The organism is Kitasatospora sp. NPDC018619, assembly GCF_044391605.1.
GTDB lineage: Bacteria > Actinomycetota > Actinomycetes > Streptomycetales > Streptomycetaceae > Kitasatospora.
In genome coordinates, this window is the sequence record NZ_JBISAI010000013.1 from 57672 (window position 1) to 114322 (window position 56651).

Consider the following 56651-nt stretch of genomic DNA (forward strand, 5'->3'; position numbering starts at 1 on the left):
CCCCGCGATGATCCCGCTGTCGCACCCGCTGGCCTCCGTCCGCGAGGCCTACAACGCGGTGTTCGTCGAGGCCGAGGCGGCCGGCCGGCTGATGTTCTACGGCCCCGGCGCGGGCGGCTCGCCGACCGCCTCCGCGGTGCTCGGCGACCTGGTCGCGGTCTGCCGCAACAAGCTGGCCGGCGCCACGGGGCCCGGTGACTCGGTGTACACCCGGCTCCCGGCCAAGCCGATGGACGAGGTGGTCACCCGCTACCACGTCAGCCTGGACGTGGACGACCGCGCGGGCGTGCTCGCCCAGGTGGCGTCCGTCTTCGCCGAGCACGGGGTGTCCATCGACACCGTGCGCCAGCAGGGCCGCGACGGCGACGCCTCGCTCGTCGTGGTCACCCACCGTGCCACCGACGCCGCGCTGTCGGCGACGGTCGACAAGCTCCGCGCGCTGGACAGCGTGCGGGACGTGGCCAGCATCATGCGGGTCGAAGGGGAATAAGGAACCAGCCATGAACGCCGTTGCCGAGAACGTCGTCCGAGGCGCGCACACCCACCAGTGGCGCGGCCTGATCGAGGAGTACCGGGACCGCCTGCCGGTCACCGCGGCCACCCCGGTGGTCACCCTGTTGGAGGGCGGCACGCCGCTGGTCCCGGCCCAGGTGCTGTCCGAGCGCACCGGCTGCGAGGTCTACCTCAAGGTCGAGGGCGCCAACCCGACCGGCTCCTTCAAGGACCGCGGGATGACGATGGCCATCTCCCGGGCGAAGGAGGAGGGCGCGCGGGCCGTCATCTGCGCCTCCACGGGCAACACCTCGGCCTCCGCCGCCGCGTACGCGGTGCGGGCCGGGATGGTCTGCGCGGTGCTCGTCCCGCAGGGCAAGATCGCCCTCGGCAAGATGGGCCAGGCGCTGGTGCACGGCGCCCGGATCCTCCAGGTCGACGGGAACTTCGACGACTGCCTCACCCTTGCGCGTGAACTGTCCGAGAAGTACCCGGTGGCGCTGGTCAACTCGGTCAACCCGGTGCGGATCGAGGGCCAGAAGACCGCGGCCTTCGAGATCGTCGACATGCTCGGCGACGCCCCGGACATCCACGTCCTGCCGGTCGGCAACGCGGGCAACATCACCGCGTACTGGAAGGGCTACCGCGAGTACGCCGCGGACGGCCTGGCCTCCCGCACCCCGCGGATGTGGGGCTTCCAGGCCTCCGGTTCGGCCCCGATCGTGGACGGCGCGCCGGTGCTCAAGCCGCAGACCATCGCCACCGCGATCCGGATCGGCAACCCGGCCTCCTGGGACTTCGCGCTCGCCGCGCGGGACGAGTCCGGCGGCCTCGTCGACAAGGTGACGGACCGTCAGATCCTCTTCGCGTACCGGCTGTTGGCCTCGCAGGAGGGCGTCTTCGTGGAGCCCGCCTCGGCCGCCTCGGTGGCCGGTCTGCTGGCCAAGGCGGAGGCCGGCCTGGTCGACCCGGGCCAGCGGATCGTCTGCACCGTCACCGGCAACGGCCTGAAGGACCCGGACTGGGCGGTGGCCGGCGCGCCGCAGCCGCAGGTCGTCCCGGTCGACCCGGAGGCGGCCGCCCGCAGCCTGGGACTGCTCGACCGGTAACGGGGCCTGGCGCCCCGACGGGCCGACCCTTTTGAGGGGTCGGCCCGTCGGAGTTCTCCGATGACACTTTTGTGTCAATCGGGCCGCGCGCCGCCGGCCGTTCGCGCCCCCCTCCCCGGCGGAGGGGGGCGCGCATTCCGGCCAGAACCGGCAACACACCAGATCGAAGGCCCACGGGGTGTACCGCTGGGGAACCTCTCTTCGATACTCTGGCCTCGGCCGTGTGGCACATGCCCCGGGCCCGGCGGGTCCGGGCCGCGCCGACCGCCGCGACCGCCCGCCCCCCCGAGGGGCCGCGGTCCGTTCCCCGCCCTCGCACCGACGACGCGCTCCGCGCCGCCCGATTTCCCCAGGAGAGTCCACCGCATGGCCGGTCCCGCGTTCCGTGCCGCCGCCGTCCGGGTCAGGGTTCCCGCGACCAGCGCCAACCTCGGCCCGGGCTTCGACGCCTTCGGGCTCGCGCTGGGTCTGTACGACGACGTGGTCGTCCGGGTCGCCGACTCCGGCCTCTCCGTCGACATCGCCGGCGAGGGCGCCGACACGCTGCCGCGCGACGAGCGCCACCTGCTGGTCCGCTCGATGCGCGCCGCCTTCGACCGGCTCGGCGGCCAGCCGCGGGGCCTCGAAGTGGTCTGCGCCAACCGGATACCGCACGGCCGCGGCCTCGGCTCCTCCTCGGCCGCCATCTGCGCCGGCATCGTGGCCGCCCGCGCGGTGACCATCGGCGGCCCGTCCGCGCTGGACGACGACGCGCTGCTGGCCCTCGCCTCCGAGCTGGAGGGCCATCCGGACAACGTCGCGGCCTGCCTGCGCGGCAACTTCACCATCGCCTGGACGGACGAGGAGTCGGCCAGGGCGGTCGCGCTGGAGCCGTCCGAGCAGGTCGTCCCGGTGGTGTTCGTACCGGCCGGCGCGGTGCTCACCGAGACCGCCCGCGGCCTGCTGCCCAGGACCGTCCCGCTGGCCGACGCCGCCGTCAACGCCGGCCGCTCCGCCCTGCTGGTGGAGGCGCTCACCCGGCGCCCCGAGCTGCTCCTCGCCGCCACCGAGGACCGGCTGCACCAGGACTACCGCGCCTCCGCGATGCCGGACAGCGCCGCGCTGGTCGGCGCCCTGCGCGCCGAGGGCGTCCCCGCGGTCATCTCCGGGGCCGGACCGACCGTCCTGGCGCTCACCGACGAGGCGGGCGCCGACAAGGTGCTCTCCTTCGCCGGGCACCACGGCCACGGCGGCGACCCGGCGTTCGCCGCGCACCGGCTGGACGTCGACCGCACCGGGGCCGTCGTGCTCCCGCTGGACGTCTGAGCAGCCCGAACGGGCCGCTCGGGCCCCGGCCCCGGCGCCCTTCCGGGCCGGGTCGGACGGACACGATTGGCAAGCGCAAGGCTGGGGAATGTCTGAGGGGGTCGGTAGTGTTAACCTCATTGCTGCACCAGGTGCCCTCCGGGGCTAGGTGCGCCGCGTCCCGATCCCAGCGCTCCACGGCAGTGGAGCCCCGGCGATGCACGGGGCGACGATTCTCCGGGAGCCCACCGCAGCGCGTACGCAGCCTGCCTGCGCGACATGCGGCCGCATCCCGAAGCCGTGACGGCACCTGACTCCCACCCGCGGCCTCCCACCAACGAGGCCAGGACGGGCGGAGCGCGGGCCACCGTCACGCGACGGGGGCCCGGGATTCGCAGGAAGCGTGGGGGTTACGCCCTCAGGGGAGGTCGACACACGACCGGCCCACGCGCCACTCAGCACCACCGTGCTTCATGCACCGCACCTCGTACGCACCTCTCCCTCGACGGGCTCCCGCCATTCGAGGGCCACCGCCTCGGACCGACGCAGTCGAGCGTTGGTCAGGACAGCACAACCGGTCGCCGAGCCAGACAGGCCGACGTCCGCTCCAGGGAAGGACCCTTAGTGAGCGACTCCACCGATCTGATGGGCGCGCGCCCGGACGCCGACGCGTCTGACGCTGCCGCCGCCCCCGCTGCCCCGGCGCGGCGCCGCCGCAGTGCCGCCGCGGGCCTGGACGGCATGGTCCTGGCCGAGCTCCAGAAGCTCGCCGCGGACCTTGGCATCACCGGTACCGGACGCATGCGCAAGAGCCAGCTGATCGAGACCATCAAGGAGAAGAGCGGCGGGGACCCGCTGCTCGCCTCGGGTGGCACCGCCCCGGCCGCCAAGCGCGCCGCCACCAAGGCGGACGCCGAGGCCGCCCCGGCCGAGAAGCCGGCCCGCCGCACCAGGGCCGCCGCCAAGGCGGACGCCGAGGCCGCCCCGGCCGCCGCCGCCGAGCCGCAGACCCCGATCGAGATCCCGGTCCAGGCCGCCGCGGAGACCGCCGCCCCCGCCCGGGCCGAGCGCACCCGCCGCCGCGCCACCTCGGCCGCCGGCGCGCCCACCGCCCCGGCCGCCGCGGAGGCCGCCGCCGAGCCCGCCACCGTCGCGGTCGCCGAGCCGAAGCAGGCCGAGGGCCGCCCGGCCGAGACCCGCGGCTTCGAGGGCCGCGAGGACGGCCGCGAGAGCCGTCGCGACCGCCGCGAGCGGCGTGAGCGCCGCGACGGCGCCGAGCGCACCGAGCGCCAGGAGGGCGGCGAGGCGCAGGACGGCGAGGGCCGCGAGTCGCGCCGCGACCGCCGCAACCGCCGCGAGCGCGCCGACCGCCAGTCCCAGCAGGGCGGCGGCCAGCAGCAGGGCGGCCAGGCCGACCAGCAGGGCCGTCAGGCCCAGCAGGCCCAGCAGCCGCAGGCCCAGCAGGGCGGCTACGAGGACGACGAGTTCGGCGAGGGCCGCCGGGGCCGACGCGGGCGCTACCGCGACCGCCGCGGCCGGCGCGGGCGCGACGGCTTCGAGGCCGGCACCGTCGAGCCGCAGATCGGCGAGGACGACGTCCTGATCCCGGTCGCGGGCATCCTCGACATCCTCGACAACTACGCGTTCGTGCGGACCTCCGGCTACCTGCCGGGCCAGAACGACGTCTACGTCTCGCTCGCCCAGGTCCGCAAGAACGGCCTGCGCAAGGGTGACGCCATCACCGGTGCGGTGCGCCAGCCGCGCGAGGGCGAGCGCCGCGAGAAGTTCAACGCCATGGTGCGGCTGGACTCCGTCAACGGCATGGACCCGGAGAGCGGCCGCGGCCGTCCCGAGTTCAACAAGCTCACCCCGCTCTACCCGCAGGAGCGGCTGCGCCTGGAGACCGACCCGGGCGTGCTGACCACCCGGATCATCGACCTGGTGTCGCCGATCGGCAAGGGCCAGCGCGGTCTGATCGTCGCGCCGCCGAAGACCGGCAAGACCATGGTGCTCCAGGCGGTCGCCAACGCGATCACCCACAACAACCCCGAGTGCCACCTGATGGTCGTCCTGGTCGACGAGCGTCCGGAGGAGGTCACCGACATGCAGCGGTCGGTGAAGGGCGAGGTCATCTCCTCGACCTTCGACCGCCCGGCCGAGGACCACACCACCGTCGCCGAGCTGGCCATCGAGCGCGCCAAGCGCCTGGTCGAGCTGGGCCACGACGTGGTCATCCTGCTGGACTCGATCACCCGCCTCGGCCGCGCCTACAACCTGGCGGCGCCGGCCTCCGGCCGCATCCTGTCCGGTGGTGTCGACTCGACCGCGCTGTACCCGCCGAAGAAGTTCTTCGGTGCCGCGCGCAACATCGAGAACGGCGGCTCGCTGACCATCCTGGCCACCGCGCTGGTCGAGACCGGCTCGCGCATGGACGAGGTGATCTTCGAGGAGTTCAAGGGCACCGGCAACATGGAGCTCAAGCTCGACCGCAAGCTCTCGGACAAGCGCATCTTCCCGGCCGTCGACGTGGACGCCTCCAGCACCCGCAAGGAGGAGATCCTGCTCGGCAACGAGGAGTTGGCCATCGTCTGGAAGCTGCGCCGGGTGCTGCACGCGCTCGACTCGCAGCAGGCGATCGAGCTGCTCCTGGACAAGATGAAGCAGACCAAGAGCAACGCCGAGTTCCTGATGCAGATCGCCAAGACCACCCCCGGCTCCAACGACTGACCGTAGCCGGACGGCTGTCGAAGCACGGAACCCCGGACCGCGCGAGCGGTCCGGGGTTCCGTGCGTCCGGACCGCTTTGTTCCAGAGTCGGGACATCTTGGGAGTCTTTGGATCATGTTGTCCGATTTACCCTGGAGCGTATGGCCGAGCACAAGAGGGTCCCGAGTCGCCGCCGCAGAGTCCTGCGGACGGCCGCCTGCGCGTTCGCCGCGCTCGTCGTCCTCGGCGCCGGTGCGGCCCTCTTCGCCTACTTCCGGTTCAACGGGAACATCAAGAGCGTCGACATCGACGCCCGGCTCGGCGACGCCCGGCCGCCGGCCGCCACCGACGGCTCCTTCAACGTCCTGGTGCTCGGCTCCGACTCGCGCTCCGGCGACAACGCCTCGGCGGCCGGCGGGGACACCGGCGGCACCGCCCGCTCGGACACCGCGATGGTGGTGCACGTCAACCAGGACCACTCCGCCGCCCAGGTCGTCTCGATCCCGCGCGACACCCTGGTCACCCGCCCCGACTGCACCGACGGGAACGGCAGGACGGTGCCCGGCGCCAAGCGCGCGATGTACAACAGCGCCTTCGAGAGCGGCGGCGCGGTCTGCGCGGTCAAGACCACCGAGCAGCTCACCGGGCTGCGCATGGACCACTACCTCCAGGTCGACTTCGTGGGCTTCGCCCGGGTCGTGGACGCGATAGGCGGGGCCACCGTGACCACCACGGTGGCCATCCACGACAAGGACAGCGGGCTCGACCTGCCGCCCGGTGAGCACCACCTCGACGGGCAGCAGGCGCTGGCCTTCGTGCGCACCCGGCACGGCGTCGGCGACGGCAGCGACCTCGGCCGGATCGAGCTCCAGAAGCAGATGGTGCGGTCGCTGCTGAAGCAGGTCGGGGGGAGCGGGATGCTGACCAACCCCGTCCGGCTCTGGTCCGTCGGCGACACCGTGACCAGGAGCATCACCACCGACTCCGCGCTCGGCTCGGTGAACTCGCTGGTCGGGCTCGCCCAGGAGCTCAAGGGGATAGGCCCGGACCAGCTGAGCATGGTCACCCTGCCGGTGGAGACGGCCCCCGGCGACGCGAACCGGGTGGTCCCGCTCCAGCCGCAGGCCGGGCAGGTCTGGGCGGCCCTCAAGGCCGACCAGCCGTTCCCGTCGGCGGTCGTCTCCGCGCAGCCGGAGAACCCCGCCCAGGCGGCCCCCACGGCCGCTGCGCCGGCCTCCCCGTCGGCCTCCGCGCGCAGCACGGCGAAGCCGGGCGCCAGGGCGGCCACCGGACGCTGAGCGGGGCCCGGAATATCCCGGAACGCGCCCCGGTTTGGGAAGATGCGGCCGGTCCTGGCAGACTGGTCCGTCGGTCCCGGTTCACGTGCGGCGTTCCCGCCGCCGACCCGGTGCCCTCCCGAAACCTAGGAGAACCCCTTGAAGCCCAACGTTCACCCCGAGTACGTGGTCACGCGCGTGACCTGCACCTGCGGCGCCGAGTTCACCACCCGCTCGACCGAGACCAGCGGCGAGATCCGCGCCGAGGTCTGCTCGCAGTGCCACCCGTTCTACACCGGCAAGCAGAAGATCCTCGACACCGGTGGCCGCGTGGCCCGCTTCGAGGCCCGCTTCGGCAAGCAGCACAGCGCGAAGGCCTAGCGCTCCCTCGGCGCCGGTTCCCGGTGCCCCCGTACTCGTTGTCGGGGGCGCTGGGGGCCGGCGCCGTTCGCGTCCCCCCGCGCGTTCCGCACGATCCGCTCCCCCCCACGTCTCCGAGTCCCCGGGAAGAAGGCCACCCCATGTTCGAGGCAGTCGAAGAGCTCCTCGTCGAGCACGCCGACCTCGAAACGAGGCTGGCCGACCCGTCCGTCCACGCGGACCAGAACAACGCCCGCAAGCTGGCCAAGCGGTACGCCGAGCTGACCCCGATCACCCGGGCCTACCGGCAGTGGCGGCAGGCCGGCGAGGACATCGAGGCCGCGCGCGAACTCGCCGCCGAGGACCCGGAGTTCCTCGCCGAGGTGAAGGACTCCGAGGCGCGCCGCGACGAGCTGACCGAGGAGCTGCGGATGCTGCTCGTCCCGCGCGACCCGAGCGACGACAAGGACGTCATCCTGGAGATCAAGGCGGGCGAGGGCGGCGAGGAGTCCGCGCTCTTCGCCGGCGACCTGCTCCGGATGTACCTGCGCTACGCCGAGCGGGTCGGCTGGAAGACCGAGATCATCGACTCCAACGAGTCCGACCTCGGCGGCTACAAGGACGTCTCGGTGGCCGTGAAGACCAAGGGGAGCCTGACGAACCCCGACGGCTCGCCCGGCCAGGGCGTCTGGGCCCGGCTGAAGTACGAGGGCGGCGTGCACCGCGTGCAGCGCGTGCCCGCCACCGAGTCGCAGGGCCGCATCCACACCTCCGCGGCGGGCGTGCTGGTCACCCCCGAGGCGGAGGAGGTCGAGGTCGAGATCCACGCCAACGACCTGCGGATCGACGTCTACCGCTCCTCCGGCCCCGGCGGCCAGTCGGTCAACACCACCGACTCCGCGGTCCGGATCACCCACCTGCCGACCGGTATCGTGGCGTCCTGCCAGAACGAGAAGAGCCAGCTCCAGAACAAGGAGCAGGCGATGCGCATCCTGCGTTCGCGGCTGCTGGCCGCCGCGCAGGAGGAGGCCGAGCGGGAGGCCTCGGACGCGCGCCGCAGCCAGGTCCGCACGGTGGACCGCTCCGAGCGGATCCGCACGTACAACTACCCCGAGAACCGCATCTCGGACCACCGCACCGGGTTCAAGGCCTACAACCTGGACCAGGTCCTGGACGGCGACCTGAACGCGGTGATCCAGTCCTGCGTGGACAAGGACGCGGCGGCCAAGCTCGCCGCGGCCCAAGAGAACTGAGACCGGCGCGCCCCAGCCCCGCGTCCCGCCGAAGCCGGAGCGCAGAAACAAGAGGTCGTACGGATGAACCTGCTGCTCGCCGAGGTGGCCCAGGCCACCCAGCGGTTGGCCGCGGCCGGCGTGCCGTCGCCGCGCTTCGACGCGGAGGAGCTCGCCGCCTACGTCCACCGCGTCAAGCGCAGCCAGTTGCACACGGTGAAGGACGCCGACTTCGACGCCCGCTACTGGGAGGCGGTCTCCCGCCGCGAGGCGCGCGAGCCGCTCCAGCACATCACCGGGCGGGCGTTCTTCCGCTACCTCGAACTGGAGGTCGGCCCCGGGGTGTTCGTGCCCCGGCCGGAGACCGAGACGGTCGTCGAGTGGGCGATAGACGCGGTGCGCGACATGGACGTGGCCGAGCCGCTGGTGGTGGACCTGTGCTCCGGCTCCGGCGCGATCGCGCTCGCCCTGGCGCAGGAGCTGCCGCGCTCGACGGTGCACGCCTTCGAGCTGGACGAGGGCGCGCTGGAGTACACCCGGCGCAACATCGAGGCCAGCCCGGACCGTGCCAGGGTCACCCTGCACGCCGGTGACGCCACCCGGGCCTTCGAGGACGACCGCTCCTGGGACGGCCGCTTCGACCTGGTCATCTCCAACCCGCCGTACATCCCGCTCACCGAGTGGGAGTACGTCGCGCCGGAGGCCCGCGACCACGACCCGCAGATGTCGCTGTTCTCCGGCGAGGACGGCCTGGACACCATCCGCGGCATCGAGCGGGTCGCGGCCCGGCTGCTGCGCCCGGGCGGCGCGGTGGTGATCGAGCACGCCGACCAGCAGGGCGGCCAGGTGCCGTGGATCTTCAACGAGGAACACGGCTGGACGGACACCGCCGACCACCGTGACCTGAACAACCGGCCGCGCTTCACGACCGCCCGCAGGGCCGGGTCGTGAACGGTCGGGCACAGGACGACCGCCCGCAGGGCCGGGTCGTGAACCGTCGGGCACAGGACGACCGCCCGCAGGGCCGGGCTGTGAACGCAGTGACGGCCGTCGTGACTGCCGTGAGCCACTCCGGAAGGGGACCGCACCGATGAGCCGCCGCTACGACTGTGCCGATGCCGGGGACCGCGCCACCGGTCTGCGCGAGGCCGCCTCGGCCATCCGCCGCGGCGAACTCGTCGCGTTGCCCACCGACACCCTCTACGGGGTCGGTGCGGACGCCTTCTCCCCGGAGGCCGTCGGCGAGCTGATGGCCGCCCGCGGCCGCGGCCGCACCACCCCCTCCCCGGTGCTGGTCGGCTCGCCGACCACCCTGCACGGCCTGGTCACCGACTTCTCCGAGCAGGCCTGGGAGCTGGTCGACGCCTTCTGGCCCGGCGGGCTCACCCTCGTCGCCCGGCACCAGCCCTCGCTGCGCTGGGACCTCGGCGACACCCGCGGCACCGTGGCGGTCCGGATGCCGCTGCACCCGGTCGCCATCGAGCTGCTGAACGCCACCGGCCCGCTGGCCGTCTCCAGCGCCAACCGGATCGGCGGGGCGGCCCCGCTGACCTGCGACGAGGCGCAGTCCCAGCTCGGCGACGCGGTCTCGGTCTACCTGGACGGCGGCGCGGCCGAGGCCGCCGCGACCTCGTCGATCGTCGACGTCACCGGCAAGGTCCCGGTGCTGCTGCGGGCCGGGGCGATCAGTGTCGAGCAGCTGAGGGAGGTCGTCCCCGACCTGGAGGCCGGCAGTTGACGCCGACCGCCTCGCTGCACGCCGGGCCGGGCATAGCTCCGTACCTGAGCGTGGGCCCCAGGCCGCTGGACCACTTCCGGATCCTCTTCGTCTGCACCGGCAACATCTGCCGCTCGCCGATCGCCGAGCGGCTGACCCGGCGCGAGCTGGACACCCGGCTGAGCCCCCGGGTGGCCGGGCGGATCCTGGTGGAGAGCGCCGGCACCTGGGGCCACGTGGGCGCGCCGATGGAGGACCACGCGGCGACCGTGCTGGACGAGTACGGCGCCGACAGCGGCGGCTTCACCGGCCGTGAGCTGCTGGACGAGCACGTGGTCGAGGCCGACCTGGTGCTCACCGCGACGCTGGACCACCGCGCCCAGGTGATCTCGATGGGCCACGAGGCGGGGCTGCGCACCTTCACGCTGAAGGAGTTCACCCGCCTGGTGCGAACGATAGACCCGGGCACCCTGCCGGACCCGCGGCGCGGCGCCGACGTCACCGAGCGGGCCCGTGCGCTGGTCCGCGCGGCCGCCGCGCTGCGCGGCTGGCTGCTGGCGGCCACTCCGGAGTCGGACGAGGTGGACGACCCGTACGGGGCGCCGATCGGGATGTTCCGCAACTGCGGCGAGGAGATATTCCACGCCGTCGACCCGGTGGTGACCGCGCTCACCGGCGTCCCCGCGCCGCGCTGACGGCCGGTCCGGGCCGCGCCCGCGCCGGCACCGGACGGAGCCGTCCGGCCGCGGCTCGGCGGGCCGGGTGGCGCGGGCGGTCCTACGCTGGGTGACACAGTCCCCGCAGCGCCCGGGAGTCCGCCATGACCGTCACCGATGCCGCGACCGGCCCGACCGCGACCAGCGGGCGCCCCTGGGCGTCCGAGGCGCTGCACCGGGCCGATCCGCAGCTGGCCGACCTGCTGGCCGCGGAGGCCGAGCGGCGCGCCGAAACGATCCAGCTGCTGGCGGGGGAGAACCTGACCTCCCCCGCCGTCCTGGCGGCGCTGACCGGTCCGCTGATCGACAAGTACGCCGAGGGCTACCCGGGGCGCCGGCACCACACCGGCTGCGCGCTGGCGGACGCCGCCGAGCTGCTGGCGATCGACCGGGCCCGCCGGCTGTTCGCCGCTCCGCACGCCAACGTCCAGCCGAGGTCGGCGACTTCGGCGATGCTGGCGGCGTACGCGGCGCTGCTGCGGCCCGGCGACGGCGTGCTGGCGATGTCGCTGGAGCACGGCGGCCACCTCAGCTGCGGCTCGCGGTCCAACTTCTCCGGGCGCTGGTTCGCGTTCACCGGCTACGGCGTGCGCGAGGACGACGGGCTGATCGACCTCGACCAGGTCCGCGACCTGGCCCGGCAGCACCGCCCCAAGGCCATCGTGGCGGGCTCGATCTCCTACCCCCGGCACCCGGACTGGGCGGCCTTCCGGGAGATCGCCGACGAGGTGGACGCCTACCTGATCGCCTCCGCCGCGCAGACCACCGGGCTGGTCGCGGCCGGGCTGGCGCCCTCCCCGGTGCCGTACGCGGACGTCACCGTGGCGGCCACCCACAAGCTGCTGCGCGGGCCGCGCGGCGGGCTGCTGCTGTGCACCGCCGAGCTGGCCGAGCGGATCGACCGGGCGGTGTTCCCGTTCAGCCAGGGCGGCGCGGCGATGAACGAGGTGGCCGGCAAGGCGGTGGCCCTCGCGGAGGCCTCCCGGCCCGCCTACCGGGCGTACGTGCAGCGGGCGGTGTCCGGGGCGCGGGCGCTCGCCGGGGGGCTCGCAGAGGGCGGGATGCGCCCGTTGACGGGCGGTACCGACACCCACCTGGTGACCGCCGACGTGAGCCCGCTCGGCGTGACCGGCGCGGAGGCCGAGCGGCGCTGCGCGGCGGTCGGGCTGCTGCTCGGCAAGTGCGCCCTGCCGTTCGACCCGGCGCCGCCCGCCGAGGCCTCCGGCATCCGGCTGGGCACCGGCACGGTGACCAGCCAGGGGATGGGGGAGCCGGAGCTGGCGGAGATCGCCGGGCTGATCGCGCGGGTGCTCGCCGGGGGCGCGGCCGCCCCGGCCGCGGCGCGGGTCCGGGAGCTCGCGCTGGCCTTCGCCGACCGGGCCTGACCGTGCCCCGCACGGGTATCCGGATCTCCTACCCCGGAGGGCGAACCGCGATGCACGGTCCCGGCGTCCGACTCAATAAGGTGTGTGCGTGGCGACGCACCTCGAACCCCGGGAAGGCAGGGGAGTACCTTCGGTACCCCGCCGTTCGACAGTGATGCAGGAGGCCAGTGGTGCGTGAGTATCTGCTGGTGCTGTTCTGCACCGCCGCCGTGACCTACCTGCTGACCGGGCCGGTGCGGAAGTTCGCCATCGCGGCCGGCGCCATGCCGCCGGTGCGCGCCCGCGACGTGCACCGCGAGCCCACGCCGCGGCTCGGCGGCATCGCGATGTTCGGCGGGCTGTGCGCGGGCATCCTGGTCGCCTCGCAGCTCGACAACCTGAGCAAGGTGTTCTCCCAGGGCACCGACATCCGCGCGCTGCTGTCCGGCGCCGGGATCATGTTCCTGCTCGGGGTGCTGGACGACAAGTGGGGCGTCGACGCGCTGGTGAAGCTCGGCGGCCAGATGATCGCGGCTGGCGTGATGGTCTGGCAGGGCGTCACGGTGATCACCCTCCCGGTGCCCGGCGTCGGCCCCGTCGCGGTGAGCCCGACCCAGGGCATGGTCATCTCGGTCACCCTGGTCGTCGTCATGGTCAACGCGGTGAACTTCATCGACGGCCTGGACGGCCTGGCCGGCGGCATGGTCTGCATCGCCGCGATGGCCTTCTTCCTGTACAGCTACCGGCTCTGGTACGGGTACGCGATCACCGACGCGGCCCCCGCCGTGCTGTTCAGCGTGCTGCTGATCGGCATGTGCCTGGGCTTCCTGGCGCACAACATGCACCCCGCGCGGATCTTCATGGGCGACTCCGGCTCGATGATGCTGGGCCTGATGCTGGCCGTCGCCGCGATCTCCATCACCGGCCGGGTCGACCCGGACCTGATCACCAACGAGGCCGGGTCGCAGACCGCCGCCGTGCACGCCCTGGTGCCGATCTACATCCCGCTGCTGCTGCCGCTGACGGTCATCGCGCTGCCGCTGGCCGACCTGCTGCTCGCGGTGGTGCGCCGCACCTGGGCCGGCCAGTCCCCGTTCGCCGCGGACAAGCGCCACCTGCACCACCGGCTGCTCCAGGTCGGCCACTCGCACAGCCGCGCCGTACTGATCATGTACTTCTGGGCCGCGCTGATCGCCTTCGGCTCGGTGGCGTTCTCGGTGACCAACACCGGCCGCACCGTCGTCCTGACCCTCGCCGGGTTCTGCCTGGTCGGCCTGGTGGTGCTGCTCGTCCCGCGGTTCCGGCCGCGGGCCCCGCGGGCGGTGCAGTCCTTCGTCCCCCCGCGCTACCGCCGCCAGCAGAGCGGTCCGATGGCCGAACTGTCGGCGAAGGACAAGGAACTCCTCGGTGAAGCGGGCCGGGAGTCCGGGGTCGGGTCCACCGCGAGCGGCCACCACCACAAGGCCAGCGGCCGTCACTGACAAGGGAGTTGAGGACCGGTCAGCGCACCGTCACCCGAACGGCGGATTCGTTGCGCCGTTGGTGTGACAGGTGCCACACATTCATGGTAAAGCTCTCATCAAATAGTTTGTGATACCGTTCACGAGTATCGAGAACACGCCGAAAGACCTGACAGGTGGATGGCTTCCGTCCCTGTCGGTCTCCCTCACCGGGCCCGCCGTTCCCATGGGCGGCCCGCGGCGATGCCTCGGTCCGGTGTCACCCGCCACCGCTGTGCCCGTCCCCCGCCACATCGACATGCCGCCGGAGCTGCCGACATGCCGTCCACCGACGCCCGGATCCTCCGAGGCGCCGCGATTCCCACTGCGGCCGCCGGGATCATCGCCATGGCGATCTCCTTCGCCGTCGCCGGTGGGAAGGGGCTGCTCGGCGCCCTGTTCGGCGCACTGCTCGTGATGGCGTTCTTCAGCTTCGGCCAGGTCGCGCTCGACCGGCTGACCAGGTCGAACCCGCAGATCATGATGGCCGCGGCGCTGCTGGTCTACACCACGCAGATCCTGCTGGTCGGCATCGTGCTCGCCGTCTTCAAGAACACCGAGCTGTTCAACCGGCAGGCCTTCGCCTTCACCCTGCTCGGCTGCGCCCTGATCTGGACGGGCTTCCAGGTGCGCGGTGCGCTCAAGGCCAAGACCTTCTACGTGGACCCCCACGCCTCCGAAAAGAAGGGCGACAAGCCCTCCGACAAGGGGCGTCAACAGTGACGAGGCCCAGCTGTCCCCCCAACGAGGGGGGCGGTGTTTATGCCGCACTGACGGGCTGCTATCGTCCGTCGCAACAACGGAGTACGGGAAGAGGCCTGGTCTGTCCGGACAGCGGACGGATCGCCCCCCTGGTCCGCGCAGTCTTCGATGATCCCGCTGTGGTGCAGTGCACCGGCGCGCGGGGTCGGCGAGAAACCCATCAAGTTCCAGTGCCGCTCCGTGGTCGCAGGCCACGCCGACACACCGAGGTTGCCGTAACCATGCGTCACGACGAAGGAGTCCGCGGTGAGTGCTGAACTCACGTCCCTCGCCTCAGGCAGTTGCCACTTCGGGGACGCTGGCTGTGGCTTCCCGGCCCCGGGTCTGAACGAGTTCCAGTTCAAGCCGATCTTCTCGATCGGCAGCGTCGAGTTCAACAAGCCGATGCTGCTGTCGATCATCGTCGCGCTCCTGGTCGTCGTGTTCTTCTGGGCAGCCTTCGCCAAGCCGCGCCTCGTCCCCGGCAAGCTGCAGCTGGTCGGTGAGATCGGCTACGACTTCGTCAAGCGCTCCATCGTGCTGGAGACGATCGGCAAGAAGGGCGAGAAGTACGTCCCGATGCTGGTCTCGATGTTCTTCTTCATCTGGTTGATGAACATCATGTCGATCATCCCGTTCGCGCAGTTCCCCGTGACGGCGGCGATCGCGTTCCCGGCCGGCCTCGCGGCGGTCGTGTGGATCACCTACATGACGCTGACCTTCAAGAAGCACGGCTTCGTCGGCGGTCTCAAGAACCTCTGCTGGCCCTCGGGCATCCCCGGCTGGGTCATGTTCATCCTGGTGCCGATCGAGTTCTTCTCGAACATCTTCGTGCGCCCCTTCACGCTCGCGGTCCGAGCCTTCGCGAACATGTTCGCCGGCCACCTGCTGATCGTGATGTTCTCCATCGCCTCCTGGTACCTGCTCAGCCCGTCCCTCGGCGCGCTGTACGGCTCGGCCTCGTTCATCGTCGCCGTCGGCCTGACCGCCTTCGAGCTGCTGGTCCAGTTCCTGCAGGCCTACATCTTCGTGATGCTGGCCAGCAGCTACATCGCCGGTGCCCTGGAAGAGGCGCACTGAGCCCCGGGGCCCAGGCCCCGCCGAGAACCACCTCCCGGATCGCCCGGTGGCCAATCACCACCGGTTCACCACCCTGCAAAGGACAACGTCAATGAGCATCCTCGCTGAGGGCACTGTCTACGGTTCCGTCGCCTCCCTGGGCTACGGCCTCGCCGCCATCGGCCCCGGCATCGGCGTCGGTCTGATCTTCGGTAACGGTGTCCAGGCCATGGCCCGCCAGCCCGAGGCTGCCGGTCTCATCCGTTCCAACATGTTCATCGGCTTCGCGCTGACCGAGGCGCTCGCCCTCATCGGCATCGTCATGCCGTTCGTCTTCGGCAACAAGTAATCCCGCCGTAGACCCTTTCTGAGGAAGGTCCAGATATGAGCATGGCGATCGTCCAGCTCGCGGCCGAGGAGAAGATGAACCCTCTCCTCCCCGCGTGGCCCGAGATCATCATCGGCCTGCTCTGCTTCTTCATCGTCTTCGGTCTGCTCGGCAAGAAGCTCCTCCCCAGCATCGAGAAGGTGCTGTCGGAGCGCCGGGACGCGATCGAGGGCGGGATGGAGCGCGCCGAGGCCGCCCAGGCGGAGGCCCAGGCCCTGCTTGAGCAGTACCGCGCCGAGCTCGCCGAGGCGCGCCACGAGGCTGCCCGCATCGTCGAGCAGGCTCGCGAGCAGGGTGCCGCCCAGCTCGCCGAGATGCGCGAGGAGGGCCAGCGCCAGCGCGAGGCCATCGTCGCCGCCGGTCACGCCCAGATCGAGGCGGACAAGAAGCAGGCCACTGCCGCCCTGCGCCAGGACGTGGGCTCGCTGGCCACTCAGCTGGCGTCCCGCATCGTGGGTGAGTCCCTGGAGGACCACACCCGGCAGAGCGGCGTCATCGACCGCTTCCTGGACGAGCTGGAGGCCAAGGCCGCCGTTGCTCAGGGTGCGGCCAAGTGATCGGCGCCAGCCGTGAGGCCCTCGCCGCCGGCCGGCAGAACCTGGAGAGCCTGACCGACTCCACCTCGGTGGACGCGGCCAAGCTGGCCGAGGAGCTCACCGCCGTCACGGCCGTGCTGGACCGCGAGGTGTCGCTGCGCCGAGTCCTGACCGACCCGTCCCGGTCGGGCCAGGACAAGGCCCAGCTGGTCACCTCGCTGCTGACCGGCCAGGTCTCCGGCGAGGCCGTGGACCTGGTCTCGGGCCTGGTCCGCTCCCGCTGGTCGGGTTCGCGCGACCTGGTGGACGCGACCGAGGAGCTCGCCGCCTACGCCGAGATCATCGCCGCGGACAAGGCCGGCGCCCTGGACGACGTCGAGGACGAGCTCTTCCGCTTCGGTCGGGTGGTGAGCGGTTCGCACGAGCTGCGGGCCGCGCTGACCGAGCCGAAGGCCGGTGCCGTCGCGAAGGCCGAGCTGATCAGGAAGCTGCTCGGCGGCCGTGCCCACGCCGGCACCGTCCGGCTGGTCACCGCCCTCGTCAACGTGCCGCGTGGCCGTAGCCTGGAGCAGGGCCTGGAGTCCTACTCGAAGCTCGCCGCCGCGCGTCGCGGCCGCGTGGTGGCCCTGGTCACCACCGCGGTGCCGCTGTCGGACACCCAGAAGGAGCGCCTGTCCGGTGCTCTGGCCCGGATGTACGGCCGCCAGGTCCACCTGAACATCGACGTCGACCCCGAGGTCGTCGGCGGCGTCCGGGTGCAGATCGGCGACGAGATCATCAACGGCACCGTGTCGAGCCGCCTCGAGGCCGCTCGCCAGTCGCTCGAAGGCTGAGCACCGGAGCAGCACATCCGACCCTCGGTCGGGAAACCGGCTCCCCAAGGAGCCGGCAAATCGTACGGCCGGTTCGGAAGACCCGGCCGAGAGTCGAATACTTGCGGCCCTCAATGGCGGGCCGAGGATCGCAAACTAGGAGAGCAGGGAAGCCTGATGGCGGAGCTTACGATCCGTCCGGAGGAGATCCGGGACGCGCTGGCCGACTTTGTCCAGTCGTACCAGCCGGACGCCGCTTCTGTGGAAGAGGTCGGCACGGTCACTGACGCGGCGGACGGCATCGCGCATGTCGAGGGCCTGCCCTCGGTCATGGCGAACGAGCTGCTGAAGTTCGAGGACGGCACGCTCGGCCTCGCGCTGAACCTCGACACCCGTGAGATCGGTGTCGTCGTCCTGGGTGAGTTCGGCGGCATCGAAGAGGGCCAGACCGTGCGCCGCACCGGCGAGGTCCTCTCGGTTCCGGTCGGCGACGGCTACCTCGGCCGCGTCGTGGACCCGCTGGGCAACCCGATCGACGGCCTGGGTGACATCGCCGCCACCGGTCGCCGCGCCCTGGAGCTGCAGGCCCCCGGCGTCATGGCCCGCAAGTCGGTCAAGCAGCCGCTGCAGACCGGCATCAAGGCCATCGACGCGATGACCCCGATCGGCCGCGGCCAGCGCCAGCTGATCATCGGTGACCGGCAGACCGGCAAGACCGCGGTGGCCGTCGACACGATCATCAACCAGCGCGACAACTGGCGCTCGGGCGACCCGGAGAAGCAGGTCCGCTGCATCTACGTCGCCGTGGGCCAGAAGGGCTCCACCATCGCGTCCGTCCGCGGCGCCCTGGAGGAGGCCGGCGCGCTGGAGTACACCACCATCGTGGCCGCTCCCGCCTCCGACCCGGCCGGCTTCAAGTACCTCGCCCCGTACACCGGCTCGGCCATCGGCCAGGAGTGGATGTACGACGGCAAGCACGTCCTGATCATCTTCGACGACCTGTCGAAGCAGGCCGAGGCCTACCGCTCCGTCTCCCTGCTGCTGCGCCGCCCGCCGGGCCGCGAGGCCTACCCGGGTGACGTCTTCTACCTGCACTCCCGCCTGCTGGAGCGCTGCGCCAAGCTGAACGACGCCCTGGGCGGCGGCTCGATGACCGGTCTGCCGATCATCGAGACCAAGGCCAACGACGTCTCGGCGTACATCCCGACCAACGTCATCTCCATCACCGACGGCCAGTGCTTCCTGGAGTCCGACCTGTTCAACGCCGGCATCCGCCCGGCCGTGAACGTCGGTATCTCGGTCTCCCGCGTCGGTGGCTCCGCCCAGATCAAGGCCATGCGCTCGGTCGCCGGCCGCCTGCGTCTGGACCTCGCCCAGTACCGCGAGCTGGAGGCCTTCGCCGCCTTCGGTTCCGACCTGGACGCGGCCTCCAAGGCCCAGCTGGAGCGCGGTGCGCGCATGGTCGAGCTGCTGAAGCAGGGCCAGTACCAGCCGTTCCCGGTCGAGGAGCAGGTCGTCTCCATCTGGGCCGGCACCACCGGCAAGATGGACGACGTCCCGGTCGCCGAGATCCGCCGCTTCGAGCGCGAGTTCCTGGACCACGTCCGCCTGCAGCACAAGGACCTGCTGGCCGGCATCGTGGAGACCGGTCTGCTGGCCGACGGCACCGTCGACGCGCTGACCAGCGCGATCGAGGCCTTCAAGCAGGGTTACCAGACGGCTGACGGCAAGCTGCTCTCCGAGCAGGCCTGAGTCCGGTAGCGAGGGAAAGGACGTAACGACCCATGGGAGCACAGCTTCGGGTCTACAAGCGCCGGATCCGCTCTGTCACCGCGACGAAGAAGATCACCAAGGCGATGGAGATGATCTCCGCGTCGCGCATCGTCAAGGCGCAGCGCGCGGTGGCCGCCTCCACTCCGTACGCCGACGAGCTCACCCGGGCGGTGACGGCGGTGGCCACCCGGTCCAACGCCAAGCACCCGCTCACCACCGAGAACCCGGACGCCAAGCGCGCCGCGGTCCTGCTGATCACGGCGGACCGCGGTCTGGCGGGCGGTTACTCGACCAACGCCATCAAGGCCGCCCAGACGCTCACCGAGCGCCTGAAGGCCGAGGGCAAGGACGTGGTGACGTACATCATCGGCCGCAAGGGCGTCTCGTACTACACGTTCCGCGGTCTGGCGATCGCGGACTCGTGGACGGGGTTCTCGGACAAGCCGACCTACGGTGACGCGAAGACCGTCGCGGTCGACCTGATCGCGGCCTTCACGGCCGAGACCGGCGGGGTGGACGAACTCCACCTGATCTCGACCGAGTTCGTGTCCATGCTGACGCAGAACGCGGTCGAGGCGCGGCTCCTGCCGCTGAAGCTGGACGAGGTCCAGCTCAGCGACCAGTCGCCGGCCAAGTCGGAGATCTTCCCGCTGTACGACTTCGAGCCGTCGGCGGAGGGCGTCCTGGACGCGCTCCTGCCGAGGTACGTCGAGAGCCGGATCTACAACGCGCTGCTGCAGTCGGCCGCTTCCGAGCACGCCGCCCGCCGCCGCGCGATGAAGAGCGCGACGGACAACGCCGGCGAGCTCATCAAGTCGCTCACGCGGCTTGCCAACTCGGCCCGTCAGGCCGAGATCACCCAGGAAATCAGCGAGATCGTCGGTGGCGCCAACGCGCTCGCTGACGCGAGCCGCGGGAGCGAATGAGTATGAGCACCACAGTTGAGCCGACCACGGCGACGGGCCGCGTCGCGCGGGTCATCGGCCCGGTCGTCGACGTGGAGTTCCCCGTCGACGCGATCCCGGAGATGTACAACGCCCTGCACGTCGAGGTGGACAACCCCGACGGCTCGGGCAAGAAGACCCTGACCCTCGAGGTCGCCCAGCACCTCGGCGACGGCATGGTCCGCGGCATCTCGATGCAGCCGACCGACGGCCTGGTCCGTGGCTCGCAGGTCACCGACACCGGTGCCGCGATCTCCGTCCCGGTCGGCCAGATCACCAAGGGCAAGGTCTTCAACGCCCTCGGCGACGTGCTGAACGTGGACCAGGCGGAGTTCGACCAGCAGGTCGAGGTCCGCTGGCCGATCCACCGCAAGGCCCCCGAGTTCAAGGACCTCGAGTCCAAGACCGAGATGTTCGAGACCGGCATCAAGGTCATCGACCTGCTCACCCCGTACGTCCAGGGTGGCAAGATCGGTCTGTTCGGTGGTGCCGGTGTCGGCAAGACCGTTCTGATCCAGGAGATGATCTACCGCGTCGCCGAGAACTTCGGTGGTGTGTCGGTGTTCGCCGGTGTCGGCGAGCGCACCCGTGAGGGCAACGACCTGATCGACGAGATGGTCGACTCGGGCGTCCTGGACAAGACCGCGCTGGTCTTCGGCCAGATGGACGAGCCGCCGGGCACCCGTCTGCGCGTCGCGCTGTCCGCGCTGACCATGGCGGAGTACTTCCGTGACGTCGAGAAGCAGGACGTGCTCCTCTTCATCGACAACATCTTCCGGTTCACCCAGGCCGGTTCCGAGGTGTCGACCCTGCTCGGCCGCATGCCCTCCGCGGTGGGCTACCAGCCGAACCTGGCCGACGAGATGGGCCTCCTCCAGGAGCGCATCACCTCGACCCGCGGTCACTCGATCACCTCGATGCAGGCGATCTACGTCCCCGCGGACGACCTGACCGACCCGGCGCCGGCCACCACCTTCGCCCACCTGGACGCGACCACCGTTCTGTCGCGCCCGATCTCGGAGAAGGGCATCTACCCGGCCGTCGACCCGCTGGACTCCACGTCCCGCATCCTCGACCCGCGGTACATCGCGCAGAACCACTACGACACGGCCGTCCGTATCAAGGGGATCCTGCAGAAGTACAAGGACCTCCAGGACATCATCGCGATCCTCGGCATCGACGAGCTGTCCGAAGAGGACAAGATCACGGTGCACCGCGCCCGTCGCATCGAGCGCTTCCTCTCGCAGAACACCTACGTGGCGAAGCAGTTCACCGGTGTCGAGGGTTCGACCGTGCCGCTGTCGGAGACCATCGAGGCCTTCAACGCGATCGCGGACGGCAAGTACGACTCCGTCCCGGAGCAGGCCTTCTTCATGTGCGGTGGCATCGAGGACCTCGAGAAGAACGCCGCCGAGCTGGCGAAGAAGTAATCGCGGCCGGTAGCAGCTGAGCGTGACCGTGAGGGGTGGCCCCCGAGCCTGGGGACCACCCCTCACGTCGCATCGGCTGTGATTCCGGTCAAATCCGTGCCGCCGGTTTCATGCCGGGGGCGCGGGGCCGTTATTCTTACCGAAACTCCCGAGTAATCGGGCGTTGCATGAGCCTAGGAGCCCACGTTGGCTGAGCTGCACGTCGAGCTGGTCGCAGCCGACCGCAAGGTGTGGTCCGGTGCGGCCACCATCGTCGTCGCCCGTACGGCCTCCGGTGACACCGGCATCATGCCGGGCCACACCCCGGTGCTGAGCGTGCTGGAGACCGGTCCCGTCACCATCCGCACGGTGGACGGCGGCACCGTGATCGCCGCGGTGCACGGCGGCTTCATCTCCTTCGCCGACAACAAGCTGTCTCTGCTCGCGGAGATCGCCGAGCTGGCGGACGAGATCGACGTCGCGCGTGCCGAGCGCGCACTGGAGAAGGCCAAGTCGGACCTGGACGAGCACGCCGAGCGGCGCGCCGAGGTCCGTCTGTTCGCGGCGCGCGGCCTCAAGGCCCACGCCTGAGTGCGCCGGACCCCGGCTTAGCGGGGTCGACCGACGGTCCCGGGGACGCGTGAGCGTGACCCCGGGACTGTCGTCGTAGTTGGTAGGTCAGCGCGGTCGCTTGATAGGACCGCTACGGGGAACGCGGGTAGCGAGGAGGTAGGTGAGCATGGTCCTCGCGCTTGTGGTGTGTGCGGCGGTCGTGGCCCTGGGAGTGATCGGGCTGATGGCCTTCGCCGTCCGGCGCCGCCTGATCCAGCGGGTCGGCGGCACGTTCGACTGCAGCTACCGGCTCAAAATGCCCGCCGACGCCTCGACGCAGCCCGACCTCGACGAGAACGGCAAACCCACCTCCGCCCCGGTCCCCCCGACCGACGGCAAGGGGTGGGTTTTTGGTATCGGGCGCTACAGCGGTGACTCGATCGAGTGGTTCCGCGTCTTCTCGTACGCCCCGCGCCCGCGCAAGCTGCTGCCGCGCCGGGAGATCGAGGTGCTCGGCCGGCGCTACCCGGAGGGCCAGGAGGAGCTGGCGCTGCTCTCCGGCTCGGTGGTGCTGCGCTGCCTGCACAACGGGGCGCCGCTGGAGCTGGCGATGAGCGAGGACGCGCTGACCGGCTTCCTGGCCTGGCTGGAGGCGGCCCCACCGGGGCAGAGGGTCAATGTCGCGTAGCGACGGGACCCTCGGGATGGGGGCGCCCCCGGCCGGAGGCTGGGGGAGGTCAATGTCGCGTAGCGACGGGACCCTCGGGATGGGGGTACCCCCGGCCGGAGGCTGGGGGAGGTCAATGTCGCGTAGCGACGGGACCCTCGGGATGGGGGTACCCCCGGCCGGAGGTTGGGGGAGGTCAATGTCGCGTAGCGACGGGACCCTCGGGACTGGCAGGTTGGGTCGGCCCCGAGACGGGGTTAACACGAACTAACCCGGCCGCTACGCTGACCGCATGGTCAATCTGACGCGCATCTACACCCGTACCGGCGATGACGGCACCACCGCGCTCGGCGACATGAGCCGGACCAGCAAGACCGACCCGAGACTGGTCGCGTACGCGGACGCCAACGAGGCCAACGCCGCGATCGGCGTGGCCCTGGCCGTGGGGGAGCTGCCGGAGGACATGACGGCGGTGCTCGTCCGGGTCCAGAACGACCTGTTCGACGTCGGCGCCGACCTGTCCACCCCGGTGGTGGAGGACCCGAAGTACCCGCCGCTGCGGGTGCTCCAGTCCTACATCGACCGGCTGGAGGCGGACTGCGACGAGTACCTGTCGCGGGTGGAGAAGCTGCGCAGCTTCATCCTGCCCGGCGGCACCCCCGGGGCGGCCCACCTGCACCTGGCCTGCACCGTGGTGCGGCGGGCCGAGCGCTCGACCTGGTCGGCGATCGCGGAGCACGGGGACAGCGTCAACCCGTTGACGGCGAAGTACCTCAACCGGCTGTCGGACCTGCTGTTCATCCTGGCCCGGGTGGCCAACAAGGAGCGCGGCGACGTGCTGTGGGTCCCGGGCGAGAACCGCTAGGCCGTACCGACGCCCGGCGCCGAGGGCCCGCCCCGGACCGCTCCCCCGCGGGAGTCCGGGGCGGGCCCTCGGTGTCTCGTGGCCCGGGGCGGCACCCGGGCGGCAACCGGCGCTCCGGGCCCGGCCTCAGGGCCGGTCGGCCCGGGTACCGGTGGGGGCGTTCGCGGCGGGGGACCTCCCGGTGACCACCCGGCCGTTCTCGACCTCCACGCCGGCCGGCGGCTCCTTGGGCCAGAGCGAGTAGCAGCCGGCCACGACCACGTTCACCACGGCGGCGATGCCCAGCTTGAGGTACCACTGGGTGAAGGTGCCGAAGTGGGCGGAGCCCCCGGAGAGCGGCACGAGCAGGGTGATCAGGGTGAGCGTGATCGCGGCGGACACGACGGTCCGGCCGGCGATCTGCCACTCGTACCTGGTCCGCTCCGGTCCGTACTTCGGCGAGGGCAGCGGCTTCGGGCCGCCGGCGAAGCGGTACAGGAAGTGCCGGTCGGCCCAGCGGACCAGCGAGGGTCCGTAGCCGATCGAGAAGCCCGCGTAACTGGCGGCCAGGGCGTGCGTCCAGCTCGCGGTGGCGCCGCCGCGCAGGTCGAGGACGGTCAGGGCGTACAGCGTGAGGTCCACCACCGGCAGGCCGACCAGCAGCGCGGCGCTGGTGCGGCGCCACCGGAGCAGGTAGCGGGCGGCGAGGCCGAGGCCGAGCAGGATCCAGAAGGAGACCTCGGCCGCGACGATGAGGGTGACGATCACGTTCTGCTCCCGGACGGTTCGGTGGTGCCCACCAGCCTCGTGCGCGGGCGCCCCGCTGTCGTCGTCGCCCGGTGCCGTACCGCCCTGCACCTTTCGATGTAGCGGGCTCCTCCGTGGACCGGAGCCGGGCGGGCCGCCGGGATGGTGAGATGGGGAACGTGCCCCTCCCGTTCCCCGCGCTCCCCCCGCGCCGCCAGGACCAGCTGATCGCCCTCTGCGGGCTGCTCGGCGGCCTGCTGCTGATCGCCTTCGAGGTGTACGACCGGGCCGGCGCGGTACCGCTGTGGGCGGTGCTGGCGCCGCTCCTGGTGATGGCCGGGCTGGAGCTGGTGCGGCGGACCAGGCCGGTGCTGGCGGTGACGCTCGGCGGGCTGGCCTTCGCGGGGAGCGTCTTCGCCGGCAGCCTGCTCGCGACCCTGATCATGTACACCGACCTGCTGTACGCCGCGGTGCTCTACGGCAGCCCGCGGATGTCCCGGGTGCTGCACCTGACCGGCGGGGCCACGGTGCTGGCGCTCTCCACCGTCACGGCGGTCTACGGCGGGACGTCCGGCGCGCTGCTGGTGGTGGTGGTCAGCTCGCTGGTCTTCCTGGCGCCGGTGTGGACGGGCGACGTGGTGCGCAAGCACCGGCAGGAGGCGGAGGCCGAACGGCTGCGGGCGGAGCAGACCGCGCTGCTCTCCGAGCTGGACCGGCGCGAGGCGGTCGGTGCCGAACGGGCCCGGATGGCACGGGAGTTGCACGACGTGGTGGCCAACCACCTGTCGGCGATCGCGATCCACGCCACCGGTGCGCAGTCGGTGGCCCGGCGCCGGAACCTGCCCGCGGACGATCCGCTGGTGGAGGTGCTGGCGGTGATCCGGGAGAACAGCGTCCAGGGATTGGCCGAAATGCGACGCATGATCGGACTGCTCCGGGACAGCGGCGGGGGAGAGGTGGACGAGTCCTACGCGGCGCCCGACCTGGCCGCGGTGGACGCCCTGCTGGCCAAGGCCCGGGCGGCGGGCCGGGACGTCGGGCTGGACTTCGAGCTGACCGAGCGGGGCGAGCGCGGCGACCTGCCGGTGCCGGTCGGGCTGGCCGCGTACCGGATCGTGCAGGAGTCGCTGACCAACGCGCTCAAGCACGCCGGGCCCGGACTGGTCAGCCTGCGGCTGGAGTTCGCGCCGCAGGAGCTGCGGATCGCCGTCGACAGCCCGTACCGGGGCGGGCCGGGCCGGGAGCTGCCCGGCGCCCGGGCCGGGCTGGTGGGCATGGCGGAGCGGGCCGGGCTGCTCGGCGGCAGCTTCGCGGCCGGGCCCGAGGACGGGTACTGGAGCGTGCGCGCGGTGCTGCCGCGCGCCCAGGGGAACGAGGGGCGGTCATGACGATCCGGGTGCTGGTGGCGGAGGACCAGGCGGCGGTGCGGGCGGCGCTGGTGATGATCCTGCGGGCCGAGCCGGAGTTCGAGGTGGTCGGGCAGGCCGCCGACGGCGAGGAGGCCGTCCGGCTGGCGCTGGAGCTGCGGCCGGACGTGGTGCTGATGGACGTCCAGATGCCCCGCCTCGACGGCGTCTCGGCGACCCGCGAGGTGGTCTCCGCCGGGGCCGGCCAGGTGCTCGTGCTGACCACCTTCGACCTGGACGAGTACGTCTACGGCGCGCTGCGGGCCGGCGCCTCCGGCTTCCTGCTCAAGGACCTGGAGGCGGACACCCTGGTCGAGGGCATCCGCACCGTCGCGCGCGGGGACGGGATGCTGGCGCCCTCGGTGACCAGGCGGCTGATCGGGACCTTCGCCCGCCCCGAGCGGCCGGTGCGCCCCGAGGCCAGGGCGGCGGTGGGGGCGCTGACCGGTCGGGAGCGGGAGGTGCTGGCCTGCATCGGGGCAGGGATGTCCAACGGCGAGATCGCGGCCCGGCTGGTGATGGCGGAGGCGACCACCAAGACGCACGTCAGCCGCATCCTGGCGAAGCTGGGGCTGCGCAGCCGGGTGCAGGCGGCGATCCTGGCCCAGGACCTCGGGCTGACGGTCTGACCGCCCGACCGGTTCGGTTGCAGATCACACTCCCGATTGCTATGGCACGGGGGATTCGGGCACTAGAGTCCGGCCAGAGCGACGCGGCTCTCCGGCGGTGACCCCTGCCCTGAGCCGCCTTCAGGGGCCCGCCCGCAGGGCGGCGACGGCATCGGGAGACACAGCCATGAGCAACGCGTCCAGCAAGCAGATCGCCGTGATCGGTGCCGGCCTGATGGGCTCCGGCATCGCCCAGGTGTCCGCGCAGGCAGGCCACCCGGTGGTGCTGCGGGACGTCACCGAGGAGGCGCTCCAGCGGGGCCTGGCGGGCATCCGCGCCTCGTACGACAAGTTCGTCGCCAAGGGCAGGCTGAGCGCCGAGGACGCCGAGGCCGCGCTGGGCCGGATCACCACCACCACCGACCTGGAGGCCGTCGCCGACGCCGACATCGTGGTCGAGGCCGTGTTCGAGAAGCTGGAGGTCAAGGAGGGCGTCTTCCGGGAGCTCGACAAGCTCGCCAAGGACGGCGCCGTGCTGGCCTCCAACACCTCCGCCATCCCGATCACCCGGATCGCCGCCGCCACCGGGCGCCCGGAGTCGGTCGTCGGCGTCCACTTCTTCTCGCCGGTCCCGATGATGAAGCTGGTCGAGCTCGTCCGCGGCTACAAGACCAGCGACGAGACGCTGGCCACCGTCCGCGCCTACGCCGAGGGCGTCGGCAAGGAGGTCGTGGTGGTCAACCGCGACGTGGCCGGCTTCGTGACCACCCGTCTGATCACCGCGCTGGTGGTCGAGGCGGCCCGGCTGTACGAGTCGGGCGTGGCCACCGCCGAGGACATCGACACCGCCTGCCGGCTCGGTTTCGGCCACGCGATGGGCCCGCTCCAGACCGCCGACCTGACCGGCGTGGACATCCTGCTGCACGCGGCCCGCAACATCTACACCGAGACCCAGGACGAGAAGTTCGCCGCGCCCGAGATCATGGCCCGCATGGTCACCGCCGGTGACCTGGGACGCAAGAGCGGCCGGGGCTTCTACCCGTACGAGGGCAAGTGAGCCGAACCGGTCGGAGGACCGGCGGGCCGTGCGCGCGGAGCATCGTACGGCCCGCTCCGCCGGGGCGGGTGAGTTTCCTCACGCCGGGTGCCGCAGACGGGTGATTTGGGCGGTAATCGAGCGTAGGTGTGGGGCCGACCTGCGTATATTCCCTCGGACGGGTGAAGTTGCTTCAGGTCTGGCCGGAACCAGCAACCTGTGGAGCCGGTTCACCGTCAGATGAGGGAAAACCCGGCATTCCGCCCGGGTCCGGGCGTGGGGCTGTCGGCCCGCCCGGACGCACCCCGCTCCCGCTTCCGGCCCGGCCGGGGCGGACCCGCCCTGCAGCAGGCCGTCCAGGCGACGAGGAGGAGAGCATGCGCATCACCGGCGACCACACGGCGCTGGCCATCGAAGGCCGCCTCGACGTGCGCACCGCCGCCGACGCCCGGGCCCGGCTGCACCAGGCGGTGGACGGCGGCCTCGGCGACCTCGTGCTCGACCTCGCCCGGCTGGAGTTCTGGGACGCCACCGGGCTCGGCGTGATCATGGGCACCCACCGGCGGGCCGGCCGGATCGGCCGCCGGCTGGTGCTGCGCTCCGTCCCGGCCCAGCTCCAGCGGCTGCTGGTGGCCACCCGGCTGCACCGCATCCTGGCCGTCGACGGCGCCACCGAGGCGCACGGGGTGGCGTTCTAGGGCCGGCACGCCGCGCGCCGCACCGTGCGCCTGCGCACCCCCGCCCGGTCCGCGCAACGCCGCTGGTCAGTGCCGCCGGGCTGCCGGGCGCCGCGGACCGCCCTGCACGGCCCGGCCCGGATGTGCGAGAGTCTGCCCGTCAGAAGACGGCCGCCCGGGCTGCCTCCAGCCCGGCCGCGGCCGCGAGCGGGACGTCAGCCGGGCGGCGCGGGGCGCCGACGGCCGAGCACGATGCGGAGCAGAACGTGGCACAGCCATCCGGGGAGTTCCGGCAGGAGGCCGTCCGCACCCGTGGCGGCGAACTGGTGTCCGGCGGCCTGCTGGTCGGCTTCGGCGCCCCGGACGGTTCCGAGGCCGGGCCCTGCCCCGAGGAGTGGCGGCCGCGGCCGCGCCGGATCGAGCGCAGCGAGCCCGCCCGCGGCCCGGTCGGCGGCGTCGGCCGCGCGGTCGGCCCGCTCGCGCTCGGGGCCGGCCCCGCCGACCTGCCGCTGCTGGACCGCGAGAGCGACATCGCCGAGATCCTCGGCCTGCTCGCGGAGGGCCGCTCGATACGCCTGGTCGGCCAGGCCGGCTCGGGCCGCAGCGCGCTGCTGTCGGCCGTCGCCGAGGCCGCCGCCGACCTCGCCCCCGGCGGCGTCGTGCAGCTGTGCGGCCACCGCCGGACCGTGGCCGACCTGCTCCAGGACCTCTTCGCGGCCACCCACCACGCCCCCGGCTTCCGCCCCGACCCGGGGCAGCTGGCCATCCACCTCGCCGAGGTGAGCGCGATCGTGGTGATCGACGCCGCCGAGCCCGCCGGCGCCGAGCTGGAACAGCTGCTCGCCACGGCCCCCCGCTGCGCCTTCCTGATCTCCGCGGCCCCGGACAGCCCGCCGCAGCCCGCCGGCTCCCGGCTCCAGGACCACCTGGTGGCCGGGCTCTCCCGCTCCGCCTGCCTCGCCCTCACCGCCCGGTTGGCCGGCCGGCCGCTGGACGTCGCCGAGAAGGCCTGGGCGGTGGACCTCTGGTTCGAGTCCGAGGGCCTGCCGCTGCGCTTCGTCCAGGCCGCCGCCCTGCTGCGCCAGCGCGACGTCGCGGTGGACGCGCTGGTCGCCGCCGAGGACGACCGGCTGGACGTCTTCGGGGCCGTCGACGGGCCCGCCCACGACCCGGACCCGGCGGTCCGGGAGGACGCGCTGCGCCGTACCGTCCCGCTGCCCTCGGTGGCGGAGACGGCCTCGCCCGCCGTCCGGCTCGCCGAGGGGCTGAGCGAGCCCGCGCAGGCCGTGCTGCGACTGGCCGTCGCGCTCGGCGGCGAGTGCCCCACCGCGCCGCACCTGCCGGCGCTGATCGACGTCGGGCAGGGCGAGGCCGCCCTCGCCGAACTCGCCGACGCGGGACTGGCGGTGTCCATCGGCGGCCACCACCGGCTGACGGCCGGCGCGCTCGAACTGCTCCTGCCGCACTGGCCGGCCGACGGCTGCGTCGACGGCGCCGCCCAGCACTTCGCCTGGTGGGTCGGCCACGGCTCGGTGACGCTCGAACAGATCGCGGCCGAGGCCGAGGTGATGGTCGGGGTGCTGCTCGCCGACCGCGCCGCCGGGCGGCACGACGCGGTGGTGCGGCTGGCCCGCGCGGCCGCGCCGGCGCTGGCGCTCTCGCTGCGCTGGGGCGCCTGGGAGCGGGTGCTCCAGCTCGGCCTGGAGGCGGCCCGCCGCACCGGCTCCGCGGTCGACCAGGCCTGGTTCCACCACGAGGCGGGCGTGCACGCGATCTGCGTCCGGCAGCCCTCCCGGGCCGTCGCGGAGCTGGAGACCGCGCTCACCCTGCGGGCGACCGCGGGCGAGCAGCGCGGGGTGGCCGCCGCCCGTCGGATGCTCGACCTGCTGCGCGCCGAGGGCCGGCAGCTGCCGGCCGCCGCGCCCGCCGCGGCGGCGTCCGGCCGGGCGCCGGTGATCCGCAAGATCGCCGCCCGGGTACCGGCCCGGCTGAAGTCCAGCAGGCGGCGGCGGGCGGCCGTGGTCTCCACGGCGGTGCTGACGCTGGGGGTGCTCGGCACGGCGGTGGCGATGAGCTTCAGCGGGCCGGAGGAGGCCAGGGGGCGGGAGCCGCACAACGGCCGGCTGGACGGCGGCGGCACCCAGGACCCGCCGTTCCCGCAGTCCTCCGGCAGCGCCGGGCCGACGGCGCCGGGAGCGGCGCCGGGCACCCCGCCCGGGCAGCCGGGCAGCGCGGCGCCCTCCGCGAGCGGCAGCGCCTCGCACGCGCCGAGCGCCTCGCCGACGCGCCGGCCGAGCTCCTCGCCGGGCGCGGGCGAGTCGCAGGCCCCGCAGCAGCCGCAGCCGCCCGCGCCGGGCCAACCGCAGCCGCCGGGGAACTCCGGGCAGCCGTCTCAGCAGACCGGGCAGCCGTCGGCGCCCGCGACCAGCCGCGCGCCGTCCTCGCCGCCGCCCACCTCGACCGCGCCGACGACGCCGTCCGGGTCGCCGACGACCCCGGGCGGCACGGGCAGTCCGTCCGCCCCGGTGTCGCCCTGAACGGTCAGAACAGCTTGAGCTTGTCGTCGTCGATGCCGCGCAGCTCGTCGTAGTCCAGCACCACGCAGCCGATGCCGCGGTCGGTGGCCAGGACGCGGGCCTGCGGCTTGATCTCCTGCGCGGCGAAGACGCCCTTGACCGGGGCCAGCAGCGGATCCCGGTTGAGGAGTTCGAGGTAGCGGGTGAGCTGCTCGACGCCGTCGATCTCACCGCGGCGCTTGATCTCGACGGCCACCGTGGCGCCGTCGGAGTCGCGGCAGAGGATGTCGACGGGGCCGATCGCGGTGGGGTACTCACGGCGGATCAGCGACCAGCCGGCACCGAGCACCTCCATCCGGTCCGCGAGCAGCTCCTGGAGGTGGGCCTCCACGCCGTCCTTGATCAGGCCCGGGTCGACCCCGAGCTCGTGGGACGAGTCGTGCAGCACCTCCTCCAGCGTGATGATGAGCTTCTCGCCGGCCTTGTTCTCCACCGTCCAGACCCCGTCGGCCTCCTTGAGGGCGCACGGCGGGGACATCCAGTTGAGCGGCTTGTAGGCGCGGTCGTCGGCGTGGATGCTGACGCTGCCGTCGGCCTTGACCAGGATCAGCCTGGTGGCGGAGGGCAGATGGGCGGAGAGCCGACCGGCATAGTCGACTGAGCAGCGGGCAATTACGAGACGCACGGTCGACCACGCTAGCCCACCGGGGCCAGTTGATGCGATTCCGCGAGGGCAGGGTGAAGAAGGGACGAACCCGGCCAACATGGAGGTCCCGCGGTCCCGCTGGTGCCCGCCGAGGTCTGGCGCCCCTCCCCTCAGGTCGCTACGGTGTGTGACGGCACGAGCGCGGCATCGCTGTCAACGGGGATGGAGACTTCAGATGAACGATCCGACGGGATCCGGCCAATCCGGTGCACCGCACCGTATTTCCGAAGCAATCCGCAGGAATGACCGGCCTGCCGCGCCGTTGACTGCCACGCTGTTCTGAGCGCGTTCGGTGTCCAGGACGTCACGTCCCGTGCTGCCGCCGCTGTCGCGAAGGCGCCGGAAACCCCTGCCCTCGGTGTTCCGGACGCCCCGCGCGAATCCACCACCCTCACTGTGAGCTTGACCTACGCACGACCACCCGGGCGCCGCGCGGGTGGACCGCGAGAGGAGAATCCATGTCGCTCGACGTCTCACCGGCCCTGCTGGACAAGGCCGAGCGGGGCGAGGTCGACGAGCGGGAATTCGTCGACTGCGTCCGCGTCTCGCTGCCGTACGCCTGGGACCTGATCAGCTCCCTGGTGGCCCAGGCGAAGGTCGACGGCACCGACTTCGCCGACAACCGGGTACCGCCGCCCAGCGAGCAGGCCCGCGGGCAGCTGCTGCGCGCCCTCGCCAGCGACGCCATCCGGGGTGCCCTCCAGCGCCACTTCGGCGTCCGGCTGGCCTTCCAGAACTGTCACCGGGTGGCGGTGTTCCTGCCCTCGGAGGCCAACGCCGCGCGGTACGACCGTTTCACCTCCGTCCGGGAGCAGCTGCTCAACCAGTCCGAGGAACTGCGGGACTGCTGAGGCCCCGGCCCGCCCCGCCGCGGCGCCGGCCGCCCCCGTCCCCCGGTGCGGGGGGAGGGGCGGCGGCCCGGGCCGGGGTCAGCCCAGCTGCGGCAGCACCTCGGAGCCGAGCCGGGCGATGTTGTGCAGGGTCGCGTCCTGGTCGCCGCTGCCCTCGGCGAGCAGGGCGAAGCGCCGGATGCCGGTGCGCTCGGCGGTGGCCAGCAGCCGGTCGGCGCACTGCCGCGGGGTGCCCACCGCGTGCAGGTCGCAGAGCAGCTCGGTGTACTGGCGCGGGTCGCGCATCTTGCGCTCGCGGCCGTCCACGGTGCGGTGGGCGCCGAGCCCGTACTCGAACCAGCCCGGCATCGCGTCCAGCAGCGTGGACCGGGCCGCCGCGGCGCGGTCGTCGACCTGGGCCACCCCGGCCGCGACGTGCTGACGGCCGATCCGGCGCAGCTGCTCCTCACCGCGCCCGGCGGCCAGCCAGGCGGACCGGTACAGCTCCAGCATCCGCAGCTTGTCGTCGTCCCCGGAGTGCATGCCGAGCAGCATCGGCAGGCCGCGCTCGGCGGCCATCCGCACCCCGCCCGGCGAGGTGCAGGCGACCACCACGGGCGGGCCGGCGACCGGCCGGCCGGCGGCGGTGAGCTCCTCGCCGAGGCCCGCGTCGTCCCGGCGCTGGCGCGGGAAGACCACCGGGCCGGAGCGCCCGCCCAGGCCCAGCCAGCTGCTCAGGCCCGGCCGCCGCACCGGCTCGGTGGCCCGCGGCACCACGGCGACCTCGGGGAAGGCGAACTGCGGGCCCTGCGCGCCCACCCGGGAGCCGCGCAGCCAGCGCAGCAGCAGGTCCAGCCGCTCCGGGAAGCCCTTCTCGAAGGCGTCCACCCCGCCGCCGAACACGTCCAGGTCGATCCACGGCCCGCCGCGGCCCACCCCGAGCGTGAAGCGTCCGCCCGAGGTCAGGTGCAGCAGCGCGGCCTGCTCGCCGAGCCCCACCGGGTGGCGGGTGGAGAGCACGCTGACCGCCGTGCCGACGCCGATCCGGCGGGTGCGGCCGAGCAGCAGCCCGGCCAGCGTGGCGGCGTCCGGGCACACCCCGTACGGCACGAAGTGGTGCTCGGCCAGCCAGACGCTGTCCAGCCCGGCGCGCTCGGCCTCCAGGGCGGAGTGGACGGTGCGCTCCAGCGCCTCGCCGTGGCTCTGCCCGGGGAACTGGGCGGACAGCAGGAACAGCCCGACCCGCAGCGGACCGGTGGACGGCGGCAGCGCGCCCGCCCGCCGGGGCGCCGGCAGCGGCTCGCCCGCGACGGCCGTCACCGGCGGGACGGCGGTCAGCGTCGCAGCGGCGGCGGGCGACCGCACCCCGACGGGCCGGCCGCTCTCGGCTCGGGCGCTGGTCTTGCTCATCGTTGGGCCTCCTCGGGTGCGCGCAGGGTCTGCGGGCCCCGCCTTCTCCCCTGTGGGTATCCGATGTCATGTGCCAATGGCACGTCGAAGCCCGAATTTCCCCGATGATCGGGTGGATCTCGGCAAAAACGCCGAAGTGCCGGACGGAGCCGTGGTAGTGGCCGTGCGGCGGCCCGGCCGGCCGTAGGCTGGAACGACCCAGAGCCCAGGAGGAGAGGGAGTCCGCCGTGTCCCCGCGCCGCAACCGGATCAAGAGCGCCGCCCCCCGCGAGAGCACGGAGCCGGGCGCCCCGCTCGGCGGTTCGCTGCGCCGCACCGAGAGCTACCGGGGCGACGACTGGGTGGTCCAGACGGTCGCCGGGACGGCGGGGCGGTTCTACCGCTGCCCGGGCTGCGACCAGGAGATCCCGCCGGGGACGGGCCACGTGGTGGCCTGGCCGCTGCACGGCGCCGGGGTGGACGACCGGAGGCACTGGCACCGCGCCTGCTGGGGCGCGCGGGAGCGCCGGGCCTCCAACCTGCTGCGGGGGCGCGGCGCTCCGCGGTACTGACGGCCCTGGGGCGTGTCTGACAATTCTCGCCGGGTGCGCGGGCGAATTGTCAGACACGCCCTGGCTAGGCGTCGCGCCGCTTGAGCACCAGCACGCCGCCGACCAGCGCCGCCGCCGTCCAGGCCAGGCAGATCAGGAAGCCGGCCCACGGGCCGTACGGCTGGCCGTGCTGCTCGTACACCAGCGTCATCCGGGAGCCCGCGTAGTCGGGGAAGTAGCGGGCCAGGGTCTTGACCTTCGGCACCGCCGAGAGGATCGGCGAGAGCAGGAAGAAGAACGGCACCAGCACGCCGAGCGCGAGGGTCTGGTTGTGCAGCATCGTGGTGACGCCCGCCGAGAACAGGCAGAGCAGCGTCAGGTACAGCGCGGCCCCGAACACCGCTCGCAGCACGTTCGGCTCGCCGATCGTGGTGGAGTGCGAGCCGAGCAGTGCCTGCCCGGTGAAGAAGGTGACGAAGGCCGTCACCACCGAGACGGCGAGGGCGAGCGCGCCGAGCACCGCCAGCTTGCCGGCCAGCAGGGTGGCGCGCTGCGGGACGGCGGCCAGGGTGAGCCGGATCATGCCGCTGCTGTACTCGTTGCCGATCGCCAGCACGCCGAAGACGATGATCGCCAGCTCGCCGAGCACGATGCCGGAGAAGGCGGTGCTGGTGGCGTCGAACGGGTTCGAGTCGTGCTGCCGGAACTCGGTGAAGTTGTTGTTGGTGAGCAGGGACAGCAGGGCGCCGATGCCGACGGTGACGACGAAGGTCAGCGCGAGCGTCCAGAGCGTGGAGCGGACGGTGCGGATCTTCGTCCACTCGGAGCGCAGGACCGCGGGGAAGGACGCCATCTCAGTTCTCCTCCTGCCGTGCGGTGGTGGTCGGCCGGGTGCCGTCCGCCTTCCAGTCGGCGCCCCACGCGGCGGGCGCTCCGGCCGCGTCGCGGCCCGGGCCCTCGCCCGCGTGGTACTCCACCGAGTCGGCGGTCATCTGCATGAAGGCCTCCTCCAGCGAGGCCTGCTGGGGGCTGAGCTCGTGCAGCACCACGCCGTGCGCGGCGAGCAGCTCGCCGAGCCGGGCGATGTCCCCGTCGACCACCTCGTAGGAGCCGTCGGGGCCCGGTTCGTACCGCAGGCCGGCCCCGGTCAGCACGTCGAGCAGCCGCTCGGGCTCCGGGCCGCGCAGCCGGACGGCGGAGCGGGAGTTGCGCCGGATGAACTCCGGCATCGGCAGGTCGGCGAGCAGCCGGCCGCGGCCGATGACCACCAGGTGGTCGGCGGTGACGGCCATCTCGTTCATCAGGTGGGAGGAGACGAAGACCGTCCGGCCCTCGCGGGCGAGGCCCTTCATCAGGTTGCGGACCCAGAGGATGCCCTCCGGGTCCAGGCCGTTGACCGGCTCGTCGAACATGACGATCTCCGGGTCGCCGAGCAGTGCGGAGGCGATGCCCAGGCGCTGGCCCATGCCGAGCGAGAAGCCGCGGGCCCGCTTGCGGGCCACCGGGGTGAGGCCGACCAGGGCGAGCACCTCGTCCACCCGGCGCTCGGGGATGCGGTTGCTCTGGGCGAGCCAGAGCAGGTGGTCGCGGGCGGTGCGGCCGGGGTGGACGGCCTTGGCCTCCAGCAGGGCGCCGATGTACTTGAGCGGCTCGCTGAGCTGGCCGTAGTGCTTGCCGTCGATGGTGACCCGGCCGGCGGTGGGGCGGTCGAGGTCGAGGATCATGCGCATGGTGGTGGACTTGCCGGCGCCGTTGGGGCCGAGGAAGCCGGTCACCACGCCCTGGGGGACCTGGAAGCTGAGGCGGTCCACCGCAAGGGTCTTGCCGTAACGTTTTGTCAGGTCGTGCAGCTCGATCATTCGCGCTCCCTCAGTTCCTTGCCAGGCTAGGACAAAGGGGGTATCGCGGCCCGCTGAGTGGGCCCGCCGGGCGTGCCGGAATAGGTTGTGGGCATGACCCAGCTCCCCTCCGCAGTGTCCGTCCGCGAGAGCGGTACCGGAACACCACTCGTGCTGCTGCACGCCTTTCCGTTGAACGCCTCGATGTGGTCGTCCCAACTGGACGCGCTGCCCGGCCCGACCGGGGGCGACGCGCGCGTGCTCGCCCCCGACCAGCGGGGTTTCGGCGGCACCGGGCTGGGCGCCGACGAGCCCTCGCTGGACCTGGTCGCGGACGACCTCGCGCTGCTGCTGGACGCCGCCGGGATCGACCGCGCGGTGGTCGGCGGCCTCTCCATGGGCGGCTACGTGGCGCTGGCGCTGGCCCGCCGCCACCCCGACCGCGTCCGCGGCCTGCTGCTGGCCAACACCCGCGCCACCGCCGACACCGACGCGGTGCGGGCCGACCGCGAGCGGATCGCCGCCGCCGTCACCGCGCGGGACAGCGTCCGGCTGCTGCTGGACGAGAACGTCGCGGAGGGGCAGCTCGGGCCCCACTCGCAGCACCTGGCGGAGCGGGTGCGGGCGATGGTCGCCGCCGCGCCGCCGGCCGCCGTCGCCTGGGCCCAGCGGGCCATGGCGGCCCGCCCGGACGCCCTGGACGTGCTGGCCGGCCTGCGGGTGCCGGTCGCGGTCGTGGCGGGCGCCCAGGATGCCCTGGTGGCGCCGGAGGAGGCCGAGCTGATGCTGCGGGCCCGGCCGGACGCCGAGCTGACCGTCCTGCCCGGGGTGGGCCACCTGAGCGCCCTGGAGGCGCCCGAGGCCTTCGACGCCGTGGTGCGCGCCCTGCTCGCCCGGGTGGCCGCCGGATGAGCCAGGAGAGCCAGGACGCGGCGGCCTGGGACTTCTCGGCGCTGGAGGTGACCGGCCGGATGCCGGTGACCAACCGGGGCGAGGGGCTGGTCGAGCTGACCCTGGAGCCGCTCGGCGAGGACTACTGGATGCGCCCGGGGGAGACCTTCATCGTCACCTCGTACGGCGACTACGGGTCCGGGCACCCCTTCGAGGTGCAGTACTGGCCGGACTCGGTGTCCGTCTGGTGCACCTCCTGGTTCGGCACCGTCTCGGACGACGAGGGCAACCAGCTCAGCAGCGGGCACCAGCGGCCGGACGGCGCCTACCCGCGCTAGTACGACCGGTACCCGCCAGGACGTCCGGCGACGGCGCCGAAGAGCCCGCAGGCCCCCACCCCGACGGGTGAGGGCCTGCGGCGCCGCCCGGGGCGGCGTGCGTCAGCGCGACTGCTGGGCGGGCACGCCCATGGTGTCGTCGGTCGGCAGCGAGGCGGCGGCCACGGCCGCGCCGGTCAGCGTCGCCAGCATCTCGCGGACGTTGGTCAGCTGGGCGTTGATGCTGTCGCGGCGGTTGGTGAGCGCCGCCAGCTCGCGCTCGGACTCGCTGCGGATGCGGTCCGCCTTGGCGTTGGCGTCGGCCACGATGTCCTCGGACTGGCGCTGGGCCGTCTCGACGGTCTGGCGGGCGCGGCGCTCGGCGTCGGTGCGCAGCTTCTCGGCCTCCAGGCGCAGCTGCTCGGCCCGGTGCTCGATCTCGGCCAAGCGCTTCTCGGCCTTGGCCTGACGGGCGGCCAGGTCGCGCTCGGACTGCTCGCGGCGCTTGGCCAGGTTGGTCTCGAACTCCAGCGCGGCCTGGGCGGCCTTGGTGCGGGTGTCCTCGAAGAGGGCGTCCGCCTCCTCGCGCTTGTTCTGGGCGTCCTTGTTGGCCTCGGCGCGCAGCTGGGCGGCGTCGCTCTTGGCCTTGTCGACGATCCGCAGACCCTCGTCCTCCGCCTTGGCCTTGCGGTCCTTGGCGTAGTTCTCGGCCTCGGTGCGGACCTGCTGGGCAGCGGCCTCGGCGAGCTCGCGGTGCTGCTCGGCGGCGCGGTGCGCCTCGTCGCGCAGGTCCTTGGCCTCCTCCTCGGCGAGCCGCAGGATCTTCTCGACCCGGGCGCCGAGACCGGCGTAGGAGGGCTCCTGCTCGACGACGGCCGCCTGGGCGGACTGGGTTTCGAGGTGGAGTTCCTCGATGCGCTTCTCCAGCGCGCTGATCCGGGTCAGGGCACTGTCACGGTCGGCCACCAGCTTGGTGATCCGCTCGTCGACCTGGGCGCGCTCGTACCCACGGCGCACCAGGTCGAAGCCGTGAGGGGAGTGACTGTCGCTCATGGGGTTCTGGGCTTCCTGTCGTCAAACCGCTGAGGTGGTTGAGGGAATCCTGACACGGTACCGGAGTGTCGACGGCGATATGCCGTTCTCTCACGGACAATGACCGCCAATGTCCGCTCAATCGGGTGGTGCGCTCTTGGAGCGATTGCCACCCGACCGGGGAGTGCCAACTCCGGCACCGGCCTTGGCACCCCCGTCCTTCTTGTTGCTTCCCCCGTTGGCCTGGGCGACCGGTGACGGTGCCTCGAATGCCTCCAGGGCGGACAGCACGTCCTGGACCCTGGAGATCTCGGTGTTGATGTCCTTGCGGCGGCGCACCAGTTCGTCCAGCTCGCGCCGGCCCTCGTCGGTCACCCGCTTGGCCTCGGCCTTCGCCTCGGCGAGCAGCCGCTCGGCCTCCGCCTTCGCCAGCTCGATCTGCTCGTCGGCGGTCTCGTCGGCGTCCCGCAGCCGCTTCTCCGCCTCGGCGGCGGCCCGCTCCAGCCGCTCCTCGGCCTCGGCCTCGGAGGACCGCAGCTTGGCCTCGGCCTTCTCGATCAGCGCCTCGGCCCGCTCGGTGGAGTTGGCGAGCTTGGTCTCCGCCTCCTTCAGCAGGCCCTCGGCCTTGCGGACGGCGGACAGCCGGACCTTGCTGGCCTCCGCGGAGGCCTCCGAGGTCAGCTCGGCCGCGCGGTCCTCGGCGGCGGCGACCAGGGCCGCCGCGCGGTCCTCGGCCTCGGCGACGGTGGACACCGCCTGCTCCTCGGCCTCGGTCAGCTGCTCCTGGGCGGCCGTCACCAGCGCGTCCACCCGCTCGCCGGCCGACTTCATGGCCGCCGCGTTCTCCTTGCGGGCGCGCTCGTGCAGGGCCTCGACCTCGGCGTCGGTGCGCTCGCGCAGCTCCTCGGCGCGCTCGCGGATCGCGGTCGCGTCCCGGCGGGCCTCGGCGAGCAGCGCGTCCGCGTCGGAGCGGCCCTTCTCGACCTCGGCCTGACCGGCCGCCTCGCCGGCGGCGACCAGCCGGTCGGCCTCCTTGCGGGCGGCGGCGACCATCGCGTCCGCCTGCTCCTCGGCGGCGGCGGTGGTCGCCAGAGCGGTGGTCTGGGCGTCCTCGCCGAGCGCCTCGGCGTCCGCGAAGGCCTTCTCCAGGACGGCCTTGGCCCGCTCGCGGGTGGCCTTGTCGAACTGCTCGGCGGCCTCGCGGGTCTGCGCGTCGTAGGCGTCGGCACGCGCGTGGGTGGCGGAGTCGTACTCGTCGGCCAGGGTGCGGGTGGCGACGGCGTACTCGTCGGCCTCGGCGCGCAGGGCGGCGGCCAGCTCCTCGGCCTCGGCGATGCCGCGGGCGCCCCGGGCCTCGGCCTCGGCCACCGTACGGGCGGCCTGCGCCTCGGCGTCGGCGCGCAGCTGGTCGGCGGCCTCCTGGGCGGCGCGCAGCTCGGCCTCGGCGTCCGAGCGCAGCTGCTCGTCGTAGGCCCGGGCCTCGGCGCGCAGACGGTCGAGCTCGTTCTCGACGGCCTCCTGCTCGGCGGCCAGCTCCAGCTCGGTCTGCTCGCGCAGGGCGGTGGTCTCGGCCTCGGTGCGGGCGCGCAGGTCGGACGTCTCGCGGTCGACGAGTTCGCGCAGCTCGGCGGCCTCCCGCTCGGCCAGGGCGCGCAGCTCGGCGGCGTACGCGTCGGCGGCCTCGCGCTGCTCGGTGGTCTCCCGCTCGGCCAGGGCGCGCAGCTCGGTGGCGTCCTGTTCGGCGGCCTCGCGCAGCTCGGCGGCCTCCTGCTCGGCGGCGGCCCGCAGCGCGGCGATCTGCTCGGCGGCGGCCTCGTGCATGCCGGCCACCGACTGGCGGACCTCGGCGGCCTCCTCCTCGGCGGCGGCGACCAGCTCGGCGCCCTCGGCCTTCGCGGCGGCGATCAGCTCGGCGCGGTCGGCCTTGGCCTGCTCCAGCTCGGCGGCGGCCTCGGCGCGGATGCCGTCGGCGGTGGCGCGGGCCTCGGACAGCTCGCGGCCGGCCTCGGCGCGGACCGTGGAGGCCTGCTCGTTGGCCAGCGCCAGCTCGGCGGCGGCCTTCTCGCGGGTGGCCTTGGCGTCCTTGGCGGCCTCGTCCCGGCGCTGCCCGGCGGTGGCCTCGGCGCGGGCCAGGACGGCGTCGGCGGCGGTGTGCTGGTCGGTGGCGTAGGCGTCGGCCTGCGCGCGGGTCTCGGTGGCGTAGGTGTCGGCCGCCTCGCGGACCTCGGCGCTGTGCTTTTCGGCCGCCTCGCGGACCTCGGCGCTGTACTGGTCGGCCGCCTCGCGGACCTCGGCGGTCTCCGCCGCGGTGCGCCGGGTGAGTTCGGTGGCGTGCTGTTCGGCCTCGGCGCGGACGCGCTCGGCGTGGGCCTCCGCGGCCTCGCGCTGCTGGGTGGTCTCGCGCTGGGCGAGCGCCCGCAGCTCCGCGGCGGCCTGCTCGGCCTCGGCCCGGGTCTCGGCGGCGTAGGCGTCCGCGCTGGTGTGCTGGTCGGTGGCGTAGGCGTCGGCCTGCGCGCGGGTCTCGGTGGCGTAGGTGTCGGCCGCCTCGCGGACCTCGGCGCTGTGCTTGTCGGCCGCCTCGCGGACCTCGGCGGTCTCCGCCGCGGTGCGCCGGGTGAGTTCGGTGGCGTGCTGTTCGGCCTCGGCGCGGACGCGGTCGGCGTAGGCCTCCGCGGCCTCGCGCTGCTGGGTGGTCTCGCGCTGGGCGAGCGCCCGCAGCTCCGCGGCGGCCTGCTCGGCCTCCTCGCGGGCGGCCTCGGCGGCGTCCAGGTGCTCGGAGGTCTCCTCGCGCTCGCGCCGCAGGCCTTCCGCGGCCTCCTCGCGTTCGCGCCGGCTCTCCTCGCGCAGCGCGTTCGCGGCCGCCTCGGCCTCGGCCCGGGTGCGGGCGGCCTCGGTGTCGGCCTCGGTGCGCACCCGCTCGGCGTCGGCCACCGCGGCGTCCCGGACGGCGTTGGCCTCGGCCTGCGCCTCGGTGGCCAGGGCCTCCGCCGCGGCGGTCGCCTCGGCGCGTACCCGCTGGTCGAACTCGGTTGCCTCGCGCCGGAGTTCGGCGGTCTCGCGCTCGGCGGCGGCGCGGTTCTCGGCGGCCGCGGCCCTGGCGGCGGCGAGCGCGTCCTGGCCCTGCTGCTCGGCGGCCTCGGTGATCTTCCCGGCCTCGGCGCGGGCCCGGGCGAGGGTCTGCTCGGCCCGGCCCTGGGTCTCGGCGGCCTGCTCCTGGGCCTGCTCCCGCAGCCGCTCGATCTCCCCGGCGGCGCCGGCGCGCAGCTCGTCCGCGTCGGCCTTGGCCTTGGTGAGCAGCTCCTCGGCGTTCTTCGCCGACTCCTCGATCTGGACGACGGCCTGCCGGCGGGCCTCGCCGCGCACCCGTTCGGCCTCGGCGGCGGCCTGGGCGCGCAGCTCCTCGGCCTCGGCCCGCAGCCGGGCCGCCTCGTCCTGCATCTGCTCGATCCGCTCGCGGATCGCGGCGGCGTCGTCCAGGGCGGCGTTCTGGGCCTGCTCGACGGCGGCCTGGGCCTGCTCGCGCAGGCGCTGCGCCTCGGCGGCGGCCTCGGCGCGGATGCGCTCGGCCTCGGCGGCGGCCTCGCCGCGGGCGGTCTCGGCGTCCCGGTTGGCCCGGCCGAGCACCTCCTCGGCGGTCTTGGCGGCCTTGGCGAGATGGACGGTGGCGTCCTTGGCGCCGGCCGCCCGGCCCGCTTCCTCGGCCTCGCCGCGCAGCCGCTGGGCATCGGCCTCGGCCTGCGCGCGCAGCTCGGCGACCTCGCGTTCGGCCAGGGCGCGCAGCTCGGCGATGGCCGCCTCGGCCTCGGCCTTCAGCTCGGCGGCCACCGACTCGGCGGTGGCCCGCAGCCGCTCGCCCTCCTCGGCGGCGGCGGCCCTGGCGGCGTCGGCCTCGGCCTGCCTGGTGGCGGCCTCGGCGCGGACGGCCTCGGCCTCGGCGCGGATCGCCGCGGCCTCCTTGGTGGCCTGGGCGACCATCCGGGCCACCTCGGCCCGGGCGGTCTGCGAGCGCTGTTCGTTGGCGGCCTCGCCGTCGGCGACCCGGCGCTCGGCGGCGGCCTCGGCGTCGGCCTGGAGCTGCTCGGCGGCCTGCTCGGCCCGGGAGCGCAGTTCGTCGGCCTCGCGGCGGGTGCGCTCCGCCTCGGCGATCGCCTCGGCGCGCAGCCGCTCTATCTCGGCCTTGGCGGCGGCGAGCTGCTGCTCGGCGCGGGACTGCTCGTCGGCGGCCTGGGCCTTGAGGCGGCCGATCTCGGCCTGGGCGGCGGCCAGCCGGCTCTCCGCGGCGGCGTGCGCGGCGGCCAGCTGCTGCTGGGCCTCGCCGCGGGCGGCGTCCACGTCGGCGGCGGCCTGGGCGCCGGCCTGCTGGGCCTGCTCGGAGGCGGCGCGCAGCAGGCGCTCGGCGTCGTTCTGGGCCCGCTGGAGGGCGGCCTCGGCGGCGGCCTGGGCCTCGCCGCGGGCGGCGTCCACGTCGGCGGCGGTCTGGGCGCGGGCCTGGTCGGACAGCGCGACGGCCTCGGCGCGGGCGGCGGCGACCATCCGCTCGGCCTCGGCGCGGGCCTCCTGGAGCAGCCGCTGGGCCTCCTGCTCGGAGCCGGCCCTGGTCTGCTCGGCCCAGCCGTTGACGTGCTGCTCGGCGGCGCGGCGCAGCTCGGCGAGCTCGTCCTCCAGCTGGCGGCGGCGTGCGGCGAGTTCGGCCTCCAGCCGGGCGGTGCGCTCGGCGGCCTCGGCCATGATCCGCTGGGTGGCGGCCTGGGAGTCGCGCAGCTGGCGCTCGGCGTCGGCGCGCAGCTGCTGGGCCTGCATCTCGGCGGTGCGGAGCATCTGCTCGGCCTGGCCGGAGACGGCGTCGAAGGCGCGCGGCTGGGCGAGCATGCGGCGGGACTCGTGCAGCTTGGCCCGCAGCACCTCCACCTGGTAGGCGAGGTCCTCGGCATGCTCGACTGCCTTGTCCCGCTCCTTCCGAGTCCGACCCATCTCGGCCTCGAACTGGGAGAGGTGATCGTCAACCTCGTAGCGGTCGTTGCCCCGCACTCCGCGGTCCCATCCATCTCCTGGTCGCGTCCTCGACCCGGCCGGTTCCGGGCTCCGGTATCCCGGGCGCCGGTCCGACTGGTCCTTGCATCCGCGCCTGTGGCCGGACCCCTGTCATGCCGGGGCCGCCCGCCGCGGTCGTCGGAATCCGGGGCGCGGGATCGCGGAAGTCCCGCGTTCCCCCGTCCGAGTGGACTCCTGGGCGAACTCTTGCCTTGTGGAGAATGGTGACAGATCCGTCTTGCGACTGTTCAGCCGTGCCCGCGTAATGGACTCCCCTTGCGACGGGCCGACCACCGCAGGGCGGACGGGCCAGTCTTCGGCCGTGCCCGTCGCCTCCGTCCCCCGGAGCCTTCGCGCACCTGGGCATTGTAGTGGGAGCGCACTGCGGGGGAATGGCCGCAGGGGTGTTTTCCGGCTCTTCCGGCCAGGTTACTGACGGGTCATGACCGACGGGCCGTCGGCTGCGCCCGGGGCGGGGCGTGCCCCGGGGCGTGCCGGGAGGGGGTCAGTGCCCGTCGTGGCCCTGCGGCGCGGAGGTGACCAGTTCGGTCAGGACGCCGCCGCAGTCCTTGGGGTGCAGGAAGGTGATCCGCGACCCCATCGAGCCGGTCCGGGGCTGGTCGTAGAGGACCCGGACGCCCTTGTCGCGGATGGCCTCGGAGTCGCCGTCCACGTCGGCGGTGCCGAAGGCGATGTGGTGGACGCCCTCGCCGTTCTTCTCCAGCCACTTGGCCACGGTGGAGTCGGGGCGGGTGGGCTCCAGCAGCTGGAGGTAGGAGGCGCCGCCGTCGTCGGTGCCGTTGATCCGGAGCATGGCCTCGCGGACGCCCTGCTCCTCGTTGACCTCGGAGTGGAAGACCTCGAAGCCGTAGGTGGCGCGGTAGAACTCGACCGTCTTGTCGAGGTCTCGGCAGGCGATGCCGATGTGGTCGATGCGGGTCAGCACGGCGGCCTCCGGTGAGGGGGAAGGTGGTGGGCGGACAGGTGCACCCAGTGCAGCGCATGGCCGACGACGGGCGCCAGTGCCGCGCGTGCGAGCCTGCTCACACCGCGGGCGGTTCACCCGGAGCGGGTCGACACGGTGTTGACTGGAGGGTGCCAGTGCGCTCGATCACACCGTCGCTCCGGTGACGGGCGGGTAACAGGTCAGTACATTGAGCGCATCCTCACCTGGCCACGACGTGCGAAGGGGCCCGTCCCATGACCAACACCACCTCTGTGATCGTTGCCGGTGCGCGGACCCCGATGGGCCGCCTGCTGGGCTCCCTCAAGGGCTTCTCCGGCGCGGACCTCGGCGCCGTGGCGATCAAGGCGGCCCTGGAGCGTGCCGGGATCACCGGCGAGCAGGTCCAGTACGTGATCATGGGCCAGGTGCTCCAGGCCGGCGCCGGCCAGATCCCGGCCCGCCAGGCGGCCGTCAAGGCCGGCATCCCGATGAACGTCCCGGCGCTGACCGTCAACAAGGTCTGCCTCTCCGGCCTCGACGCCATCGCGCTGGCCGACCAGCTGATCCGGGCCGGCGAGTTCGACATCGTGGTGGCCGGCGGCCAGGAGTCGATGACCAACGCCCCGCACCTGCTGCCGAAGTCCCGCGAGGGCTTCAAGTACGGCGCGATCGGGATGCTCGACGCGATGGCCCACGACGGCCTCACCGACGCCTTCGAGAACATCCCGATGGGCGAGTCCACCGAGAAGCACAACACCCGCCTGGGCATCCCGCGCGAGGTGCAGGACGAGATCGCCGCCGCCTCCCACCAGCGGGCCGCCAAGGCGCAGGCCGACGGGGTCTTCGACGCCGAGATCGTCCCGGTCGCCATCCCGCAGCGCAAGGGCGAGCCGGTGCTGTTCAGCCAGGACGAGGGCATCCGCGCGGACACCACCGTCGAGGGCCTGGCCAAGCTGCGCCCGGCCTTCACCAAGGACGGCACGATCACCGCCGGGAGCTCCTCGCAGATCTCCGACGGCGCCGCCGCCGTGGTCGTGATGAGCAGGGCCAAGGCCGAGGAGCTGGGCCTGAGCTGGATCGCCGAGATCGGCGCCCACGGCAACGTGGCCGGCCCGGACAACTCGCTCCAGTCGCAGCCGTCCAACGCGATCAAGCACGCGCTGGCCAAGGAGGGCCTGGAGGTCGCCGACCTCGACCTGATCGAGATCAACGAGGCCTTCGCGGCCGTCGCCCACCAGTCCATGAAGGACCTCGGCGTCTCCTCGGACATCGTCAACGTCAACGGCGGCGCCATCGCGCTCGGCCACCCGATCGGCATGTCCGGCGCCCGCGTGGTGCTGACCCTGGCGCTGGAGCTCCAGCGCCGCGGCGGCGGGATCGGCGCGGCCGCGCTGTGCGGCGGCGGCGGCCAGGGCGACGCGCTGATCGTGCGCGTCCCCAAGGCCTGACCGGACGGTCGGACTCCCAGGGCTGCGGACCGCGGACGGCGGTCCGCAGCCCCTTTCGGCATCCGCTGCGCAAGGAGCTCCTGATGATCGATGTCGCCACGCTGGTCGAGCAGGCCCGGGAGGGCCGGCCGCGGGCGGTCGCCCGGCTGATCACGCTGGTCGAGAACGCCGCGCCGCAGCTGCGGGAGGCGATGGCCGCGCTCGCGCCGCACACCGGGCGGGCGTACACGGTGGGCCTGACCGGCTCGCCCGGGGTCGGCAAGTCCACCTCCACCTCGGCGCTGGTCTCCGCCTACCGGCGGCTCGGCAAGAGGGTCGGGGTGCTGGCCGTCGACCCGTCCTCGCCGTTCTCCGGCGGCGCGCTGCTGGGCGACCGGGTCCGGATGCAGGACCACGCCACCGACCCGGAGGTGTTCATCCGCTCGATGGCCACCCGCGGCCACCTGGGCGGGCTGTCCTGGGCGGCGCCGCAGGCCCTGCGGGTGCTGGACGCGGCCGGCTGCGAGGTGATCCTGGTCGAGACCGTCGGCGTGGGCCAGTCCGAGGTCGAGGTCGCGGCCCAGGCCGACACCACCGTGGTGCTGCTGGCCCCCGGGATGGGCGACGGCATCCAGGCCGCCAAGGCCGGGATCCTGGAGATCGGCGACGTCTTCGTGGTCAACAAGGCCGACCGGGACGGCGCCGACGCCACCGCGCGGGAGCTCAACCACATGCTGGGCCTCGGCGAGGCCCGGGAGGCGGGGGACTGGCGCCCGCCGATCGTCAAGACCGTCGCGGCCCGCGGCGAGGGCGTGGACGAGGTGGTCGAGGCGCTGGAGAAGCACCGGGCCTGGCTGGAGGAGCACGGCGAGCTGGCCGCGCGCCGCCGCCGCCGGGCCGCCCAGGAGATCGAGGCGATCGCACTGGCCGAACTGCGCGCCCGGATCGGCGACCTGCGCGGGGACCGGCGCCTGGCCGTCCTGGCCGAACGCGTGGCCGGCGGCACCCTCGACCCGTACGGCGCCGCCGACGAACTCGTCGCCGGCCTCACCCGCGCCTGACGCCCGGCCGGCCAGGGGCCGGACGCCGGGAAGGGCCGGCCCCGGAGGGCCGGCCCTTCCACTGCTGCCGGGTGGCTACGGCTTGCCGCGCAGGCCGCGGAGGTGGTCGGCGACGGGGGCGAGGGCCTCGTACATGGCGTCCAGCTGCTCCGGGGTGAAGCGGTCGATGAAGTGGGCCCGGACGCTGCGCACGTGGTCGGGGGCGACCCGCTGCATGGTCTCCCAGCCGTGCTCGGTGAGGTGGGCGTAGAGGCCGCGGCGGTCGCCGGGGCACTCCTGGCGCAGGACGAGGCCGGCGCTCTCCATCCGGGTGATCTGGTGGGAGAGGCGGCTCTTCGACTGGAGGGTGGCCGTCGCGAGGTCGGTCATCCGCATCCGGCGGTCCGGGGCCTCGGAGAGCACGACCAGGATCTCGTAGTCGTTGATCGCCAGGTTGTGCGGCTGGAGTTCGCGGCTGAGCTGGTAGTCCAGCAGCTTGGCGACCTCCAGATGGGCGCGCCACATCCGCTGCTCCCTGGCGGTCAGCCAGGGAGTCTCCTCCTCGGGCTGCGACGGAGGGGTGTCCGCAGTGTCGATCGTGTGCGTATCCATGCCCTCTAGCATAGCCGATTTAGTTCAATCTTGTACAAGTTTACAGGCCGAAACGTCGGCCGAGGTCGCCCAGGTTACCGAGGCCCGGCACGTTCGGGTTCCCGCCGTGCGAGGCCGGCTGGGTCGGCACCCCGCCGACCGGCACTCCCGCCTCGGCTCCGACCTGTCCGACCGAGCGCTCCGCCATCAGCTTCTCACTCGACTGCAGCAGCACCTGGCCGGCGCCGATGAACTCGAACTGGTGCTCCTCGCCGGAGGCCCCGCCGAGGCCGGTCAGCCGGCGGATGCCGCCGATCAGCCCGTGCATGTAGTCGTGGTCGTAGTGGTGGCACGGCGCCGGGCAGTCCGCCCAGCCGACCAGTGCCTGCGGGTCCACCCGGATCGGCGGTTCGACGAAGTGCACCGGGCCGTTGGAGGCGGCGACGAAGCGGCCGGTGCCGATCAGGGTCAGGAAGCCCGGGATGATCGACTGCTTGAGCCGCAGCGTCGGGTCGAAGGCCAGCAGGTTGCCGGAGCGGACGGTCAGGTTGCCCTCGTCCAGGTCGTACGAGTTGAGGTCGAAGGCCCGGTCGGCCAGCAGCAGCTTGCCGCGCCCCTCGGCGACCACCCAGTCCGCCGCGTGCATCGGCGAGTTGAAGTGCTGGCCGAGCACCCGGTCGAGCGCTCCGGCGCCGACGCCCTTGAAGGTGATGTCGCCGTAGTAGGCGACCATCTTGCCCTTCTGGAGGAAGTAGGAGCCCTGGAGGTCGACCGAGAAGGCGTAGGGGTTGACGTTGTCGCCGGCCGGCAGGCTGTGGGCGTCCCACACCACCGGCCCGCCGCCGCCGTGGCCGGTCGGCAGCGGGGCCACCGGGCCGCCGAACTGTTCCTGGGCGTACGGCTGTTGCTGCCCGTAGGGCTGCTGGGGCGGCGGCGCGGGCTGGTGCTGGGGCTGGTGCGCGGGCTGGTGCCCGGGCGGCGGCGGGGGGTAGCCGCCGGGCGGGGGCGGCGGGTAGCCGCCCTGCTGCGGCCCGTAGCCCGGCGGGGGCGGCGGGGCGGTGAAGCCGGGCTGGGTCGGCTGGTCGTACGGCGAGCCGCCGTACGGGGGCTGCGGCGGGTAGGACATCAGAGCTTCTCCTCGCTCGCCTGGACGTACACCGCGCCCTGCCCGGACAGTTCCAGCTGGAACGCCTCGCCCGAGCCGCGGCCGATCATGTCGCGCCAACCCAGCGCGGTGGACAGCTTGTTGCGTACGTCGCCGCGGTGCGCCACGTACGCCTGCGGGTCGACGTGCACCGGCTGGCCGCCGGTGATCGGCAGCTCGAAGACGCCGCCGTGGGCCATCACCGCGACCGAGCCCCGGCCCTCCAGCCTGGTGGTGAACAGGCCCTGCCCGGTGACCTGCCCGCGGACCATGCCCATCACACCGCCCTGCGAGCCCATGAACATGGTCGACTGCCGCAGCGTGCCCTCGAAGGCCAGCAGCCGGTCCGCCTCGACGTACAGGGTGTCGTCGAACAGGTCGATCACGTGGACGTGGTGGCCGCCGTGGCCGAACATCACCCGGCCCTGGCCCTCGACGGTCATCAGCGGGGTGTCCTCGTTGGCGACCCGGCGGCCGATCATCGACATCACGCCGCCCTGCCCGCCGGTGATGTTCGGCGTGAAGCGGACGTCCCCGCTGTACGCGAGCATCGCGCCGCGCTGGCTGAACAGCCGTTGCCCGGGCACCACGAGGGCCTCGACCATCTTGCCGTTGATCTTCGTGAAGCCCATCAGACGTCGCCCCCGATGGTGATCTTCTCGGACGGCTGGACGTACACCAGGCCCTCGCCGGAGAACTCGATCTGGACGGCCTCGCCGCCGCCCTCCCCGATGACCGTGGTCCAGCCCGCGCCCGACTTCAGGCTGCGCTGCAGGGTGCCGGTGTGCGCCACGTAGGCGCCCGGGTCCACCCGCAGCGGCATGCTCTTGTCGACCCGCAGGATGACGGCCGGGCCGTTGGACGTGACGGCGGCCCAGCCGTGGCCCTCCACCTTGGTGGTGAACAGGCCGTTGCCGGAGGACATCCCGTTCAGCCCGGTGAAGCTGGTGCCGGTGTGCAGGCCCGACTCGGTGCAGAGCAGGTTGTCCGACTCGACGTACAGCGTCTCGCCGTTCAGCCGGACCAGGCTGATCTCGGTGGCCTTGTCGGCGAAGTAGCAGGTGCCCTGGCCCTTCACCTCCATGACCGTCATCCTCTCGCCGGTCAGCCGGCGGGTGACCATGCCGCGCAGGCCGTCCCCGCCGCCGGTCAGCTTCTTGAAGGCCATCTGCCCGGTGTAGGCGACCATCGAACCGTGTCGCGCCTTGACGGCGTCCCCGCCCAAGTCGACGGCGAGCACGCGCGATCCCTGGAGTCTGAACTGTGCCACGGCCGCAATCTAGCCGCTCCGGCCGGGGCACGGGGAGAGCGCGTGGCCGGACTGGTACCGGGCTGCGACAAACGCGCCGGTCAGGCCCGGACGCGCGCCCCCCGCTCGGGGCCCCCGGCGGCGCCGGCCGCCTGCTCGACCTCCAGCAGCGAGGCCGAGTGGCGCTCCGCCTCGAAGGCGGCCGCGCCGCCGCGCAGCCCGAACAGGCGCTTGGAGAGCATGATCCAGAGCACCGCCGCGATGTTCAGCACCAGGGTGCAGACCTTCAGCGCGCTGACGTGGTGGCTCAGCTCGTAGCCCTCCAGCGGCAGGAAGGCCGCGGTGGCGACCACCGTCAGGTACTCGGCCCAGCGCTTGTTCAGCCAGAGCCCGACCGCCTCGACGATCTCGACCACCGCGTAGGCGACCAGCGCGCCGGCCACGATCAGCAGGGTGCTCTTGCGGAAGTCGAAGGTCTTGCGGATGGTCTCGACGATCGGGGCGTGTTCGAGGTCCCAGTGGAAGTGGTCGGTGACCGGCCTGAACACCGAGAGGTTCTCGTCGAAGATCCGGTGCACCGCGTCCTGGCTGTTGGAGAACTTCCACACGGCCCAGGCGACCACCAGGATCAGCAGTCCGCGCAGCACCCGCTCGACGGCCAGGAAGCGCAGGATGAACAGGTCCCGCAGCGCCTTGCCGCGGGGCACCAGCGGCGCGTCCTCGGCCGGGCCGGAGCCGTGCGGGGCGCCCAGCGCGAAGTCGCCGCAGCGCAGGCAGCGCCAGGCGTCGCCGAGGGCGGTCGAGGCGTGCAGCCGGCCGGCCAGCTCGGGCTCCGCCGGCGCGTAGGTGATGTGGCCGCGCTTGGCGCAGGTCCTGCGGTCCCAGTCGAGCTTGAACATGTGGTGACTACCCCCGTGTGCGATGCCTCGGCGCCCGGATCGGTGGGCGCGCGGGCAGCAGGATAGGGGGTGCGGGCGGCGGGCGGCCGCGCTCGGCGGCGTCCGGCACAGAGCTGTGACAGGGCCGGCGGCCGTTGTGAGATCGGGCACGGTGGCCACCCCCGGCCCAGGGCCCGGGCATGTGCTCGGTGATAATGGGCCGGAAGCTTGTGAGTCGCTTCACAAGTGCGCCCCGCTCACGAGCGCGTCCCGTGTCCGCGCCGCCGACCCCCGTATCGAGGTACCCATCGTGAACAGCAGCGCCGTCCACCGCCTGCGCCTGGTCTCCGGCCCCGAAGGGGTCTCCTTCATCCTGCTGCTCATCTGCTCGGTGCTGAAGCGCACCACCTCGTTCGACGCCGTCCCGGTGATGGGCATGGTGCACGGCGTCCTGTTCATCCTGTACGTGGTCTTCTGGATCCAGGCCTGGCAGGCGCAGAAGTGGGACGCCAAGCGCGGCGTCCTGATGTTCGTGCTCGCGGTGGTGCCCACCGGCGGCTTCTTCGCCGAGCGGATGCTCGCCAAGGAGGAGCGGGGCGAGCTGAAGACCGCCACCGCCTGAGCCCCCGGCTCCTCGTGGACGGTCGACAGGCTGCCACGGCCTCCTCTCCCAAAGGGCCGCGGCAGCCTGTCGCCGTTTCTTACCGGGGGTGGCTCGGGCCGGTGCTACCGGCTGTGCGGTGGGCGGCTAGTTGACGTTCACCCCGCTCCACGCCGCCGCGACCGCGGCGTACTGGGTGCTGCTCGCGCCGTAGAGGTCGGTGGCGGCCTTCAGGGTCGCGGTGCGGGCGGCCTTGTAGTTGGTGGTGGAGGTCATGTAGACGGTCAGCGCGCGGTACCAGATGGCCGCCGCCTTGTCCCGGCCGATGCCGGTCACCGTCGAGCCGTTGGAGGTCGGGCTGTTGTAGCTGACCCCGTTGATCACCTTCGCCCCGCTGCCCTCGGAGAGCAGGTAGAAGAAGTGGTTGGCGACGCCCGAGGAGTAGTGGACGTCCTTGTTGCCGACGGTGGAGGACCAGTAGTCGGCCGAGGCGCCGTCCTTGGACGGCTTGTCCATGTAGCGCAGCGGGGTGCCGTTGCCGTTGATGTTGAGCTTCTCGCCGATCAGGTAGTCGCCCGGGTCGGCCGCGAGGTTGGCGGACCACTCGACCATGGTGCCGAAGATGTCCGAGGTGGCCTCGTTGAGGCCGCCGGACTCACCGGAGTAGATCAGGCCGGCGGTGGCGGAGGTGACGCCGTGGCTCATCTCGTGGCCGGAGACGTCGATGGCGGTCAGCGGGTGGGTGTTGCTCGCGCCGTCGCCGTACGTCATGCAGAAGCAGGAGTCGTCCCAGAACGCGTTGACGTAGTTGGTGCTGTAGTGCACCCGGCTCGCCGCGCCGACGCCGTTGTTCTTGATGCCGTTGCGGCCGAAGGTGTTCTTGTAGTAGTCCCAGGTGGCCGCGGCGCCGTACTGGGCGTCCACGGCCGCGGACTCGCGGTTGGACGGCAGGCCGTTGCCGAAGCTGTTGGTGGTGTTGCTGAAGAGCGTCCCGCTGCCCGAGGTGCCGCCCTTCAGGTCGGTGGTGGACTGGTTGCCCCGGGAGGCGTCCTTCAGCTGGTAGCTGGAACCGCTCTGGGTGGTGGTCAGCGAGACGCTGCCGACGTTGACGCCCTTGCCGGTGCCGGTGGCGGTCTGGACCTTCTCGTCGGTGGAGAGCACCTGGCCGGTGGCGGCGTCGGTGACGACCTCCTGGCGGCTCGGGGTGCCGTCCGCGCGCTGGCCCTCGACGACCGTGCGGTGGGCCAGCCGCGGGGCGCCGTCGGCGGCCCAGACGACCAGCTCGGTCGCGCCGGCGCCGTCGACCCGGCTGAGCGCGGCCTCGTCCCGGTCGGCGGCGGCGCCGACGGTGGCCCGCACGGCGGCGGTGGCCCGCTCGGCGGCCTGGGGCGCGGCGAGGCCCGGGGTCAGCGTGGGCACCGACAGCCGGCCCGCGAAGGCCCGGTCGACGGACTTCACCGAGCCGTCGGCCTTCTGGTGGACGACCAGGTCGCCGCCGATCACCGGCAGCCCTCCGTAGGTCCGGTCGTACCGCAGGTGGCGGGTGCCGTCCCGGTCCACCACCACGTCCTTGGGAACCAGCGCCTCCTGGTCGCCGAGGGCCAGGGCCCGGGCGACCGGGGCGCTCTGTCCGGAGGCCAGCGCGAGCAGCGCGGACTGCTGCTGCGCGGGCGAGGGGGCGGCGGCCTGGGCCGGGACGGCGGCGATCTGGATGACGCCGGCCAGCAGGGCGGTGGCGGAGAGTACGGCTCCGACAGTCAGCTTTCGCTTCACGTGCGGGGGTTCCTTCCACGAGACCCGCGGGTGCGTGCGGGTGCGCCGCGTACCGGGGCGCCGGGGTTGGCACCTTGGGGGCGGTAGGGCGCGGACGTGCCGGTCCCGTGCGGTTCCTGACGCTCCGCCGGAGTGGGTGGGGGTGGCGGAGGGTCGGACGGGACTTGGTCAGAAGCATGACAATTCTTGGCAGTCATGGACAGGGCGCCTTCGGGATTGGCCAAGAACCGCCAGTCCCGGTACGGATGGTTCGGCTGCCGCCCGTTGCCCGGTTTCCGGCGCTTCGTCCCCCTGGCGGGACTTCGCCAGCCGGACGGCCTTGACAGGCCGGACGCCCCGGACGCCCCGGACGGCCCGGCCTCCGGGGCGGACGCCCGGAACGGCGCGGGCGCCCGGGCCCTCCGGTGGGAGGGCCCGGGCGCCCGGTGCGCCGGTGCGGTGCGTCAGTTGACGTTGACGGCGGTCCAGGTCGCGGCGACCGCGGCGTACTCGGTGCTGCTCGCGCCGTAGAGGTCGGCGGCGGCCTTCAGGGTGCCGGTGCGGGCCGCCGCGTAGTTGGTGCTGGAGGTGAAGTAGGTGGTCAGCGCGCGGTACCAGATCTGCGCGGCCTTGTCCCGGCCGATGCCGGCCAGCGACGCGTTGTTGTAGGTCGGGCTGTTGTAGCTGACGCCGTTGACGGTCTTGGCGCCGCTGCCCTCGGCCAGCAGGTAGAAGAAGTGGTTGGCCACGCCGGAGGAGTAGTGGACGTCCAGGCCGCCGACCGAGGAGGACCAGTAGTCCGCCGAGCGCCCGTCCTTGGACGGCTGGTCCATGTAGCGCAGCGGCTTGCCGTCACCGTTGATGTTGATCTGCTCGCCGATCAGGTAGTCCGGCTTGTCGGCGGGCAGGTTGGCGTACCACTCGACCATGGTGCCGAAGATGTCCGAGGTGGCCTCGTTGAGGCCGCCGGACTCGCCGGAGTAGGTGAGGTTGGCGGTGGCGGAGGTGACGCCGTGGCTCATCTCGTGCCCGGCCACGTCCAGCGCGGTCAGCGGGTGGGTGTTGCTCGCGCCGTCGCCGTACGACATGCAGAAGCAGCTGTCGCTCCAGAACGCGTTCACGTAGTTGGAGCCGTAGTGGACCCGGCTGGTGGCGCCGACGCCGTCGTTCTTGATGCCGTTGCGGCCGAAGGTGTTCTTGTAGAAGTCCCAGGTGGCCGCGGCGCCGTACTGGGCGTCCACCGCGGCGGACTCCGCGTTGGTGGCCAGGCCGTTGCCGAAGCTGTCGGTGCTGTTGGCGACCAGCGTGCCGGAGCCGGAGGTCTTGTTCTTGAGGGTGTAGGTGGACTGCCCGCCGCGGGTCGCGTCCTTCAGCTGGTAGGAGGTGCCGCTCTGGGTGGTGGTCAGCGGGACGGTGCCGACGAAGACGCCCTTGCCGGTGCCGGCGGCGGTGCGCACCTGCTCGTGGCTGGCGAGCACCTGGCCGCTCGCGGCGTCGGTGACCAGCAGCTGGCTGCTCGGGGTGCCGTCGGCGCGCAGGCCCTCGACGGTGGTCCGGTAGGCCAGGCGCGGGTTGCCGTCGGAGGCCCACACGACCAGCTCGGCCTTCCCGGTCTGGTGGACCTCGGTCAGCGGGGACTCGTCCTCGTCGACGGCGATGCCGACGGTGGACTGCACGGCGCCGGTCGCCTGGGCGGCGGCCTTGTCGGCGGGGATCTGCGGGGTGAGGCTCGGCAGGGCGATGGTCGCGCCGGTGGCCCTGTCGACGGAGGTGGTCGAGCCGTCGGCCTTCTGGTGCACCACCAGGTCGCCGCCGAGGACGGGCAGGCCGGCGAAGGTGCGCTCGTAGCGCAGGTGGCGGGTGCCGTCGGCGTCCACCACGGCGTCCTTGGCGACGAGTTGCTCCTGGCCGCCCAGTGCCAGGGCGTGGGCCACCCGGCCGGCCTGGCCGTTCGCCAGGGCGATCAGGTCGGCGCGCTGCTGCCCGGCCCGGGAGTGCGGGGCGGGGTCCGCGATGGCCGCGGTGCCCTGGACGACACCGGTGAGCAGGGCGGTGGCGGAGAGTACGGCGACTGCGGCGAGCTTTCGCTTCACGAACGAGGTCCTTCCAGGAAACCGCTGGGCGCGGTCGCGCGGCGTTCCGGGGGCCGGGGACGGCACCTGAGGGGCGGAACGGGCGCTGACGGGCGAGGCCCCGGGCGGTCGGAGCGGCTTCGCCACCGGTGGGTGGGGGTGGTGGCTACCGAACGGGGTTGGCCGAAAGCATGACAATCGAGCAAATCAAATGACAGGTCTTGCTCATGAATTGGCCAAGTCCCGCCACCGTGAAGGAATGTGAAGCGAGGGGCAAAAGGGATGTACCGTCCTGGTCCGCAGCGGGTTTCCGTCCGAACCGAAGCCTGGTGGCGCGGCGCGGGGCGGATCCGGGGTCAGCCCCGGCGGGACGGCGGCGCGTTGCCGCCCGTTCATGCCGCCGCAATGTCCTGGTATGGACCTGGCCGTCCGATTGGCGGGTTCCCGCCACGTGTTGCGCTTGTCCACCATCAGGACGCCTGGTAGCACGCGCCCCTTCCGCCGGTACGGTAAGGAGGTGGCCAAGCCCCTCGCTCTCGACTTCGACCCGATCGCCCGCGCCGACGAGCTGTGGACCCGCCGCTGGGGCGGGGTCCCCTCGATGGCGGCGATCACCTCGATCATGCGCGCCCACCAGATCCTGCTCTCCCGGGTGGACGCGGTGCTCAAGCCGTACGGGCTGACCTTCGCCCGCTACGAGGCGCTGGTGCTGCTGACCTTCAGCCGGACCGGGGAGCTCTCGCTCTCCAAGATCGGCGAGCGGCTCATGGTCCACCCGACGAGCGTCACCAACACCGTCGACCGCCTGGAGCGGGCCGGGCTGGTCGCCCGCCGCCCCAACCCGCTGGACGGCCGCGGCGTGCTGGCCGCGATCACCGGGCGCGGCCGCGAGGTGGTCGAGGAGGCGACCAGGGAGCTGATGGCGATGGAGTTCGGCCTGGAGGAGTACGACGCCGCGCAGTGCCGCCAGGTCTTCGAGCTGCTCCGGCCGCTGCGGGTCGCGGCCGGCGACTTCACGGACCCGGCCGACTCCGCCGACTCCGGAGACTCCGGAGACTCCGCCGAGGGGGCTGCGAAGGGCGGGGCGTGAAGGCGGCTACCCTCGTGTGAGCGGTGCGCGGATCCGGGCGTACCGGCCGACACTGCCGAGCGAGGCGAGGAAGATCATGAAGGCGACCCCCCTGCTGGGCTGGTACCGGGCCCTGGCCGTCGCGACCGGTGTGGCGCTGCTGGTGTTCTGCGGCTTCATGGTCGCGAAGTACGGCTTCGACGCCGCCCAGGACGTGACCACCTACGTCGCGATGCTGCACGGCTACCTCTACATCGGGTACTTCGTGGTGACCTTCATGCTCGGGCAGAAGCTCAAGTGGCCGATGGGCCGGCTGGTGCTCACCCTGGCGGCGGGCTGCATCCCCTTCCTCTCCTTCGTCTTCGAGCGCAAGGTGGCCCGCGAGGCCGCCGCGGCGCTCCCGGTGGGCGACGCCGCCCGCCAGCCGGCCGGCGTCTGACCGCGCAGCCCGACCCGCGGCCCGGCACGGGCCCGCGCGAGCGCCCCTTCCCCGACCGGGGGAGGGGCGCTCCGGCGTTCCCGGGCCCGCGGCCGCCGCGCGGGGCGGATCCGGCGCCGCCGGCGGTTGTCCGTCGACAAGTACTAGGACGTCCGAGTAAATTGTTAGGACGTCCTACTAGCTGTGCCGCCCGTCGCCGTGGCGGCCGTACTGAGCGGAGTTCGGGGTCATGGACGCCGAGGAGATCGAGCGCGGCCGGCAGCGCTGGCAGCAGCGGTACGACAGGGCCCGCAAGCGCGACGCGGACTTCACCACCCTCTCCGGGGACGAGGTCGAGCCGGTCTACGGCCCGCCCGCCGGGCAGGCAGTGGAGGGCTTCGAGCGGAT

At 73.0% G+C, this 56651-nt stretch carries 53 protein-coding genes (2 of these 53 cut by a window edge); 38 read left to right on the forward strand and 15 right to left on the reverse strand.

Annotation, left to right across the window (positions count from 1 at the left end):
• The 23 genes from ACH5AR_RS21395 to ACH5AR_RS21505 all read left to right on the forward strand — a co-directional run.
• Window positions 1–490 carry the 3' end of a homoserine dehydrogenase gene (locus tag ACH5AR_RS21395; protein ID WP_396303030.1) on the forward strand. Its footprint begins 803 nt before the window's first position, so the window shows 490 of its 1293 coding nt (coding positions 804–1293); the start codon falls outside the window, past its left edge; the stop codon is at window positions 488–490.
• 10 nt (window positions 491–500) lie between these two features.
• A complete protein-coding gene (gene thrC / locus ACH5AR_RS21400) occupies window positions 501–1601 on the forward strand; it encodes a threonine synthase (RefSeq protein WP_396303031.1) in 1101 nt (366 codons plus the stop codon).
• A 366-nt stretch (window positions 1602–1967) separates the two neighbouring features.
• Window positions 1968–2906: a homoserine kinase gene (gene thrB / locus ACH5AR_RS21405; protein WP_396303032.1), complete on the forward strand. Its 939-nt coding sequence runs from the start codon at window positions 1968–1970 to the stop codon at window positions 2904–2906.
• A gap of 603 nt (window positions 2907–3509) precedes the next feature.
• Complete coding sequence (gene rho / locus ACH5AR_RS21410) at window positions 3510–5612, forward strand: transcription termination factor Rho (RefSeq protein ID WP_396303033.1); 2103 nt, start codon at window positions 3510–3512, stop codon at window positions 5610–5612.
• A 140-nt stretch (window positions 5613–5752) separates the two neighbouring features.
• Window positions 5753–6889 carry an LCP family protein gene (locus ACH5AR_RS21415; protein ID WP_396303034.1) on the forward strand — a complete coding sequence of 379 codons (1137 nt, stop codon included), beginning with the start codon at window positions 5753–5755 and terminating at the stop codon, window positions 6887–6889.
• 138 nt (window positions 6890–7027) lie between these two features.
• Window positions 7028–7249 (forward strand): 50S ribosomal protein L31, encoded by a 222-nt coding sequence (gene rpmE, locus ACH5AR_RS21420; RefSeq protein ID WP_030057539.1) that lies wholly within the window; start codon window positions 7028–7030, stop codon window positions 7247–7249.
• Window positions 7250–7389: 140 nt separating this feature from the next.
• On the forward strand, window positions 7390–8481 hold the full coding sequence (gene prfA, locus ACH5AR_RS21425) for a peptide chain release factor 1 (RefSeq protein WP_396303035.1): 1092 nt from the start codon (window positions 7390–7392) through the stop codon (window positions 8479–8481).
• A 63-nt stretch (window positions 8482–8544) separates the two neighbouring features.
• A complete protein-coding gene (gene prmC, locus ACH5AR_RS21430) occupies window positions 8545–9411 on the forward strand; it encodes a peptide chain release factor N(5)-glutamine methyltransferase (protein ID WP_396303036.1) in 867 nt (288 codons plus the stop codon).
• Window positions 9412–9550: 139 nt separating this feature from the next.
• The gene (locus ACH5AR_RS21435; protein WP_396303037.1) at window positions 9551–10198 is read left to right on the forward strand and encodes an L-threonylcarbamoyladenylate synthase; all 648 of its coding nucleotides are present in this window, start codon (window positions 9551–9553) and stop codon (window positions 10196–10198) included.
• A gap of 14 nt (window positions 10199–10212) precedes the next feature.
• Window positions 10213–10872, forward strand: coding sequence for a protein-tyrosine-phosphatase (locus ACH5AR_RS21440; RefSeq protein WP_396303202.1), 660 nt, complete (start codon window positions 10213–10215; stop codon window positions 10870–10872).
• A 125-nt stretch (window positions 10873–10997) separates the two neighbouring features.
• A complete protein-coding gene (gene glyA / locus ACH5AR_RS21445) occupies window positions 10998–12278 on the forward strand; it encodes a serine hydroxymethyltransferase (protein WP_396303038.1) in 1281 nt (426 codons plus the stop codon).
• Window positions 12279–12448: 170 nt separating this feature from the next.
• Window positions 12449–13738 (forward strand): MraY family glycosyltransferase, encoded by a 1290-nt coding sequence (locus ACH5AR_RS21450; protein ID WP_396303039.1) that lies wholly within the window; start codon window positions 12449–12451, stop codon window positions 13736–13738.
• Window positions 13739–14035: 297 nt separating this feature from the next.
• Window positions 14036–14479: a hypothetical protein gene (locus ACH5AR_RS21455; protein ID WP_396303040.1), complete on the forward strand. Its 444-nt coding sequence runs from the start codon at window positions 14036–14038 to the stop codon at window positions 14477–14479.
• Between the two features lie 285 nt (window positions 14480–14764).
• On the forward strand, window positions 14765–15577 hold the full coding sequence (atpB, locus tag ACH5AR_RS21460; RefSeq protein ID WP_396303041.1) for a F0F1 ATP synthase subunit A: 813 nt from the start codon (window positions 14765–14767) through the stop codon (window positions 15575–15577).
• Window positions 15578–15668: 91 nt separating this feature from the next.
• On the forward strand, window positions 15669–15905 hold the full coding sequence (gene atpE / locus ACH5AR_RS21465; RefSeq protein WP_031074289.1) for an ATP synthase F0 subunit C: 237 nt from the start codon (window positions 15669–15671) through the stop codon (window positions 15903–15905).
• Window positions 15906–15940: 35 nt separating this feature from the next.
• Window positions 15941–16501 (forward strand): F0F1 ATP synthase subunit B, encoded by a 561-nt coding sequence (locus ACH5AR_RS21470; protein ID WP_387750302.1) that lies wholly within the window; start codon window positions 15941–15943, stop codon window positions 16499–16501.
• Entirely contained in the window at window positions 16498–17313 is an 816-nt protein-coding gene (locus tag ACH5AR_RS21475) for a F0F1 ATP synthase subunit delta (RefSeq protein ID WP_396303042.1), read from the forward strand. The genes ACH5AR_RS21470 and ACH5AR_RS21475 overlap by 4 nt, the downstream gene beginning before the upstream one ends.
• A gap of 156 nt (window positions 17314–17469) precedes the next feature.
• A complete protein-coding gene (atpA, locus tag ACH5AR_RS21480; RefSeq protein ID WP_396303043.1) occupies window positions 17470–19044 on the forward strand; it encodes a F0F1 ATP synthase subunit alpha in 1575 nt (524 codons plus the stop codon).
• A 32-nt stretch (window positions 19045–19076) separates the two neighbouring features.
• Window positions 19077–19991 carry a F0F1 ATP synthase subunit gamma gene (locus ACH5AR_RS21485; RefSeq protein WP_396303044.1) on the forward strand — a complete coding sequence of 305 codons (915 nt, stop codon included), beginning with the start codon at window positions 19077–19079 and terminating at the stop codon, window positions 19989–19991.
• 2 nt (window positions 19992–19993) lie between these two features.
• Window positions 19994–21439 (forward strand): F0F1 ATP synthase subunit beta, encoded by a 1446-nt coding sequence (gene atpD, locus ACH5AR_RS21490; RefSeq protein WP_396303045.1) that lies wholly within the window; start codon window positions 19994–19996, stop codon window positions 21437–21439.
• Window positions 21440–21625: 186 nt separating this feature from the next.
• Window positions 21626–22009, forward strand: a complete 384-nt coding sequence (locus ACH5AR_RS21495; RefSeq protein ID WP_030057524.1) for a F0F1 ATP synthase subunit epsilon — start codon at window positions 21626–21628, stop codon at window positions 22007–22009.
• A 148-nt stretch (window positions 22010–22157) separates the two neighbouring features.
• On the forward strand, window positions 22158–22658 hold the full coding sequence (locus tag ACH5AR_RS21500) for a DUF2550 domain-containing protein (RefSeq protein ID WP_396303046.1): 501 nt from the start codon (window positions 22158–22160) through the stop codon (window positions 22656–22658).
• A 271-nt stretch (window positions 22659–22929) separates the two neighbouring features.
• Window positions 22930–23502, forward strand: a complete 573-nt coding sequence (locus ACH5AR_RS21505) for a cob(I)yrinic acid a,c-diamide adenosyltransferase (RefSeq protein ID WP_396303047.1) — start codon at window positions 22930–22932, stop codon at window positions 23500–23502.
• A 126-nt stretch (window positions 23503–23628) separates the two neighbouring features.
• Here ACH5AR_RS21505 and ACH5AR_RS21510 read toward each other — a convergent pair whose 3' ends face one another.
• A complete protein-coding gene (locus ACH5AR_RS21510; protein WP_396303048.1) occupies window positions 23629–24249 on the reverse strand; it encodes a hypothetical protein in 621 nt (206 codons plus the stop codon).
• Window positions 24250–24398: 149 nt separating this feature from the next.
• Between ACH5AR_RS21510 and ACH5AR_RS21515 the strand changes: the two genes are divergently transcribed.
• The 5 genes from ACH5AR_RS21515 (at window position 24399) to ACH5AR_RS21535 (ending at window position 30492) form a co-directional block, all read left to right on the forward strand.
• Window positions 24399–25616 (forward strand): sensor histidine kinase, encoded by a 1218-nt coding sequence (locus tag ACH5AR_RS21515; protein WP_396303049.1) that lies wholly within the window; start codon window positions 24399–24401, stop codon window positions 25614–25616.
• Window positions 25613–26263 carry a response regulator gene (locus ACH5AR_RS21520; protein ID WP_396303050.1) on the forward strand — a complete coding sequence of 217 codons (651 nt, stop codon included), beginning with the start codon at window positions 25613–25615 and terminating at the stop codon, window positions 26261–26263. Before ACH5AR_RS21515 ends, ACH5AR_RS21520 begins: the two co-directional genes overlap by 4 nt.
• 166 nt (window positions 26264–26429) lie before the next feature.
• On the forward strand, window positions 26430–27299 hold the full coding sequence (locus tag ACH5AR_RS21525; protein ID WP_396303051.1) for a 3-hydroxyacyl-CoA dehydrogenase family protein: 870 nt from the start codon (window positions 26430–26432) through the stop codon (window positions 27297–27299).
• 356 nt (window positions 27300–27655) lie between these two features.
• The gene (locus tag ACH5AR_RS21530) at window positions 27656–27976 is read left to right on the forward strand and encodes an STAS domain-containing protein (RefSeq protein ID WP_396303052.1); all 321 of its coding nucleotides are present in this window, start codon (window positions 27656–27658) and stop codon (window positions 27974–27976) included.
• Window positions 27977–28221: 245 nt separating this feature from the next.
• The gene (locus ACH5AR_RS21535; protein WP_396303053.1) at window positions 28222–30492 is read left to right on the forward strand and encodes an ATP-binding protein; all 2271 of its coding nucleotides are present in this window, start codon (window positions 28222–28224) and stop codon (window positions 30490–30492) included.
• A gap of 4 nt (window positions 30493–30496) precedes the next feature.
• Here ACH5AR_RS21535 and nucS read toward each other — a convergent pair whose 3' ends face one another.
• Window positions 30497–31156 (reverse strand): endonuclease NucS, encoded by a 660-nt coding sequence (nucS, locus tag ACH5AR_RS21540; RefSeq protein ID WP_030057515.1) that lies wholly within the window; start codon window positions 31154–31156, stop codon window positions 30497–30499.
• Window positions 31157–31635: 479 nt separating this feature from the next.
• Here nucS and ACH5AR_RS21545 point away from each other — a divergent pair, with 479 nt between their 5' ends.
• Complete coding sequence (locus ACH5AR_RS21545) at window positions 31636–32028, forward strand: SCO5389 family protein (RefSeq protein ID WP_396303054.1); 393 nt, start codon at window positions 31636–31638, stop codon at window positions 32026–32028.
• 78 nt (window positions 32029–32106) lie between these two features.
• Here ACH5AR_RS21545 and ACH5AR_RS21550 read toward each other — a convergent pair whose 3' ends face one another.
• On the reverse strand, window positions 32107–33255 hold the full coding sequence (locus tag ACH5AR_RS21550) for an LLM class flavin-dependent oxidoreductase (RefSeq protein WP_396303203.1): 1149 nt from the start codon (window positions 33253–33255) through the stop codon (window positions 32107–32109).
• A gap of 389 nt (window positions 33256–33644) precedes the next feature.
• Here ACH5AR_RS21550 and ACH5AR_RS21555 point away from each other — a divergent pair, with 389 nt between their 5' ends.
• Window positions 33645–33968 carry an ATP/GTP-binding protein gene (locus tag ACH5AR_RS21555; RefSeq protein ID WP_396303055.1) on the forward strand — a complete coding sequence of 108 codons (324 nt, stop codon included), beginning with the start codon at window positions 33645–33647 and terminating at the stop codon, window positions 33966–33968.
• A gap of 64 nt (window positions 33969–34032) precedes the next feature.
• Here the strand turns inward: ACH5AR_RS21555 and ACH5AR_RS21560 are convergent, their stop codons facing one another.
• Entirely contained in the window at window positions 34033–34800 is a 768-nt protein-coding gene (locus ACH5AR_RS21560; protein WP_396303056.1) for an ABC transporter permease subunit, read from the reverse strand.
• A 1-nt stretch (window position 34801) separates the two neighbouring features.
• Window positions 34802–35806, reverse strand: a complete 1005-nt coding sequence (locus tag ACH5AR_RS21565; RefSeq protein WP_396303057.1) for an ATP-binding cassette domain-containing protein — start codon at window positions 35804–35806, stop codon at window positions 34802–34804.
• A 93-nt stretch (window positions 35807–35899) separates the two neighbouring features.
• Between ACH5AR_RS21565 and ACH5AR_RS21570 the strand changes: the two genes are divergently transcribed.
• On the forward strand, window positions 35900–36697 hold the full coding sequence (locus ACH5AR_RS21570; protein ID WP_396303058.1) for an alpha/beta fold hydrolase: 798 nt from the start codon (window positions 35900–35902) through the stop codon (window positions 36695–36697).
• Window positions 36694–37014, forward strand: a complete 321-nt coding sequence (locus ACH5AR_RS21575) for a hypothetical protein (RefSeq protein WP_396303059.1) — start codon at window positions 36694–36696, stop codon at window positions 37012–37014. The genes ACH5AR_RS21570 and ACH5AR_RS21575 overlap by 4 nt, the downstream gene beginning before the upstream one ends.
• Window positions 37015–37116: 102 nt before the next feature.
• On the opposite strand, the gene ACH5AR_RS21580 is transcribed toward ACH5AR_RS21575, so the two are convergent.
• From ACH5AR_RS21580 to mce, 3 genes are all read right to left on the reverse strand, one after another.
• Window positions 37117–38046, reverse strand: a complete 930-nt coding sequence (locus tag ACH5AR_RS21580; protein ID WP_396303060.1) for a cellulose-binding protein — start codon at window positions 38044–38046, stop codon at window positions 37117–37119.
• A 117-nt stretch (window positions 38047–38163) separates the two neighbouring features.
• The gene (locus tag ACH5AR_RS21585; RefSeq protein WP_396303061.1) at window positions 38164–42996 is read right to left on the reverse strand and encodes a hypothetical protein; all 4833 of its coding nucleotides are present in this window, start codon (window positions 42994–42996) and stop codon (window positions 38164–38166) included.
• 565 nt (window positions 42997–43561) lie between these two features.
• The gene (gene mce, locus ACH5AR_RS21590; RefSeq protein ID WP_396303062.1) at window positions 43562–44002 is read right to left on the reverse strand and encodes a methylmalonyl-CoA epimerase; all 441 of its coding nucleotides are present in this window, start codon (window positions 44000–44002) and stop codon (window positions 43562–43564) included.
• A 254-nt stretch (window positions 44003–44256) separates the two neighbouring features.
• Between mce and ACH5AR_RS21595 the strand changes: the two genes are divergently transcribed.
• Together ACH5AR_RS21595 and meaB are read left to right on the forward strand one after the other, a co-directional pair.
• Window positions 44257–45450: an acetyl-CoA C-acetyltransferase gene (locus tag ACH5AR_RS21595; protein WP_396303063.1), complete on the forward strand. Its 1194-nt coding sequence runs from the start codon at window positions 44257–44259 to the stop codon at window positions 45448–45450.
• 83 nt (window positions 45451–45533) lie between these two features.
• On the forward strand, window positions 45534–46490 hold the full coding sequence (gene meaB, locus ACH5AR_RS21600; RefSeq protein WP_396303064.1) for a methylmalonyl Co-A mutase-associated GTPase MeaB: 957 nt from the start codon (window positions 45534–45536) through the stop codon (window positions 46488–46490).
• Between the two features lie 75 nt (window positions 46491–46565).
• Here meaB and ACH5AR_RS21605 read toward each other — a convergent pair whose 3' ends face one another.
• The 5 genes from ACH5AR_RS21605 to ACH5AR_RS21625 form a co-directional block, all read right to left on the reverse strand.
• Window positions 46566–47081, reverse strand: a complete 516-nt coding sequence (locus ACH5AR_RS21605) for a MarR family winged helix-turn-helix transcriptional regulator (RefSeq protein ID WP_396303065.1) — start codon at window positions 47079–47081, stop codon at window positions 46566–46568.
• A 40-nt stretch (window positions 47082–47121) separates the two neighbouring features.
• On the reverse strand, window positions 47122–47922 hold the full coding sequence (locus tag ACH5AR_RS21610) for an AIM24 family protein (RefSeq protein ID WP_396303204.1): 801 nt from the start codon (window positions 47920–47922) through the stop codon (window positions 47122–47124).
• Between the two features lie 263 nt (window positions 47923–48185).
• Window positions 48186–48836, reverse strand: a complete 651-nt coding sequence (locus ACH5AR_RS21615; RefSeq protein ID WP_396303066.1) for an AIM24 family protein — start codon at window positions 48834–48836, stop codon at window positions 48186–48188.
• Complete coding sequence (locus ACH5AR_RS21620; RefSeq protein WP_396303067.1) at window positions 48836–49474, reverse strand: AIM24 family protein; 639 nt, start codon at window positions 49472–49474, stop codon at window positions 48836–48838. The genes ACH5AR_RS21615 and ACH5AR_RS21620 overlap by 1 nt, the downstream gene beginning before the upstream one ends.
• An 80-nt stretch (window positions 49475–49554) precedes the next feature.
• Entirely contained in the window at window positions 49555–50352 is a 798-nt protein-coding gene (locus ACH5AR_RS21625) for a DUF2127 domain-containing protein (protein WP_396303068.1), read from the reverse strand.
• A gap of 286 nt (window positions 50353–50638) precedes the next feature.
• Between ACH5AR_RS21625 and ACH5AR_RS21630 the strand changes: the two genes are divergently transcribed.
• Window positions 50639–50953 (forward strand): DUF3817 domain-containing protein, encoded by a 315-nt coding sequence (locus ACH5AR_RS21630; RefSeq protein ID WP_396303205.1) that lies wholly within the window; start codon window positions 50639–50641, stop codon window positions 50951–50953.
• Window positions 50954–51079: 126 nt separating this feature from the next.
• Here ACH5AR_RS21630 and ACH5AR_RS21635 read toward each other — a convergent pair whose 3' ends face one another.
• Window positions 51080–52705 (reverse strand): M4 family metallopeptidase, encoded by a 1626-nt coding sequence (locus ACH5AR_RS21635; RefSeq protein ID WP_396303069.1) that lies wholly within the window; start codon window positions 52703–52705, stop codon window positions 51080–51082.
• Between the two features lie 443 nt (window positions 52706–53148).
• The gene (locus ACH5AR_RS21640; RefSeq protein ID WP_396303070.1) at window positions 53149–54777 is read right to left on the reverse strand and encodes a M4 family metallopeptidase; all 1629 of its coding nucleotides are present in this window, start codon (window positions 54775–54777) and stop codon (window positions 53149–53151) included.
• 496 nt (window positions 54778–55273) lie between these two features.
• Here ACH5AR_RS21640 and ACH5AR_RS21645 point away from each other — a divergent pair, with 496 nt between their 5' ends.
• The 3 genes from ACH5AR_RS21645 to ACH5AR_RS21655 all read left to right on the forward strand — a co-directional run.
• Entirely contained in the window at window positions 55274–55846 is a 573-nt protein-coding gene (locus tag ACH5AR_RS21645; RefSeq protein WP_396303071.1) for a MarR family winged helix-turn-helix transcriptional regulator, read from the forward strand.
• A 76-nt stretch (window positions 55847–55922) separates the two neighbouring features.
• A complete protein-coding gene (locus ACH5AR_RS21650) occupies window positions 55923–56264 on the forward strand; it encodes a DUF3817 domain-containing protein (protein ID WP_396303072.1) in 342 nt (113 codons plus the stop codon).
• A 229-nt stretch (window positions 56265–56493) separates the two neighbouring features.
• A protein-coding gene (locus ACH5AR_RS21655) for a methylmalonyl-CoA mutase (protein WP_396303073.1) crosses the window boundary here: on the forward strand, window positions 56494–56651 show its 5' portion. 1528 nt of this gene lie beyond the right edge of the window; only the first 158 of its 1686 coding nucleotides appear in the window; its start codon is at window positions 56494–56496; the stop codon falls past the right edge of the window.

Bases quoted from the DNA above. Each gene is read 5' to 3' on its own strand.
- thrC (WP_396303031.1), top strand. From the start codon at position 501: ATGAACGCCGTTGCCGAGAACGTCGTCCGAGGCGCGCACACCCACCAG.
- thrB (WP_396303032.1), top strand. From the start codon at position 1,968: ATGGCCGGTCCCGCGTTCCGTGCCGCCGCCGTCCGGGTCAGGGTTCCC.
- ACH5AR_RS21415 (WP_396303034.1), top strand. From the start codon at position 5,753: ATGGCCGAGCACAAGAGGGTCCCGAGTCGCCGCCGCAGAGTCCTGCGG.
- prfA (WP_396303035.1), top strand. From the start codon at position 7,390: ATGTTCGAGGCAGTCGAAGAGCTCCTCGTCGAGCACGCCGACCTCGAA.
- prmC (WP_396303036.1), top strand. From the start codon at position 8,545: ATGAACCTGCTGCTCGCCGAGGTGGCCCAGGCCACCCAGCGGTTGGCC.
- ACH5AR_RS21435 (WP_396303037.1), top strand. From the start codon at position 9,551: ATGAGCCGCCGCTACGACTGTGCCGATGCCGGGGACCGCGCCACCGGT.
- glyA (WP_396303038.1), top strand. From the start codon at position 10,998: ATGACCGTCACCGATGCCGCGACCGGCCCGACCGCGACCAGCGGGCGC.
- ACH5AR_RS21455 (WP_396303040.1), top strand. From the start codon at position 14,036: ATGCCGTCCACCGACGCCCGGATCCTCCGAGGCGCCGCGATTCCCACT.
- atpE (WP_031074289.1), top strand. From the start codon at position 15,669: ATGAGCATCCTCGCTGAGGGCACTGTCTACGGTTCCGTCGCCTCCCTG.
- ACH5AR_RS21470 (WP_387750302.1), top strand. From the start codon at position 15,941: ATGAGCATGGCGATCGTCCAGCTCGCGGCCGAGGAGAAGATGAACCCT.
- atpA (WP_396303043.1), top strand. From the start codon at position 17,470: ATGGCGGAGCTTACGATCCGTCCGGAGGAGATCCGGGACGCGCTGGCC.
- ACH5AR_RS21485 (WP_396303044.1), top strand. From the start codon at position 19,077: ATGGGAGCACAGCTTCGGGTCTACAAGCGCCGGATCCGCTCTGTCACC.
- atpD (WP_396303045.1), top strand. From the start codon at position 19,994: ATGAGCACCACAGTTGAGCCGACCACGGCGACGGGCCGCGTCGCGCGG.
- ACH5AR_RS21500 (WP_396303046.1), top strand. From the start codon at position 22,158: ATGGTCCTCGCGCTTGTGGTGTGTGCGGCGGTCGTGGCCCTGGGAGTG.
- ACH5AR_RS21505 (WP_396303047.1), top strand. From the start codon at position 22,930: ATGGTCAATCTGACGCGCATCTACACCCGTACCGGCGATGACGGCACC.
- ACH5AR_RS21515 (WP_396303049.1), top strand. From the start codon at position 24,399: ATGGGGAACGTGCCCCTCCCGTTCCCCGCGCTCCCCCCGCGCCGCCAG.
- ACH5AR_RS21520 (WP_396303050.1), top strand. From the start codon at position 25,613: ATGACGATCCGGGTGCTGGTGGCGGAGGACCAGGCGGCGGTGCGGGCG.
- ACH5AR_RS21525 (WP_396303051.1), top strand. From the start codon at position 26,430: ATGAGCAACGCGTCCAGCAAGCAGATCGCCGTGATCGGTGCCGGCCTG.
- ACH5AR_RS21530 (WP_396303052.1), top strand. From the start codon at position 27,656: ATGCGCATCACCGGCGACCACACGGCGCTGGCCATCGAAGGCCGCCTC.
- ACH5AR_RS21545 (WP_396303054.1), top strand. From the start codon at position 31,636: ATGTCGCTCGACGTCTCACCGGCCCTGCTGGACAAGGCCGAGCGGGGC.
- ACH5AR_RS21560 (WP_396303056.1), bottom strand. From the start codon at position 34,800: ATGGCGTCCTTCCCCGCGGTCCTGCGCTCCGAGTGGACGAAGATCCGC.
- ACH5AR_RS21565 (WP_396303057.1), bottom strand. From the start codon at position 35,806: ATGATCGAGCTGCACGACCTGACAAAACGTTACGGCAAGACCCTTGCG.
- ACH5AR_RS21570 (WP_396303058.1), top strand. From the start codon at position 35,900: ATGACCCAGCTCCCCTCCGCAGTGTCCGTCCGCGAGAGCGGTACCGGA.
- ACH5AR_RS21575 (WP_396303059.1), top strand. From the start codon at position 36,694: ATGAGCCAGGAGAGCCAGGACGCGGCGGCCTGGGACTTCTCGGCGCTG.
- ACH5AR_RS21580 (WP_396303060.1), bottom strand. From the start codon at position 38,046: ATGAGCGACAGTCACTCCCCTCACGGCTTCGACCTGGTGCGCCGTGGG.
- ACH5AR_RS21585 (WP_396303061.1), bottom strand. From the start codon at position 42,996: ATGGGTCGGACTCGGAAGGAGCGGGACAAGGCAGTCGAGCATGCCGAG.
- ACH5AR_RS21595 (WP_396303063.1), top strand. From the start codon at position 44,257: ATGACCAACACCACCTCTGTGATCGTTGCCGGTGCGCGGACCCCGATG.
- meaB (WP_396303064.1), top strand. From the start codon at position 45,534: ATGATCGATGTCGCCACGCTGGTCGAGCAGGCCCGGGAGGGCCGGCCG.
- ACH5AR_RS21605 (WP_396303065.1), bottom strand. From the start codon at position 47,081: ATGGATACGCACACGATCGACACTGCGGACACCCCTCCGTCGCAGCCC.
- ACH5AR_RS21615 (WP_396303066.1), bottom strand. From the start codon at position 48,836: ATGGGCTTCACGAAGATCAACGGCAAGATGGTCGAGGCCCTCGTGGTG.
- ACH5AR_RS21625 (WP_396303068.1), bottom strand. From the start codon at position 50,352: ATGTTCAAGCTCGACTGGGACCGCAGGACCTGCGCCAAGCGCGGCCAC.
- ACH5AR_RS21650 (WP_396303072.1), top strand. From the start codon at position 55,923: ATGAAGGCGACCCCCCTGCTGGGCTGGTACCGGGCCCTGGCCGTCGCG.